The organism is Arsenicibacter rosenii (genome assembly GCF_001870735.1).
In the GTDB taxonomy this organism is placed as follows: Bacteria; Bacteroidota; Bacteroidia; order Cytophagales; family Spirosomataceae; genus Arsenicibacter; species Arsenicibacter rosenii.
The window spans coordinates 461369-519039 of sequence record NZ_MORL01000004.1 but is presented as its reverse complement, the minus strand read 5'-3'; the positions used below and the strand labels follow the sequence as shown (position 1 = coordinate 519039).

The 57671-nt window shown below is 52.4% G+C and carries 45 protein-coding genes (1 of these 45 cut by a window edge); 23 read left to right on the top strand and 22 right to left on the bottom strand.

All coding sequences use genetic code 11. The features are described from left to right. The 3 genes in view from BLX24_RS11105 to BLX24_RS11095 are tightly spaced (at most 15 nt apart) and all read left to right on the top strand, a layout consistent with a single transcriptional unit that may run on beyond the window. Nucleotides 1–1537, top strand: partial view of an alpha-1,4-glucan--maltose-1-phosphate maltosyltransferase gene (locus BLX24_RS11105; protein ID WP_071503232.1) — the 3' portion only. It extends 386 nt beyond the left edge of the window; only the last 1537 of its 1923 coding nucleotides appear in the window; its start codon lies beyond the left edge, outside the window; its stop codon occupies nucleotides 1535–1537. Between the two features lie 15 nt (nucleotides 1538–1552). Further along, a complete protein-coding gene (locus BLX24_RS11100; RefSeq protein WP_071503182.1) occupies nucleotides 1553–3175 on the top strand; it encodes a putative maltokinase in 1623 nt (540 codons plus the stop codon). Nucleotides 3176–3184: 9 nt separating this feature from the next. Continuing rightward, the gene (locus BLX24_RS11095; protein WP_071503181.1) at nucleotides 3185–3526 is read left to right on the top strand and encodes a DoxX family protein; all 342 of its coding nucleotides are present in this window, start codon (nucleotides 3185–3187) and stop codon (nucleotides 3524–3526) included. A gap of 52 nt (nucleotides 3527–3578) precedes the next feature. Here the strand turns inward: BLX24_RS11095 and mgrA are convergent, their stop codons facing one another. Beyond that, entirely contained in the window at nucleotides 3579–4565 is a 987-nt protein-coding gene (mgrA, locus tag BLX24_RS11090; protein ID WP_071503180.1) for an L-glyceraldehyde 3-phosphate reductase, read from the bottom strand. 106 nt (nucleotides 4566–4671) lie between these two features. Here mgrA and BLX24_RS11085 point away from each other — a divergent pair, with 106 nt between their 5' ends. Further along, a complete protein-coding gene (locus tag BLX24_RS11085; RefSeq protein ID WP_071503179.1) occupies nucleotides 4672–5412 on the top strand; it encodes an EcsC family protein in 741 nt (246 codons plus the stop codon). A gap of 2 nt (nucleotides 5413–5414) precedes the next feature. Here the strand turns inward: BLX24_RS11085 and BLX24_RS11080 are convergent, their stop codons facing one another. Then, nucleotides 5415–6827: a S41 family peptidase gene (locus tag BLX24_RS11080; RefSeq protein WP_177225822.1), complete on the bottom strand. Its 1413-nt coding sequence runs from the start codon at nucleotides 6825–6827 to the stop codon at nucleotides 5415–5417. 153 nt (nucleotides 6828–6980) lie between these two features. Here BLX24_RS11080 and BLX24_RS11075 point away from each other — a divergent pair, with 153 nt between their 5' ends. Then, nucleotides 6981–8633, top strand: coding sequence for a glycoside hydrolase family 32 protein (locus tag BLX24_RS11075; RefSeq protein WP_083421912.1), 1653 nt, complete (start codon nucleotides 6981–6983; stop codon nucleotides 8631–8633). Between the two features lie 84 nt (nucleotides 8634–8717). Here BLX24_RS11075 and BLX24_RS11070 read toward each other — a convergent pair whose 3' ends face one another. Beyond that, entirely contained in the window at nucleotides 8718–8957 is a 240-nt protein-coding gene (locus BLX24_RS11070; protein WP_071503178.1) for a PspC domain-containing protein, read from the bottom strand. Between the two features lie 221 nt (nucleotides 8958–9178). Between BLX24_RS11070 and msrA the strand changes: the two genes are divergently transcribed. From msrA to BLX24_RS11055, 3 genes are all read left to right on the top strand, one after another. Further along, nucleotides 9179–9856 (top strand): peptide-methionine (S)-S-oxide reductase MsrA, encoded by a 678-nt coding sequence (msrA, locus tag BLX24_RS11065; RefSeq protein WP_071503177.1) that lies wholly within the window; start codon nucleotides 9179–9181, stop codon nucleotides 9854–9856. 130 nt (nucleotides 9857–9986) lie between these two features. Further along, nucleotides 9987–10805 (top strand): hypothetical protein, encoded by an 819-nt coding sequence (locus BLX24_RS11060; protein WP_071503176.1) that lies wholly within the window; start codon nucleotides 9987–9989, stop codon nucleotides 10803–10805. A 6-nt stretch (nucleotides 10806–10811) separates the two neighbouring features. Then, the gene (locus BLX24_RS11055; protein ID WP_083421911.1) at nucleotides 10812–11288 is read left to right on the top strand and encodes an RES family NAD+ phosphorylase; all 477 of its coding nucleotides are present in this window, start codon (nucleotides 10812–10814) and stop codon (nucleotides 11286–11288) included. A gap of 42 nt (nucleotides 11289–11330) precedes the next feature. Here the strand turns inward: BLX24_RS11055 and BLX24_RS11050 are convergent, their stop codons facing one another. The 3 genes from BLX24_RS11050 to BLX24_RS11040 form a co-directional block, all read right to left on the bottom strand. Beyond that, nucleotides 11331–11741 (bottom strand): VOC family protein, encoded by a 411-nt coding sequence (locus BLX24_RS11050; protein ID WP_071503174.1) that lies wholly within the window; start codon nucleotides 11739–11741, stop codon nucleotides 11331–11333. A gap of 88 nt (nucleotides 11742–11829) precedes the next feature. Continuing rightward, the gene (locus tag BLX24_RS11045; protein WP_071503173.1) at nucleotides 11830–15102 is read right to left on the bottom strand and encodes an amidohydrolase family protein; all 3273 of its coding nucleotides are present in this window, start codon (nucleotides 15100–15102) and stop codon (nucleotides 11830–11832) included. Nucleotides 15103–15550: 448 nt separating this feature from the next. Next, nucleotides 15551–18667, bottom strand: coding sequence for an efflux RND transporter permease subunit (locus BLX24_RS11040; RefSeq protein ID WP_071503172.1), 3117 nt, complete (start codon nucleotides 18665–18667; stop codon nucleotides 15551–15553). Between the two features lie 208 nt (nucleotides 18668–18875). On the opposite strand from BLX24_RS11040, the gene BLX24_RS31640 reads away from it, so the two are divergent. From BLX24_RS31640 to BLX24_RS11020, 6 genes are all read left to right on the top strand, one after another. Next, nucleotides 18876–19136, top strand: coding sequence for a response regulator transcription factor (locus tag BLX24_RS31640; RefSeq protein WP_083421910.1), 261 nt, complete (start codon nucleotides 18876–18878; stop codon nucleotides 19134–19136). Between the two features lie 88 nt (nucleotides 19137–19224). Beyond that, entirely contained in the window at nucleotides 19225–19470 is a 246-nt protein-coding gene (locus tag BLX24_RS32115) for a hypothetical protein (protein ID WP_143092641.1), read from the top strand. A gap of 165 nt (nucleotides 19471–19635) precedes the next feature. Continuing rightward, nucleotides 19636–20847: a DUF4221 family protein gene (locus BLX24_RS11035; RefSeq protein WP_083421909.1), complete on the top strand. Its 1212-nt coding sequence runs from the start codon at nucleotides 19636–19638 to the stop codon at nucleotides 20845–20847. A 137-nt stretch (nucleotides 20848–20984) separates the two neighbouring features. Continuing rightward, nucleotides 20985–22076, top strand: coding sequence for an efflux RND transporter periplasmic adaptor subunit (locus tag BLX24_RS11030; protein ID WP_071503170.1), 1092 nt, complete (start codon nucleotides 20985–20987; stop codon nucleotides 22074–22076). 180 nt (nucleotides 22077–22256) lie between these two features. Beyond that, nucleotides 22257–22607, top strand: a complete 351-nt coding sequence (locus tag BLX24_RS11025; protein WP_071503169.1) for a four helix bundle protein — start codon at nucleotides 22257–22259, stop codon at nucleotides 22605–22607. Nucleotides 22608–22721: 114 nt separating this feature from the next. Continuing rightward, a complete protein-coding gene (locus tag BLX24_RS11020; protein WP_071503168.1) occupies nucleotides 22722–25838 on the top strand; it encodes an efflux RND transporter permease subunit in 3117 nt (1038 codons plus the stop codon). Between the two features lie 49 nt (nucleotides 25839–25887). Here the strand turns inward: BLX24_RS11020 and BLX24_RS11015 are convergent, their stop codons facing one another. Next, a complete protein-coding gene (locus BLX24_RS11015; protein ID WP_071503167.1) occupies nucleotides 25888–26808 on the bottom strand; it encodes an RluA family pseudouridine synthase in 921 nt (306 codons plus the stop codon). Between the two features lie 174 nt (nucleotides 26809–26982). On the opposite strand from BLX24_RS11015, the gene BLX24_RS11010 reads away from it, so the two are divergent. The 4 genes from BLX24_RS11010 to BLX24_RS10995 all read left to right on the top strand — a co-directional run bounded on the left by BLX24_RS11010 (nucleotide 26983) and on the right by BLX24_RS10995 (nucleotide 31416). Then, nucleotides 26983–27951, top strand: a complete 969-nt coding sequence (locus BLX24_RS11010; RefSeq protein ID WP_071503166.1) for a YihY/virulence factor BrkB family protein — start codon at nucleotides 26983–26985, stop codon at nucleotides 27949–27951. 136 nt (nucleotides 27952–28087) lie between these two features. Then, nucleotides 28088–28630, top strand: coding sequence for a gluconate 2-dehydrogenase subunit 3 family protein (locus BLX24_RS11005; protein ID WP_229201764.1), 543 nt, complete (start codon nucleotides 28088–28090; stop codon nucleotides 28628–28630). A 107-nt stretch (nucleotides 28631–28737) separates the two neighbouring features. Further along, nucleotides 28738–30459, top strand: a complete 1722-nt coding sequence (locus BLX24_RS11000; protein WP_071503165.1) for a GMC oxidoreductase — start codon at nucleotides 28738–28740, stop codon at nucleotides 30457–30459. Nucleotides 30460–30552: 93 nt separating this feature from the next. Continuing rightward, nucleotides 30553–31416, top strand: coding sequence for a sugar phosphate isomerase/epimerase family protein (locus tag BLX24_RS10995; protein WP_071503228.1), 864 nt, complete (start codon nucleotides 30553–30555; stop codon nucleotides 31414–31416). 83 nt (nucleotides 31417–31499) lie between these two features. Here BLX24_RS10995 and BLX24_RS10990 read toward each other — a convergent pair whose 3' ends face one another. The 6 genes from BLX24_RS10990 to BLX24_RS10965 all read right to left on the bottom strand — a co-directional run bounded on the left by BLX24_RS10990 (nucleotide 31500) and on the right by BLX24_RS10965 (nucleotide 38223). Further along, on the bottom strand, nucleotides 31500–32867 hold the full coding sequence (locus BLX24_RS10990; protein WP_071503164.1) for a M24 family metallopeptidase: 1368 nt from the start codon (nucleotides 32865–32867) through the stop codon (nucleotides 31500–31502). Between the two features lie 325 nt (nucleotides 32868–33192). Next, nucleotides 33193–33645 (bottom strand): IS200/IS605 family transposase, encoded by a 453-nt coding sequence (tnpA, locus tag BLX24_RS10985; protein WP_071503163.1) that lies wholly within the window; start codon nucleotides 33643–33645, stop codon nucleotides 33193–33195. A 60-nt stretch (nucleotides 33646–33705) separates the two neighbouring features. Then, the gene (locus BLX24_RS10980) at nucleotides 33706–35904 is read right to left on the bottom strand and encodes a B12-binding domain-containing radical SAM protein (protein WP_071503162.1); all 2199 of its coding nucleotides are present in this window, start codon (nucleotides 35902–35904) and stop codon (nucleotides 33706–33708) included. A 128-nt stretch (nucleotides 35905–36032) separates the two neighbouring features. After that, a complete protein-coding gene (locus BLX24_RS10975) occupies nucleotides 36033–36698 on the bottom strand; it encodes a DUF2490 domain-containing protein (RefSeq protein ID WP_071503161.1) in 666 nt (221 codons plus the stop codon). A 12-nt stretch (nucleotides 36699–36710) separates the two neighbouring features. Beyond that, a complete protein-coding gene (locus BLX24_RS10970; protein WP_071503160.1) occupies nucleotides 36711–37328 on the bottom strand; it encodes a DUF4956 domain-containing protein in 618 nt (205 codons plus the stop codon). Further along, a complete protein-coding gene (locus BLX24_RS10965; protein ID WP_229201763.1) occupies nucleotides 37270–38223 on the bottom strand; it encodes a polyphosphate polymerase domain-containing protein in 954 nt (317 codons plus the stop codon). The genes BLX24_RS10970 and BLX24_RS10965 overlap by 59 nt, the downstream gene beginning before the upstream one ends. Nucleotides 38224–38531: 308 nt before the next feature. Between BLX24_RS10965 and BLX24_RS10960 the strand changes: the two genes are divergently transcribed. Together BLX24_RS10960 and BLX24_RS10955 are read left to right on the top strand one after the other, a co-directional pair. Continuing rightward, nucleotides 38532–39332: an NIPSNAP family protein gene (locus BLX24_RS10960; protein ID WP_071503158.1), complete on the top strand. Its 801-nt coding sequence runs from the start codon at nucleotides 38532–38534 to the stop codon at nucleotides 39330–39332. 22 nt (nucleotides 39333–39354) lie between these two features. Further along, entirely contained in the window at nucleotides 39355–40383 is a 1029-nt protein-coding gene (locus BLX24_RS10955) for a bile acid:sodium symporter family protein (protein ID WP_071503157.1), read from the top strand. 120 nt (nucleotides 40384–40503) lie between these two features. On the opposite strand, the gene BLX24_RS10950 is transcribed toward BLX24_RS10955, so the two are convergent. From BLX24_RS10950 to BLX24_RS10940, 3 genes are all read right to left on the bottom strand, one after another. Continuing rightward, complete coding sequence (locus tag BLX24_RS10950; protein WP_071503156.1) at nucleotides 40504–40887, bottom strand: hypothetical protein; 384 nt, start codon at nucleotides 40885–40887, stop codon at nucleotides 40504–40506. Nucleotides 40888–41107: 220 nt separating this feature from the next. Next, nucleotides 41108–42652: a sensor histidine kinase gene (locus BLX24_RS10945; RefSeq protein WP_071503155.1), complete on the bottom strand. Its 1545-nt coding sequence runs from the start codon at nucleotides 42650–42652 to the stop codon at nucleotides 41108–41110. 107 nt (nucleotides 42653–42759) lie between these two features. Next, nucleotides 42760–43617: a CvfB family protein gene (locus tag BLX24_RS10940; RefSeq protein WP_071503154.1), complete on the bottom strand. Its 858-nt coding sequence runs from the start codon at nucleotides 43615–43617 to the stop codon at nucleotides 42760–42762. Between the two features lie 171 nt (nucleotides 43618–43788). On the opposite strand from BLX24_RS10940, the gene BLX24_RS10935 reads away from it, so the two are divergent. Beyond that, the gene (locus tag BLX24_RS10935; protein ID WP_071503153.1) at nucleotides 43789–44493 is read left to right on the top strand and encodes a DUF421 domain-containing protein; all 705 of its coding nucleotides are present in this window, start codon (nucleotides 43789–43791) and stop codon (nucleotides 44491–44493) included. A gap of 31 nt (nucleotides 44494–44524) precedes the next feature. On the opposite strand, the gene BLX24_RS10930 is transcribed toward BLX24_RS10935, so the two are convergent. The 4 genes from BLX24_RS10930 to BLX24_RS10915 form a co-directional block, all read right to left on the bottom strand. Beyond that, nucleotides 44525–44995: an FKBP-type peptidyl-prolyl cis-trans isomerase gene (locus tag BLX24_RS10930; RefSeq protein ID WP_071503152.1), complete on the bottom strand. Its 471-nt coding sequence runs from the start codon at nucleotides 44993–44995 to the stop codon at nucleotides 44525–44527. Between the two features lie 108 nt (nucleotides 44996–45103). Continuing rightward, nucleotides 45104–45823 carry a hypothetical protein gene (locus BLX24_RS10925; protein ID WP_071503151.1) on the bottom strand — a complete coding sequence of 240 codons (720 nt, stop codon included), beginning with the start codon at nucleotides 45821–45823 and terminating at the stop codon, nucleotides 45104–45106. Nucleotides 45824–45919: 96 nt separating this feature from the next. Next, complete coding sequence (gene cydB / locus BLX24_RS10920; protein ID WP_071503150.1) at nucleotides 45920–46954, bottom strand: cytochrome d ubiquinol oxidase subunit II; 1035 nt, start codon at nucleotides 46952–46954, stop codon at nucleotides 45920–45922. Between the two features lie 2 nt (nucleotides 46955–46956). Beyond that, nucleotides 46957–48330: a cytochrome ubiquinol oxidase subunit I gene (locus tag BLX24_RS10915; protein ID WP_071503149.1), complete on the bottom strand. Its 1374-nt coding sequence runs from the start codon at nucleotides 48328–48330 to the stop codon at nucleotides 46957–46959. A 199-nt stretch (nucleotides 48331–48529) separates the two neighbouring features. On the opposite strand from BLX24_RS10915, the gene BLX24_RS10910 reads away from it, so the two are divergent. Further along, nucleotides 48530–49969 carry a DUF1593 domain-containing protein gene (locus tag BLX24_RS10910; protein ID WP_071503148.1) on the top strand — a complete coding sequence of 480 codons (1440 nt, stop codon included), beginning with the start codon at nucleotides 48530–48532 and terminating at the stop codon, nucleotides 49967–49969. A 54-nt stretch (nucleotides 49970–50023) separates the two neighbouring features. On the opposite strand, the gene BLX24_RS10905 is transcribed toward BLX24_RS10910, so the two are convergent. After that, entirely contained in the window at nucleotides 50024–51754 is a 1731-nt protein-coding gene (locus tag BLX24_RS10905) for a CAP domain-containing protein (protein WP_071503147.1), read from the bottom strand. A gap of 148 nt (nucleotides 51755–51902) precedes the next feature. On the opposite strand from BLX24_RS10905, the gene glgB reads away from it, so the two are divergent. Continuing rightward, nucleotides 51903–53972 carry a 1,4-alpha-glucan branching protein GlgB gene (glgB, locus tag BLX24_RS10900; RefSeq protein ID WP_071503146.1) on the top strand — a complete coding sequence of 690 codons (2070 nt, stop codon included), beginning with the start codon at nucleotides 51903–51905 and terminating at the stop codon, nucleotides 53970–53972. Nucleotides 53973–54126: 154 nt separating this feature from the next. On the opposite strand, the gene BLX24_RS10895 is transcribed toward glgB, so the two are convergent. Beyond that, on the bottom strand, nucleotides 54127–57465 hold the full coding sequence (locus BLX24_RS10895; RefSeq protein WP_229201762.1) for a ThuA domain-containing protein: 3339 nt from the start codon (nucleotides 57463–57465) through the stop codon (nucleotides 54127–54129). Nucleotides 57466–57671: the final 206 nt, after the last annotated feature.

The following is a 57671-nucleotide window of genomic DNA, read 5'->3' as shown; positions in this document are numbered from 1 at the left end:
CGTCCGTGAGGAAGCCATCCGGCATACGATCGAGGCCTTCCGTGACGAAAACCGGTATAACGAAGCCATCCATCTGGCCGAAGAGCACCTTGATACCTGGATTGAGCAGTATCCGGTAAAGGTACATACTACCCGTTACAAGGAGCTGTCGGTTGATGTTGACCGCGCGAAAGCCGGATTCAGTACCTGGTACTGCCTGTTTCCGCGGTCGGCGTCGCGGGAGCCGGGCGTACACGGAACCTTCAAAGACGTTGAAAAGCTGTTGCCGCGTATTTCAGGCATGGGCTTCGACGTGTTGTACATGCCGCCGATTCACCCGATCGGGCATCAGTTCCGGAAAGGGAAAAACAACAATGTGGTTTGCCAGCCGGGAGAGCCGGGGGTGCCCTATGGCATTGGCTCCGAAGACGGCGGCCATGACGCCATTCATCCTGAACTGGGAACCATCGACGACTTTAAGCACCTGATTGCCATCAGTAAAAACTATGGCATGGAAGTGGCGATGGACCTGGCTATTCAGTGTTCGCCGGACCACCCGTGGGCCAAAAATCACCCCGAATGGTTTAAAAAACGCCCGGATGGCTCAATCCAGTATGCCGAAAATCCGCCTAAAAAATACCAGGACATCTACCCGATCTACTTCGAAACCGAAGACTGGCAAAACCTGTGGCTCGAAATGCGGCGCGTATTGCTGACGTGGGGCTCCTGGGGGGTACGCATCATCCGCGTTGATAATCCGCATACCAAGCCGTTTGTGTTCTGGCACTGGGTGATTGCGGAGGTAAAAAAAGAGTACCCTGACATGCTGTTCCTGTCTGAAGCCTTCACGAAGCCTAAGGTGATGCAGCAACTGGCGAAGGTTGGCTTTGCGCACTCATATACCTACTTCACGTGGCGGAACAACAAATATGAGATGCAGGAGTACCTGACCGAGCTGACGCAGACAGACATGAAGTATTATTTCCGTCCGAACTTCTGGCCGACCACCCACGATATTAATCCGGGTATTCTGCAAAGCGGCCACGAACCGCAGTTCCTGATCCGGTATTTTCTGGCGGCTACCCTGTCGTCGAACTACGGCATTTACGGACCATCGTTTGAACTGATGGAGCACGATCCGTTCCCGGGCAAGGAAGAATACCTGAACTCGGAGAAGTACGAAATCCGGCACTGGGACTGGGACAAAACCAATAAACTGACCTACCTGATTACCTTGGTAAACCGCCTGCGCCACGAAAACGAGGCCTTGCAGCACACCAACAACATTACGTTCTGCCGCGTAGACGATGACGCGCTGATGGCCTATCTGAAAGTTTCCGGAAACAGCCGGATACTGGCCGTGGTTAACATGGATGCGTATAACCGCCGCGCCAACATGGTGCAGGTACCCATCTGGCAGCTGGGCATCGCCAACGACCAGGAGTACCGGGTGCGGGACCTGCTGACCGACGCAACCTATACCTGGCGGGGCGAATGGAACTATGTGGAACTTGACCCGTACATGTTGCCGATGCACCTGCTGAGAATCGAGCTATAACCCTCTTTTTTGACTATGCCTCATCCATTAACCTACTCAACTCCCTGGACGGAACTACGGGATACCCCGGCGTTCTGGCAGGATCTGGAACAGCACGTGCTGCCTCCCTATGTGAATACATGCCGGTGGTTTGCCGGTAAGGCCAGGCATCAGACCGGCTTTCGGGCCGGGTCCATTTTTGAGTTTCCGGCCCGTGATTCGGTGGCATATATTCTGATCCTGGAAGCGCTCTACAGCGATGGCCCGCCGGAACAATACCTGTTGCCCTTGTCGTTTGTGACGCATGATCAGCACGATAGCCCGGAAATACCGGCCAAAGGGATTGTGACGGTCATGCATCTGGATGGCGTGCGGGGTTTGCTCGTCGACGGAATTTACGACGAACGCTTCCGGGCGTCGTTGTATAAACACATTGCGGAGCAGAAAAACCGGACGGTTGACGGCGGAAAGCTGGTTTTCCAGCGCGGACGGGGCCTTGATGCCGAAGACGTACACGCAACGGTATCGAGCCGGGTATTACCCGTTGATTCGAGCAACTCGGCGATGGTGTTTGCCGATAAGTACTTTTTCAAGTTTTACCGCAAGCTGTTTGAGCTGACCAATCCCGAAGTGGATATGGTGGCATTTATCACCGAAAACAGCGATTTTGCCAATATCCCGGCCTATGCCGGCAGCGTGACGTACGCGGCGGGGACAACCGACATCACCCTCGGGATGATGCAGCGGATGGTCGCCAATGAAAAGGACAGCTGGTCGCAGACGGGCGATTACCTGAATGATTTCCTGTATGCGGTACCCAAACGTCAGTTTGCCATTCGCGAGGATGTGTTCGATAAGGTGGAGTTGCTGGCCAAACGCACGGCCGAAATGCACCTTGCGCTCTACGCGCCCGACAGCGATCCGGCGTTTGCGCCCGAACCGTTTACGGAAGAATACCGGAACTTCCTGATCCATCGCTTCACGGACTTGCTCGACCGCCGGTATGCGTTGCTGGTCGACAACTACAACAAACTCGATGCCATCGGGCAGAAACTGGCATGGGTCTTTATGGAGGCCCGTGAAATGATTGAAGCCTTTGTTGAAGAGTTCCGGACACGGCCGCTGGAGTCGCTGCGGATCCGGATTCACGGCGATTACCACCTCGGACAGGTCCTGGCTACCCGCGACGACTTTATCATCATTGATTTTGAGGGGGAACCCGAAAGCAGCATTGCCGACCGCAAAATCAAGCACTCGCCGCTGAAAGATGTAGCAGGTATGATCCGGTCATATCACTACGCGGTCTGCGCCAAAATCTACTACTCGGCCGAAACCGAGACACTGGCACCGGATCACCTGCAACGGGTGTCGGACCGGTGGTTCCGGCTTATTCGTGAGACCTACCAGGACGCTTACCTCGACCGCATCGGCATGCCGCACCCGCTGTTCCGGAACAACAACGAAATCAACTTCCTGCTGCTGGTGTATCTGCTGGAAAAGGCCGTTTACGAGCTTGGGTATGAGATCAGTTACCGGCCGGCCTGGGTGAAGATTCCGCTGAAAGGAATTATCGACGTGATCCGGGAAATCGAAAAAATCCGGATCAGCGATCACGGGCTGAACGATGGGGTGCCGATGTTGCAGACAAGTATCTTATAACCAACAGCTATGCTTTTGTATCTTATGGCAGTGGCCTACATCCTGGCGGGCATGCTGCATTTTATAAAGCCACGGATGTACATGGCGATGATGCCGCCTTACCTGCCGGCACATTATGCCATGGTCATCCTGAGTGGCGTCGCCGAGGTGGTATTAGGTGTCGGGTTGCTGTTTCCGGCAACCCGACAGCTGGCTGCCTGGGGGCTTATCGCCTTGCTGATTGCTGTATTTCCGGCCAACCTGTACATGGCCACGTCCGGTAAGTTTCACCAGTTTCCGGCATGGGCGCTGTGGGCGCGGCTGCCGGTACAGGCGTTACTGATCTGGTGGGCGTGGTTGTATACAAAATAATGGATGGGTCAGCACACGGGCTTTTCAGTTGGGTCTGCACATGGGCTGACCCCTACAGGATTGATTCGATGCGGGTTAATTCGTCATCGGTAAATTGGATGTTGTCCAGGGCCTGTAACGAATCGGCGAGTTGTTCGGGGCGGCTGGCTCCGATCAGCACCGAAGTGATGCGCGGGTCTTTCAGGAGCCAGGCCAGTGCCATTTGGGCCAGTGACTGCCCGCGCTCCTGCGCAATGCCGTTCAGCGCCCGTACCTTAGCCAGCGTTTCGTCGGTGAGGCGGGTAGGCAGGGAGCCGGTCGTACGCGCGGCGCGTGAGTCGGCCGGTACACCGTCGAGGTAGCGGTTGGTGAGCAGGCCCTGCGCCAGCGGCGAAAAGGGAATACAGCCAACGCCTTGCTGTTCCAGCAAATCCAGCAGCCCGTCTTCTACCCAGCGGTCCAGCATCGAGTAGCGCGGCTGGTGAATCAGGCAGGGTGTGCCGAGGTCGCGCAGAATCCGGATGGCTTCGGCCGCTTCGTTGGGCGGGTAATTGGAAATACCGGCATACAGCGCTTTCCCCTGACGAACCACCTGATCCAGCGCCATCATCGTTTCTTCAATGGGCGTTTCCGGGTCGGGACGATGCGAATAGAAAATATCGACATAGTCGAGCTTTAACCGTTTCAGGCTTTGGTCGAGGCTGGAGATCAGGTATTTGCGCGACCCCCATTCGCCGTAGGGGCCGTCCCACATCAGGTAACCGGCTTTGGTCGAAATGACCATTTCGTCACGGAACGGCCGGAAATCGGTCTGCATCATGCGCCCGAACGTTTCTTCGGCCGAGCCTGGCGGCGGGCCATAGTTGTTGGCAAGGTCGAAGTGGGTAATGCCGCGGTCAAAGGCCAGCCGCAGGACCGCGCGGCTGTTTTCGTACCGGTCGACATCCCCGAAATTATGCCAGAGCCCTAACGAAATTTCCGGTAATTTAAGGCCGCTGCGGCCACTGCGCCGGTAACGCATCTGCTGATAGCGCTCCGGAACGGGCGTGTATTGACTCATTGTTTATTGAGTGATTTAGTGGTTTAGTAATTGAGTGAGCAGCAATATCAGGGCGAAGATACACAATCCGAAAACTACTGCGACCGGTCAATTGTTACCCAAACGTATGGCACCTTACGAACAGCAAGTACTCAATGAATTGCAGCGCTGGCAACAGCAGATGCAGAAACCACCGACCACTTTCGACCGGCTCGCCAAAGGTCTTCAGCGGCGGATGAACCGGTTTATTCCCCAAAAAGTCAGGACGGTGATTACGACCGTAATTAAACAGATGACGCGGGTGGTCCTGTTTGGGGCTGATAAGCTGACCCGTCAGCCAACGGTCGGCACCTCGCTGCAGGAGCGGGAGGCGGTGGTAAAAACGCGGATTGAGTTTTACAAAACAACCGGTGCGGCCGAAGGGGGGATCACCGGTGCGGGTGGTATTTTACTCGGACTGGCCGATTTTCCGTTGCTGCTGACGCTGAAGGTAAAGCTCCTGTTTGAAATAGCCGCGCTGTACGGGTTTTCCGGCAACGACTACCGCGAACGGCTTTACATCATGCACATTTTTCAGCTGGCCTTTTCGAGCCCCGACCACCGGCTGGAGGTGTTCCGGCGTATGCAGCAGTGGGATACCTATAGCCGGTCGCTGCCCGACGACATTCATCAGTTCGACTGGCAGACCTTTCAGGAGGAGTACCGCGATTACATTGATCTGGCCAAAATGGCACAGCTCATTCCCGGTATCGGGGCTGCCGTCGGGCTGGTGGTCAACTACCGGCTGCTGGACAAACTGGGCGTAACGGCCATGAATGCCTACCGGATGCGGATTGTACAACGGAGTGATGCTCCGTTGTACCGGTAACCTTATTTTTTTGTCACCCATTGAACTGCTTTATCCAGCGCAGCATCACGGCCGGCCATCAGATCGGTAAGTGTCGGGTTTACTTCAATATCAGGCTTAACGCCGATACCCACGAAGTCGGTGCCGTCGGCATAGGTGTCGCGCTTGGTACAGATGCGGGCTGAGCCACCGCCCGGCATCGGAAACATAAGCGGCTGGCCGGTGCTGCCGAAGGAAGGTTGCCCGATAACGGGGATTTTCCGGTCTTTCAGCTGACGGGCAATGATCAGAAAGTCTTCGGCGGCGGAGGCGGTATTGTTACCCGCCAGAATAACAACCGGCATCGTGAGCCGGGGTTCGGTCAGGTCATTGGTAAACTCGTTCGGGTCGGCAATATACCAGCTTGTTCCCGTTACGGTCTGGTACGACCGGCGATACCAGCTATCATTTTTATACTTTATTGAGTCGAAGGGTTCTTCCAGCAGAAATTTTCCCCATGCCTTGTAGGATGAGCGTGTTTCGCGGGTGCGCCATGCCGAACCGGTAAACGTTTTCTGGGCGGTGAAGTATTTCATGATCTCCGCGCCGATGGACGTGCTGCCGCCGCCATTCTCCCGTACGTCCAGAATTATGGCTTTCGCGGCCCGCAGTTGGGGGAGCATAGCCTTAAATTCGCCTATGATTTTTTCTTCCCCGAAGCTGTTCAGTTCAACATGAGCTACACCGTTGGGCAGTATGGTTAACCGGGATAGCTTAGTTTTAGGAACGTCCCGGCCGTTACCCAGCAGCCATGTTGAACCGTCCCGTTCGCGCTGCGAAAACAGCCGCGACTGAAAGCTGATCTCCTTACCCGCCGGCGTACGGAACGTCAGCGGATAGACGGTAATTGTGTCGGCGGTTGCACCCCAGATCCGGAACATGGCCGTATTCATGCGTTCGTGGGGCGCCGAGGAGGAAATGTAGGGCAATACCTCATCGCGGAGGTAGGTTTGCACCGGAATGCCGTTGACCGTGAGCAGTTCGGAGCCTACCGGCACCGAATCCGATAATCCTTTTAATACCCGTGTTACGTATGGTTTCTGGTCAATGTAGGTAAACCGGAACGGGACATAGGTTGAGTAGCCATATAGTGACCAGGGGGCATTGATGTTTGTATGGCCGTCTTTCAGCAGCGCACAGAACCGCTCCAGCACCCGATAATACTCCCAGGTATTCTTAGTGGCCAGTACCTTCGGGATATAGGCTTTATAGGTGCTGTCCCAGTTGATGTTGGCTTTGTCGAAATAGGCAAAGTTCTGACTGGCTTCTGCCCAGAAGGTGGATAGCCCCATGATTTTTTCGGCATCGCTCAGGTTCGCTTGCCGGGCAGTTTGGCCGGAGGCGGTCTGTAACAGGAAAAGGCAGACGCAAAGGGGAGTCAGGAAGAGTGATTTCATAGGGATATGTATGCAAGTAAATTTAGTGGAATGCCTGCTTGCGGCTTTTTTTGTAAACCTAATAAATTCCGCTACTGGCAAAAAGAGAATCATCCCTCGCCAATGCTTATTTTGCGATGGAATTTATCCCCTGGCCTTAAATCCCTGCCTGATATGAAAACACCCCGAACCCTTCGCCTGCTGGCCTTAACCTGTCTGCTGTCAGGCGTAGCACAACCGCTGCTGGCCCAGACCCGGACACTGACCATTACCAAACGATACCTGAATCTGCCGGTCGCGCAGGCGCAGGACCGAGGCACGATGCAACTGACCATGCCCGGCGGGGAGCGGTCGTTTAAAATCCGGCTGGCTGCCGGTAAGCCCGACTACTGGGTGTTCTGCGACATGGCCGGTGCGATGGGCAAAACCATCACCATCCGTTACGACGGCAAAGCCGATGGCCTCGAAACAATTTATCAGGACGACCGCTTTGCCGGCCAGGACTCCCTTTACCACGAGAAAAACCGGCCGCAGTACCACTTTACCACCCGCCGTGGCTGGATCAACGACCCCAACGGCATGATCTTCTACGACGGCGAATACCACCTGTTTTACCAGCACAACCCCTTTGAACGCGAATGGGAGAACATGTCGTGGGGGCATGCCGTGAGCAAAGACATGATTCACTGGCAGGAGCTGCAAACCGCGCTGCTGCCCGACCGGATGGGAACGATGTTCTCGGGGTCAACGGTGATTGATTATGACAACACCGCCGGCTTCAACCAGGGGAACGTACCGGCGATGATCGCGCTGTTTACCGTCGACAATCCGGAAAAGGAAGTACAGTGCCTTGCCTATAGTCTGGACAAAGGCCGGACGTGGACAAAGTACGCGCAGAACCCCGTGATCGACTCAAAGGCGAAATGGAACAGCAAGGACACCCGGGATCCCCGCGTGTTCTGGTATGCGCCCGGCAAGCATTGGGTCATGGTGCTGAATGAACGCGACGGCCATTCCATTTATACCTCGAAAAACCTGAAACAGTGGCAGTACGAGAGCCACACAACCGGTTTCTGGGAATGCCCGGATTTGTTTGAACTGCCGGTTGACGGCGACAACGGAAAGAAAAAATGGGTGATGTACGGCGCGTCGGCCACCTACATGATCGGGAGCTTTGACGGAAAGAAGTTCACTCCCGAGTCTGGCAAACATGCCTATACAAACGGCACCATCTATGCCGCACAGACTTTTACGAACATGCCCGGCAGTGATCCCCGCCGCATTCAGATCGGCTGGGGACGGGTACAGCAGCCAGGCATGCCTTTCAACGGCATGATGCTGTTGCCGACCGAACTCCAGCTCCGGACTACTAAAAACGGCTCGCGCCTGGTAAGTGTGCCGGTCAAAGAAGTCGAACAACTGTTTGCGCCGACCGGTCAATGGACGGCGCTGAGCGCAACGGAGGCAAATGAGCAACTGAAATCGGTCGGGTCGCTGGATCAGTTCCGGTTGCAGACTACCCTGAAACTGTCGCATGCCACGAGTGCCGGTCTTTCGCTGTTCGGGCAGAAAATCCTCGATTACGACCTGAACCACAACCTGCTGAACGGGGCGTTCTACTCGCCCGAAGACATGACGAGTATGGAGATCACAGCGGATATTTACGTTGACCGTACCTCGGTGGAAGTGTTCGTCAATGGCGGCAGCTTCTCCTATTCACTGGAACGGAAACCGAATCCGGCCAGTAAGGAAGGGCTGGTGTTTTGGGGTAACCGGATCGAGGTCAAAGACCTGACGTTCTATACGGCAAAATCAATCTGGAAGTGAGCAGGAGTATTTTCAGATTGGTACTAAAAAACAAGAGGCAGCGTTCCGGAGAGCGTTGCCTTGTTTTATAGGTTATCCGGCAAATTAGCCTACCGAATAAGGCTGATCATGCGTTGGGGACTGGAGGAAAAGGGGAGCCTTTGGCATCGCAATCCACAGAACGATATAGCTCAGAATGAACGGGAACGGAATCGGAGCGAAGACGCCCAGGACAAACAATACCCGAACGATCACCTTGTCGATACCGAAATAATCGGCTAAACCGGCGGCTACACCACCAATGACTTTTTCTGACGTGATCCGTTGCAATTTTTTAGGTTCCATGACTGTATGTTGTTTAACGTTCAGATTAATTTTTCTTTCTTGTTCTTAGCATTTGTTGCTGTTGTTGATTCAAAGGTACTAGGCAATGCCAAGTAGTGGAAGAAAGTTTATATGAATGGTATCCGGATTAGGCGAGTGGTCGAAAAACGGGCCGGATTGCATAAATCATTTCCGGTTTTCCGGTGTTTATAAGACAGACAAACAAACTTCAGCAATCAGGCATGAAACAAATCATTATGGTATGGAGTATAGCCGCCTTGTGGCTGATGGGCGGAACAGGCTGTCAGACCGCCGACTCCTCCAATCAAATCAAAGACACCGCGCTCGCCCAGCTGCCCAAAGCGCGCCCCGGCGAAGCGGTGGCCACGTTCGGGGGCGGTTGCTTCTGGGCAATTCAGGAGGAGTTTAATGAAGTGAAAGGTGTCCGCACCACGGTGGCGGGCTATGCCGGCGGTGATGTTGAATTCCCGACCTATGAGCAGGTGGGGACCGATCAGACCGGCCACGCCGAAACGGTACAGGTGTACTATGACCCAAAGGTAATTTCCTTTGAAAAACTGCTGGAGGGCTTTTTTACCGGCCATGATCCGACCACCAAAAACCGGCAGGGGCCTGACATCGGGCGCGATTATCGTTCGATTGTCTTTTACCGCAACGCCGCCGAAAAGGCAACGATTGATGCCGTGATCAAACGCGAAAACGCATCCGGCCACCATACGGGGCCGATCGTAACGGAAGTGGTGCCGTTCAAGGCGTTTTATCCGGCCGAAAAATACCATCAGAATTACCTGAAACAGCATCCCGATGAATATTACATCCAGAAAATCTCGGTACCGAAGGTGGAGAAGTTCAGAAAAAAAATGGCCGGCCATTTAAAGGACGGATTGATTAACTTGTAGGCATGGAGGCTTATGTTGTACAGATTGTTCCCGGGTTTCACAACTAGGTTTGTTTGAATGCCAGGGAACAAATTGTGCAAATTTGCAGTTGCGTGTATGAACAGTTGCATAATTTTGATGTGGTATCGCTATGGAAAATGCAGCAATAACTAAGGATAGCTTTATAGATATTCTCAGAACGGCGGAAAGTAATTTAGGGCAGAAGATATATTTTCTGTCTGAGTCAATTCAGAACGGAAGTAGTTTTGATAGTGTGAGGTGGGATAATTTTTCGCAGGCACTAAACCATCTTTATGAGCTTTCTGATCAGAATAAAGTAGATGTGAATAACACCTTAGCGCGATTTGCAGAATTACTGATGCCGAGTGTTCAAGCCCGCATGGAAGGTACAGCTAGTGATCAGAGCCATAGGTTTATGGATCAGATTATGGCCCCGGAGTTAGCAGAGCTGATCTGGAAATCAAAGCAAGGCAGTAGCCGTGAAGATATAAATGAAGTTGCTGACCTTGTCGGATTCACTAAAAAAGAGATGGCATTCATTCTTGGTGTTTCTGAGCGTCATTTATATAATCAGTCTGATAAGCCTCTTACTGTATTTCAGCAAGCTCATTTATTGATGCTCAAACGATTAATCTTGTTTGGGCTAAGCGTATTTGACGGTAATCAGAAAAGTCTGATTTCATGGTTAAGAAGGCCAAATCCACAGGTACAAATCGTCGATAGTGAAAGCAGACATAAATCAAAAGCACCCAAAGTGCTTTCTCTTAAAGAATTAGCTGAATCCCCTGATAAAGAAGCGATTAATACATTCTGGGCAAGAAGTAATGAAGCTGATAATCAGCCTGTGGTTGAACAGGTATATGCACCGATTCATGTCCTGGATAATTATTTCGGAATAATACTCGTCGAGCAATTACTTAGCCGGATCGAGTATTCAATCGGGTATTAATTAATAATGGAGTTATTTCGCTTAGTAAAAACAGCTTATAGTAGCGATCCGTTTAACCCGGTTGGATCTATCAAATCACCGGGTAGGTGGAATACAGACCAATATGGCGTATTGTATACGGCTACATCAGCGTCATTAGCTATACTGGAAGTACTTGCTCATCTAACATTTGATCCAAAAGCAGGCGCTCCGGCCTACAATCTCGTCCGCTTTGAGGTAGATGACCCGCTAATTGCTATGTTTCCGGTTCATTACCTGAGCTCAGACTGGAAGAGTAATTATACGAAAACGAATACACTATTAAGCATATGGTATCAGGAAGAAAACCCGAAATATATGGGTTTTAAGGTGCCTTCTGCTTTAGTCGATTTTGAATATAACTGTTTATTGAATCCTAATCATTCAGCATTTAAAAAGCTGACTATTGCGTCAAATTTCCCTTTCCCGTTAGATACCCGATTGTATACCCGATTTGCCATTTAGTCGGGGCATAGTAAAAAAGGTAGCACGGAATAGCATTCCGTGTTACAAAATCTGACAGAACTCCAGCCGCTCGCCGTCGGGGCCGAGGATGTAGCAGTACTTGCAGCCTTTCTGCCAGAAATTAAGAAATACCGGCGCCTCTTCAATGACATCGAAGCCTTCCTGTTTCAGTTGGGCAAAGGTCTCGTCAACGTCATCGACATCAAACGCAATATGGTCGATGCGGCCGTCGGTGCGCTGCCGGACGCGGCTCAGTTCCGGCTCGGGCATCTGGTAGAGTTCCATGATCATCTCGCCGCGCTTCATCATTGACACCTTGCCTTCGGCGCCTTCGTGCATGAACGTTGACCGCATAACGGGTTCAAAATCCAGCCGCTGATAGAAGGCTTCAGAAATGGCAAGGTCGGTAACAGGCAGACCGATGTGCTGGAGACGGTTGATGGCTATGCTCATAGTTTTTTATGCTGAGTTGCTGAGTTGTTCCGGGTTGGTTTTGTTCGCTGAGTGGTGCCGCCACTCAGCGAACAAAACCAACAAAAAATTAATGTTGTCCCTGGCAAATGCAGTGGACATTGCCGAAGCTGCGGGTTTCGGCGTGCCATTCGAAGGCGTCGTTGTAGCGGTTGGTTTCCCAGAAGAACTTCGCCCGCGGACGGCTGACCATGCCGGTTTCGTTCATCGTGGCGGCATCGTACAAGTGTCCGTTGGCCATCACATACCGGATCGTTTCGCTGTTGCGCAGGTCCTGTAGCGGACTCTTGTCGAGGATCAGAATGTCGGCCAGTTTCCCCGCTTCAATCGAACCAACTTCCTTGTCAAGTCCCAGGTTACGGGCCGGACCGATAGTGGCCTGCTTCAGCGCCTGCATGTTTGAGATTCCGCCCTGACCAAGCATCCACAGTTCCCAGTGGGCGCCGAGGCCCTGCAACTGACCGTGGGCACCCAGATGAACACTCACACCCGCATCGGCCAGTTTCTTGGCCGTCTGCGAGTTGCCGATGTGGCCGAAATCGTCGTCGGGCAGCATCTGACGGCGGCGCGACCGGCTGTCGATGACCGCGCGCGGCGTAAACCGCAGCAACCGCTCCTGCTCCCAGACGTTGGTTTTCTGATACCAGTAATATTCACCCGAGACGCTGCCGAAACTAACGATCAGGGTAGGGGTGTAGCCGGTTTTGCTGTTGCTCCAGAGCTGCACCACATCCTTATAGACCGGATCAACGGGGATGTTGTGCTCCACGGTCGTGTGGCCGTCCATGATCATCGTCATGTTGTGGTTGAAGAACGAACCACCTTCCGGCACCACCATCATTTGCAGGTCGCGGGCCGCCTGAATCACCTGCTGACGCTGGTTCCGGCGTGGCTGGTTATAGCTTTTTACCGAGAATGCCCCCACAGCTTTCAACCGGCGGAGGTGCGATTTGGCGTCGTCGAGGCTGTTGATAATGGCTTTAAAATCGCCGTCGGCCCCGTAGAGGATCGTACCGGTTGAGTAGATGCGCGGGCCAACCATCCGGCCGGCCTTTACCATTTCCGACTGACTAAACACCATTTCGGTATTCGACGACGGGTCGTGCACGGTCGTGACCCCGTAGGCAAGGTTAGCAAAATACGACCACTGCTGCTGCGGCGACTTATCGTTGCCGGTGCCGATGTGGGCGTGTGAGTCGATCAGGCCGGGCATGATGGTTTTGCCGGTCGCGTCGATTTCTCTGGCCCCCGCCGGAATCGTCACCTGCGACGCCGGACCGACGGACAGAATCTTGTTGTCCTGCACCACAACCGTTCCGTTTTCGATAACCAGCGGCTGCCCCTGCGCGTCGTCCTTCATGGTCAGGATCGTCCCGTTTTTAAAGGCGACAATACCTTTCGGGACATCGGCCGTCAGGGTCAGGCCAATCTGGATGCCGGTCGAGTCGATGGGCGGGAGTTTGTCGGGAGCGCCTTCCACAAAGGCAAAGCTCTGCTGCACGCTGCGGGTAAAATACTCCGGCCCGATGGTCCAGTGTAGTTTCTGGCTGTCGGTCGACCAATGCAGGTAATCGCCGGCGTCGCGGGTCACCTTGTAGACCGGAAACGACCGCGTGCCACCCGACAGATCAATGCCTTTTCCGGCTGCCGGGAACGGCGCAATGTAGAGCTGAAACAACTCCTGAAAGGCAATCCAGCGGCCGTCGGGGCTCGGGACAAATTTGGTGGCGTACTGCGACGTAAAATGCGTTTGCTCGTCGGTGTTGTTCAGACTGACGCTTTTGAGGGCGTTGGCAGCACCGCCTTCCACGAAGAAAATCCGGTCACCGGCCTTGTTGAACATCGGGTCATCACCGCCTTCGCGCAGCAGGCGGGGTGTGCCTCCGCTGATTGGCATCAGGTACAGCCCCGGCTCTTTGCCGTAGGCATAGCCCATGAAATTGTTACCGCTGCTTTTGCGGTAGACCAGCTGTGTCCCGTCCGGCGAAATGGCCGGTGCGTGGTAAAAGCCCTTTTCTTTGGTCAGGACCTCAATTTTGCGCGTAGCAAGCGTATACTTCCGGATGCTGCCCGTCAGCGAATCGCTCCAGGTTGTGTACAGAATGAATTTGCCGTCGGGGCTGAACGTAGGTTCGTACTCAAAAACGCCGGTATCGGACGTGAGGCGTTCGGGTTTGCCGTTGGGCAGCGTTTTGCGGTAGAGGAAACCGGCCGCGTGAAAAACAATGAATTTTTCGTCGGGCGAGGTGCGTGTGTGCCGGATCATTTTCGACTCGAAGGTCGGCGAAAACACCGTCTGCGGGAACCGGACAGCGTCCTGAACGGTCAGTTTGGCATTGACCGTAAACGGAATTTCGGTGGCTTTGGTGGTCGCCACGTTCACGCGGAAAAACTTGCCTTTGGCCCAGATGATGATGTCTTTGCCGTCGGGTGTCCAGTTGTAGTTGGTATACAGCCCCATGATGGCCCATGCCTCCTGCTGATCCTTGTTCAGCTGATCGAAGACCGGAAACTCCTCGCCGGTTTTCAGGTCATGGATAAACAGGACCGATTTGGTCCGCACCCGCCGGACAAACGCCAGCTGCCGGCCATCGGGCGAAATCTGCGGCCGGACTGCCCCGCCCGGACCGGTCACGATATTTTTGGTCTCGCCGGTTTGCCGGTCGAACCGGCGAATGGCATAAATCTGTCCGTTCGGGTCCTTGTTGTACTGAAAAATCGGTCCGGGACTCACATCTTCACTGTAATAGACATACCGGCCGTCGGGCGACACACAGGGCTCACCCGCATCCTGCTGATCGTTTTTGCGCTTCGTCAGCTGAATGCCTGAAGAGACGCCGCTGCTGTGGTACATCCACATCTCACCGGCACCCAGCGAGCGGGACGCCGTGAAGTGTTTCCGGGCAATAATGTACTGGCCGTCGGGTGTCCAGACCGCATTGTTCAGCAGCCGGAAATCTTCGTTGGTAATTTGCCGGAGCCCCGATCCGTCGCGGTTGATGGTCCAGATGTTATCCCCGCCGCCCCGGTCGCTGGTAAACGAAATGCGTTTGCCGTCGGGGCTGTAGCGCGGCTGCACCTCAAGGGCCAGACCGCCCGACAGCAGTTTAGCCTCGCCGCCGGTGATGGGCAGCGTATACAGATCGCCCAGCATATCGAAGACAATTTCTTTGCCGTCGGGGCTGATGTCGAGGTTCATCCAGGTGCCTTCACTGGTCGTGAACGACACGTCTCTGGACGGGCCGTGGGGTTTGGTTACGTCCCAGGTTTCCTTTTTCTGGGCCATTACAGAGCCCGCCGCCAGCAGGCTGCCGGTGAGCAGTACAGTACAAAGTTTGTTCATGCACCTAAAGATAAGTTACAAATCATGATTTCCGATGCAGTATAACCCACAAAGCCATGCAGCGCAGGACGTGTAAGGGGAAAAATCTTTATTTGGCTATGTGCCTGTGTAGTAAAATTCCATGCTTTGCGGCCGTCTATGAAATCGACGCACGAATGTGCTGCTTTAGGGCAATACCCATAGCAAAGCCAGGCCGGTTCAAGAGGCTTGCCAGAGCCCCCAAACTGAAGTTTGGGGTTAAAAAAGTAGAGATAAAACCCCTACCGACTTACTGCAATCTCAACGTAAATGTCAATCGTACATCAATCGTAATTCGTACCTCGTAATTCGTAAGTCAATCGTACTTCGTACCTCAATCGTAATTCGTCCCTCGTCAATCGTAAGTCAATCGTAATTCGTCCCTCGTACATCGTACATCAATCGTAATTCGTCCCTCGTAAATCGTACATCAATCGTAATTCGTTCCTCGTAATTCGTAAATCATCAGGGGCAGATAAATGACAATGGTGGGTAACGACATGAGCAATCCGCCGATGGTGCCGATGCCGAGCGCATACCAGAACGGTTCTTTTTCGTAGAGCAGAAACGGAATCATGCCAACAACCGTCGACAGAACGGTCAGCAGAATGGGCCTGATTTTGTGGTGAAATGCGTTGATGTAGAGCGAAAGACCGCTTGCCTGTGGCGCTGTCCGGCGTAGCCGGTTCATTTCGGCGATGATGAAAATACCGGCACATACGACATTACCCGCCAGCAGCACAAAGGCCGCATAGCCACCCTGATCGAAATTGCTGTCGGTCCAGTAAAAAGCCAGAAAGACGCCGGTGTACGAAAGCGGAATCAGACCGATTAAGGCAAGGGGTTGCCACAGGCTTTCAAAAATAACCACACAGACGAGGTAAATCAGCACCACTACCAGGCCAATCAGTTCGTACGGTCTGCGGCTGTCGGTGCCGAACCAGAACCGGTCAATGGGTTTGACCGAATAACCCATCGGGAGTTGCTGCCGGAAGGCCGTCAAGGTTTCGTTCAGGTATTTTTCGCCGAAGTGATAGCTGCCGAAATACTCAAAACTAATCAGCCGTTTATACTGCTGCGCTTCTTTCTGAATATCGGGGACGACCTTTTGCCGGTCCAGCGTACCGGCATCGCTCAGGAGAAACGGGCGGTTGCCTGCATTCAGCGGTTGGTGGGTCAGTTGCCAGATGTCGGTCGTGCGGTATTGGGCCGGGGCAATCGTAACCGGCGTATAGGTATCCCCGATAAACTGATAATCGTCGGGTTGGGGACGGGCGTTGAGGTCGGCAAGCCGGGTATAAAGCTGATTGGCCGGCAAATCGCGCAGGGCCAGTTGCTGTGGGGCTGTCTGTAGCACAAACTCATAGAGTCGTTTGCGCTGGTACAGGCTGGGGCTCCGGTTGGTGTTTACCTCCTGAATGCGGGGATGTTTTTCGAGCATCCCTTTGAGCCGGTTTGCCTGCTCATCCAGTTGCTGGTAATTATAGCCAAACAGCTCGACATTGAACGACGGCACCTCTTCTTCGTTTAACTGCTGACTGAAGCCCTGCCCGACACCATAAATGTTCCAGTCGATGCCGCTCATGTCGGTCGAGAGCATAATGGCCCGGTTTTTCAGCTGATAGGGAAATAACCCATCCTCAAACGGTCGTTTAAAATAAACCACCATGTAACCTTCCTGCCCGCTGCTCACCTGCGTAATGTATTTATCAATTTCGCCATAGCGTCCCATTTCCTGTTCCAGCCGCCGGAATACAGCGTCCATCTGCTCCGATGTGCTTTGGTTGGGCAATTCGGCAATGACGTATAAGGTGGTCCGTTCGGGAGTGCTGTAGTATGATCCTTCGTAAACATAGTTCACAAAAAGGCGCAGCGTGCCACCCAGCCATTTGTTCAATATCGGCTGAACCGTGTCGAGATACCAGTCACTGCCCAGTGTGGCGTTATAATAGGGGGCCATCGGGTGGTCGGTTTCGAGCCGGTTGGGAAGCCAGAAAAAAGGAAGCCCGAACAGCAGAACCGCCGGTAAGGCCGCTGTTTTGCGGTAACGCAGCAGCACGGTCAGAAAACGGGCATACCAACTCCCGAAACGACTGACGGTATGAGCAACGGGTACAGACAAGTCAGGCGTAACCGGCTGCGGTTGAGGGACATGCCGGATCAGGGCCGGTACAAAACCGACCGCCACCAACAGGGATACAAATAGGGTTACGGCCATCACAACGGCAAAGTCGCTGAGGGCCTGCCGGTTTTCTTCGGGCAGAAACCAGACCACAATCAGGCCCGCGCAGGTAGTCAGCGTGGCCCCCAGCAAAGCAGTAAACACCTGCCGGTCACCGTGTTTGCGGTAGTGGTCGATCATCACAATAACGTTGTCCATCAGGATACCCAGCGAGGTAGTTAACGCCGCGAGCGAGTAGAGGTGAATCTCGGTGCCAAGCAGCGCAAAGACGATGACCGACAACAGCAGCGTGACCACCGAACTGATGACAATGATGCCGACATAGCGCCAGCTGAGCGTGCTGAGGCCCACAAACAGGAGCAGAATCAGCACGGCCACTGCCGACTGTATGCCGGTCTTTTGCAGGTTTTCGCGGATAAACTCCGTGGCGTCATACTCGACCGATAGCCGGTAGCCCGCCGGTAGCCGGAAAGCGTTGATTTGCTGCCGCAAACGGGCCGCTACCTGTAGCTGATTAGCCCCTTTAGCGGCCGTGACCACGACATTGATGGCATCCTGCCCGTTGATGCGGTAGAACTGTGTCGCCTGCGGTTCCTGTTTGCTAACCGCCACCAGATCAGTCAGGTAGATAAGCCGGCCGTTGCGGTTCGCGACGGGAATGTGAAACGGATTGGCCGAAACAGGGTTTAACGCGACGCGGATATGTTGCCCGTTGCCGTTCTGCCAAACGCCCAGCGACTCCCGCCGGAAATGCTGCTGCAATGCCTGCCGCAGGTCGGCTTCGGTCAGGTGCAGGCTGTTGAGCTGATTGGCATCGTAGGTGAGCAGCCACTCTTCCTGTGCGCCCCCGAACGCCCGGATGGTTGCTACTCCCGTTGTGGTGGCTAACCGGGGCTTAAGCTGCTCATCGGCAAAGCGTTGCAGGGCTGCCGGTGCAACGGGGCCGCTAAGCTGTAAGACAAACAACGGCTTTTGGCTACCGGCCTCATCATCGGGTGCGTTGACCGAAATTTCGGGATAGCTGCAATCCGGCGGGAGCTGCCGGTAGACCTGCCGCAGCAACGCCGCTACCTCCAGCCGGGCATCATCCGGATTGGTTTGTTTATCAAACGTAAGGGTGATGTAGCCGCTTTTGTAGCCCGACACCGACGCGATTTTCTCTACGCCGCTGAGGGTGCTGAGAACGCCTTCGAGCCGGGCCGTAACCTGACGCTCCAGCGTGAGGGGCGACGCCCCGGACCAGTAATAGCTGACGGTTAACCCCTGCCCCCGATCCGACGGCGCGAGCTGCACCGGTAGTTTGGGCAACAGCGCCAGGCCAATCAGGCTCAGTACCGAGAATAAAATGATGAGTTGGTAACGCATAAAAATGGTGTAATGTGATAATGGTGTTATTCATAAGAAATTCAACCTTGTTTTATTTATTATGAATAACAAAATATACCATTACTGTCATGTGATTTTATGTATGAAGTAATGGGGATTTATTTTGTTGTTTACTTGCAAAGATGTTTTTTTTTTTTGTAACGTTGCGGTAAGTTTAACAAAACACATCTAATCGTTAAGCAACACCATGTGCAGGAGAACGCTCCAGATCAGAAATTTACCACTTACCGAACGCGAGGCTGAAACCTTGTTATATTGTGCAAAAGGATTAACCATTACTGAAACTGCCGATAAACTGTTTATCAGCCCGAAAACCGTACAGCGGCATCGTGAAAATCTGCGCGAAAAATTTAACCTGACTGAGCAAGGCTATCATGCATTAGTCTTATTGGCACTGGAAGTTAAAGAGGAGCTTGAAAAATTTTTGAAAAAGGAGATAAGAGGGTGAAAAATGGGTTATTTAGCTAATATAATCACCTTAATTAAGATCATATATTTGAAATGATAAATTTTTATCTCTTAATTATGTTTAAAATATGAAAACTAAATTAGGTAAATTAATTGTATTTGCTTCAATAGCAGCATTGAGTGGTTCAGCACCTTTTGCTAGTTATAAGTTTAATACTGGTGCTTTCGCACAAACGACGACTCCAGGCGAAGCATCTTATTATTTGTTTGATTACTGTGTGTGTGATGGATGTGGTTCACCTGAGGAACCAAACAAAGGAGGAAAGTGTACGGGGACCGGTAACTGTTTATCTAAGGTAGAAACTTGTAGCTAAGAACGAGAAATGATTAGGTGGTTAATTTAAATCACCTAATCATTTTTATGTATTATTTTTTTTGAAATTAGTTGCTTTTTGTGCTTCTTAATAATTAATAACGAATATTGTCAATATCTCATTTATAAATGATTTGTTTTTTGTAGAGTTAATATTTTATTTTATATGATGCCCCTGCGAAATATACTTTTTATAATGCATGTTTTTATATTACTTGGTCTTTTAGTTTTTCTGGGATGCTCAAATAGAAAAACAGTAGATAGGGAATTGTTTACTTTTGAGGAAGGTAAAATTGAGAATATTCCATTGGATAATGAGACATCCAAAAGTAATTTGGAGTATCAATTCTATGAGAAAAACAATAATAAATTCTTTTACTTATTAAGCTCTAGTTCTAAAAAGATAATTGTGTACGATTGGATTACTAAAGCAATATTAAATAAGATAAATTTAATTGAAGAAGGTCCAGATGGTGTAGGTCATCCAAATGATTTCTTTGTTAAATCTCCCGATAGTATTTATATATTGTCAAGATATCTTTACCGATTAAGTTTAATAAACTCAAAAGGGACAGTAATTGATAAATATAGACTACTTCCTTCTGAAACACCATTTGACGAGAAACAATTAAGTCGCCCTCCATCAAAATACGGTTACACTGCTTTGCCTACAGCTGGAAATGCAAAAAGTGGCGATATTATTGATGATGGGAAATTAATTACCTTGTTGTGTGATCCAAATTTAAACCATATGAATTATGAAGAATATTATAAACATGCAAAAAATATATTAATTTATGACAAAAAAACAAAAAATATAACTTATTCATTGCCATTTCCAGATATTTACAAAAATAATTTATTTTATCCAACACAATATGATTGGCGATACAGGACCTATAACCCTCGTAAAAATAAAGCAATTGTAAGTTTTCCAGCAGATAATAATATTTATGAAATGGATATTAATGGGTCAAATATCAAAGCAATTATGGCAAATAGCATGTATTTTGATGAGGTAAAGCCTATGTCTGCGCCTGTGAATAATCCTGAAGATAGATTTAAACATGCTGTTAATAATTTTTATTATGGAGGAATCTATTATGATAAATTTAAAGAGATATATTACCGATTGGTTAATCACCCTATGAATGTAGAGGGCGATATTCGTAATACTAAGTTGAAATCTTTTGAAACGTCGATAATAGTTTTAAGTAAAAATTATAAAATATTAGGTGAGATAAAAATCCCTAAGAAATACTTTTCCGGAGTTGCCTTTGTGAATAGTGAAGGTATATATTTAAAAAAAATGACGACATCTGATGATAGTCTTCCATTTGTTTTACTTAAATATAAACCAAGAATAAATAAACAATAGATTATTATAATATACAACCTTTGTTTTGTCAGCAGTGCTTAATAGGCACTGCTGATTCTTTGTATATAATTTATATATTGTAATTTTAAGTCCCTATATTAGGACGTATATACAAATTGAAATATTAAGTATGACTTATGCGTTATTTATTATTAAAATTCACATCTGTAGTTATATGCGTATCAATATTTTTCTGTGTTTCCTGTCAGTTTGCGGCCTCTACCGCATCAACCGAAGCCGATAGCACGGCGCTGAACAAACCGGATGCCGAAAGTCTGCCGGTTGTGCAGGCGCAGCCGGTGCGGACCGGTACGTTTCTGCTGGCTTCGGCAGCAACGGGACTGATCCGGAGCGCCGCTCAATCGAAACTGCATTTCCGCAGCGGCGGCACAATCAGCCGTATTTTCGTGCGTAACGGTATGACCGTACAAGCGGGGCAGTTGCTGGCTCAACTCGATAAACAGGATCAGCAATTAGCCGTTCGTCAGGCCGAAGATCAGGTGCGGGAGTCGGTGGCGCAACTGCGGGGCCTGATTGCCGAATATGGCGGGCATGACCTGGATACCAACAGTCTGAAACCCAATGCCCGTGCCTTTGTGCTGACCAAAAGCGGCTATTACCGCGCCCACACCGCTCTTGCGCTGGCGCGGCAGAATCTCGGCTACACCGACTTACGCGCCCCGTATGCGGGCACGATTGCCAACCTGTCGGCACAACCCTACAACTTCATAACGGCCTATGAGGTCTTCTGCACGCTGCTGAGCACGGCCGGTTTGCAGGCCGAGTTTTCGGTGCTGGAATCGGAATTACGGGCTATCCGCGAAGGGCAACCGGTTACGGTTGTGCCGGTGGCACGGCCTGAACGCTCGTATCAGGGGCAAGTGACCGAAATCAATCCATTCGTCAACGGGCAGGGGCTGGTGCTGGTCCGTGCCGGTATTCGTCAGGCCGACCGGCAGCTGTTTGAGGGCATGAACGTGCGGGTACGGGTGGAACGGCGGGTGCCCGGTCAACTCATTATACCCAAAACGGCGGTGGTGGAGCGGTCGGGCCGGAAGGTGGTGTTTACGCTGGCTGAGGAGGGGGGGCAGCGCCTCGCCAAATGGAACTATGTGACCATCGCGTATGAAAACGATACAGAGGTAGCCGTCAGCGAGGGCCTGAAAGCCGGTGATCAGGTAATCATATCGGGCAACCTGAACCTGGCCCACGACGCGAAGGTGAAATGATTTACGATTTACGATGTACGATTTACGATTTGGGATGTATGATGTACGATTTACGAATTATGATGTACAATTTACGATGTACGATTTGTGATGTACGATTTACGATGTAACATTTGTGATGGAAATTCAGGATTTATGATATAAAAATCATTTATTTGGTTTTTATTTATTTGATTGGTTATGACTTCGGATGAGTTGAAAAGGAGGACGAAAGCGTTTGGTATACAGGTGATTGCGCTGGTTGAGGGCTTGCCTGATACGAAGGCGGGGTGGGCAGTTGGCCGACAGCTTATACGATGTGCTACGTCTGTAGGTGCCAATTACCGGGCCGCTTGCCGGGCTAAATCAAAAGCCGATTTTATTGCTAAGATTGATACGGTCGAAGAAGAGGCTGATGAATCGTTGTATTGGCTGGAAATCCTGGACGAAATAAAACTGACTAAACCTGAACTGGTAAAGCCACTTGCCCGGGAAGCGAATGAACTGACGGCCATTTTTACCAAAATCAGCATTTCGTCCAAAAAGAAATAAACGAAAGCGTCAGCGTACGCACCTGAAACAATCAGTCATAAATCAATCGTACTTCGTAAATCGTACCTCGTAAATCAATCGTACCTCGTACCTCGTAAATCAATCGTAAATTCCTTGACCCGCTATCTGCTGCACCGCCCGATTGCTGTTTGTACCGTAACGCTGGTACTGGTTGTGCTGGGCATACTGGCCTTGCGTCAGTTGCCGGTATCGCTGCTGCCCGACATCCCGATTCCCGAAATTACCGTTCAGGTGAGCTATCCGGCGGCCTCGGCGCGGGAGCTACAGCGAAGCATTGAATTGCCGTTGCGCAATCAGTTGCTCCAGGTCAATCACCTCGACGATATACAGTCGGCGGTTCAGGACGGGCAGGCGACCATCACCCTGCGGTTTGATTACGGCACCAACATCCGGCTGGCTTATCTGGAGACCAACGAAAAAATTGATGCCCTGCTCAGCCGGTTACCCCGCGACCTCGAACGGCCGAAGGTGATTCGGGCGGGGGCGGGCGATCTGCCCGTTTTTACGCTGAATGTCTGGCCCAAAGCCGGTAAGCCGCAGGATTTTCCGGCGCTCAGCGATTTCTGCGAAAACGTTCTGAAACGACGGATTGAGCAGCTTACGGACGTGGCGCTGGTAGACGCGACCGGTCTGGCTCAACCCGAAGCCGTGGTACAGGCCGACCCCGGCAAACTGGCCGCGCTGGGGCTGACCGACCGGCAACTGGCCGATCTGTTGAAACAGGCCAATCTGCAACCCGGCAATTTCACCGTCCGCGAAGGACCGTATCAGTACAGCGTGCGTTTCGGGTCGGTACTGCAAACCCGGCAGGACATCGAAAATCTGTACATTCCGGTTGGCGGAACAGCGGGCGGTTCAAACGCGGCCCTGACCGATCCGCGCGTTAGTTATTTTGCCGACAACGTGCAGCAATCGGGCAACGCGCAGACCGCCGCTCCGCGCCGGTTACTGGCCCTGCGCGATGTGGCCACCGTATCGATCCGGGAGCAGCCGCAAAAAGGCGTCTATGTCTTTAACGGGCAGCGTACGGTTGGCATGGCCATTATCAAACAAAGCGATGCGCAGTTGCTGCACCTGCGGCGGGAACTCGACAAGCTGCTCCGGCAGTTCCAGACCGATTACCCGGATATGTCGTTTGCGCTTAGTCAAGATCAGACGGAGTTGCTGGACTTGTCTATTTCCAATCTCGTCAGCAACCTCCTGACCGGTGCCCTGCTGACCTTCGTCATGGTCTTTTTCTTTCTGCGCGACCGCCGATTGCCACTGCTCATTGGCCTGGTCTTGCCCGTGTCGCTGGCCGTGACGTTTCTGGGGTTTTATGGATTGGGGTTGAGTATCAACATTGTGTCGCTGGCAGGGCTGGTGCTGGGCGTCGGGGAGATTATCGACAGTGCGATCATCATCATTGAAACAATTGAAGAGTCGCGGGAGGCGGGTGCATCCATCGAAGAGGCCTGCGTAACAGGGACGGAGGAGGTAATCCGGCCGCTGTTTACATCAGTGCTGACCAACTCCGCCGTATTTCTGCCGTTGCTGCTGTTGAGCGGCCTGGCCGGTGCGCTGTTTTTCGATCAGGCCGTATCGGTTTCGCTGGCTCTTGGCGTGTCGCTGCTCTGCTCGTATACGCTGGTGCCGGTGTTGTATTACCTGATGTACCGGAACCGGCGGGCGCATCCTGAGCGGCAGGGCATAGCGGTGCCGGACGAAGAGGCCCGGCAGTTGTCGTTTTCGCAGGAAACACGGGTCATGCGGTGGCTGGCGGCGGCGTATAATTTTCTGTTCAGGGCCGCTTTTCGCTTCAAGGGCAGTTTACTGGCTTGCATGGTCCTTTTGCTGGCGGGTGCCGTCTGGATGAGCGGGCAAATCGGGAAGCAGGGGATGCCTGCCGTCAGCCGCACCGAATCGGAGGTAGCTATCGACTGGAACGAGCCGCTGACGGTGGCCGAAAATCAGCGCCGGGTCACCACGTTGCTCGGTTTGCTGAAAACACGTCCGGACTATGTCAGCGCGTTTATCGGTCAGCAGCAGTTTGTTATTAACCGGATGGGATTACAACAAACTGAAAACGAAACCCTGCTGAGTATTCAGCTGCCATCCGTGCAAGCCTATGAAACCTTGAACCATGAGATTGCGCAGACCATGCGCCGACTCTATCCGGACGCCGTTTGCCGGATCAAACCGGCGGCAAACGTGTTTGAGCAGTTGTTTACGACCAATGAACCGGCTGCCCGGCTGAAGCTGTATAATACGCGGAGTGCCGAAGCCATTCCGGCAGATGATGCCGAACGGATTCGCCGGACAATGGGGCAGGGGCGGGGTGTAGGATACCGGCAACGGCTGACAGTCCGGCTGCTGCCCGACCGGTTATTGCTCTATGATGTAGACGATGAAGTTGTTATTCAGGCGCTTAAAACGGCGTTTAACAATAACCAGGTAACCACACTATTGTACGATCAGCGGCAATTACCCCTGGTGCTGTCGGGGAGCGGTCCGGTCGACTGGCAAACTGCATTTGTCAACAACCGGCAGAAGCAGCCGGTACCGTTGCGGCAACTGATTGACATTACGCCGACCGTTGATTACAAAACCCTGTTTGCCGATAAGGAGGGCGTATTTGTTCCGATAGATTTTGATGCGCTTCCCACCCTGAAACTGCCGGACGAACCAAATGTGCTGATGGTGTGGTCGGGCCGGTATGTACGCGACCGGCAGTATCTGACAGAGTTGGGCTGGATTGTCTGCATTGCCATTGCGCTGTTGTTCTGCATCCTGACGGCTCAGTTCGAGTCGTTGCAACAGCCGTTGATTGTGATGCTGACTATTATGCTGGGCCTTGCCGGTGCTGTCTGGGCGCTGTATCTGGCCGACGACAGCCTGAATGTGATGTCGGCTATCGGCATGGTGGTGTTAATCGGCTTGCTGGATAACGATTCGATTCTGAAAATTGACACCATGAACAAAGGCCGGGCCGCACACGGGCTTATGGAAGCGATCCGGCTGGCAGGACTACGCCGACTGAAATCGCAGATGATGACGTTTCTGACAACGGTTCTGGGGCTCTTGCCGGTCCTGTTCAGCGGCGGGTTGGGGGCGGAGCTACAACGGCCGCTGGCGCTGTCGGTAATTGGCGGCATGTGTGTGGGGGTCCTGATTTCGTGGACTGTCATTCCGTTGCTGTATTGGTTTCTGGAACGGCGGCATGGGCAATAAACCTGTTCCGTAGAGACAAGGGATGCCTTGTCTCTACGGTTTGTGTTCGTTAAAACAAGGCCATAAACCGACGCGGAACCGGGGTTTCGAAGCGGAGGCGCTGACCGGTGATCGGGTGTACAAACGACAGTGACCAGGCATGCAGCCCAAGCCGGCCGATCGGGTCGGCCGACGCGCCGTATTTCCGGTCACCGACAATCGGGTGGCCCAGGTCCTGCATGTGTACACGGATCTGGTTTTTCCGGCCGGTTTCCAGCGTAACCTTCAGCAGCGAATAACTGCTGTTCGACTTCACGGTTTCGTAGTGCGTGATGGCCTCCTGCCCGTGTTCCGGGTTTTTGTGCGAGTAAACAATCAGGGCCTTGCTTTCGTGCAGGTAGGAGATGTGCGTGCCGTTCGGCGGGTCGAGTTTGCCCTCAATCGCGGCCAGATAAATCCGTTCTTTGGTGGTTGGCCCCCACGTTTCCTGCACCAGTTTCTGCACCCGCTCACTTTTGGCAAACATCATCAGCCCCGATGTTTCGCGGTCGAGCCGGTGGATGATGAAGATTTTGTTCGACGGGTTGTCGCGTTTAACGTGGTCGTACAGAATGCTGTAGGCCGTCCGCTCGGAGCCTTTGTTGGTGGCCATCGACAGGATGCCTTCGTTTTTATTGATGATAATCAGGTGTTCATCTTCGAAGATGATCGTCAGACCGGGGTACTTGCGTTCCGGCCCGAGTTTGGTCCAGCGCACCACTACTTCCTGATTTGCCTTAAGCGGATGGTTGAACTGCGTAACGGCCTGATCGTTGATCCAGACCTGCCGGTCGCGCAGGATTGATTTGATATTGTTGCGGTTTTTATGCGGAAGTTTAGCCAACAAAAACACCATCAGTTCGGTGTCTTCTGTCACAATCAGGCGGGTTTCCTTCGGCGCGGAATCACGCTTACCCGGTTGGCTTTGTTTTGGTTTTTGTTCGTCTTGCATGCGTTCGAGGGTCGTCCGGCGGGCTGCCGGTTAACCATTAAGTAGGCTAAAATTCGCTAAATTTTCCGAGACTATCCGTATCCGGTACTGCAAATCCATAACAACCCATCCCCTAATTGGTTAGACTACTGTGGGTCTAGGCCCCATCCATCATCGTTATGAATCGCTAAGACTATGAAACGTTTTTTCAAAGATGCCTGGACGCTGTTGCTGGCATCCTTCAACGGATTTATGGATGACCGGTGCCTGAAACTGAGTGCGGCACTGGCCTATTATACCGTTTTTTCGCTGGCACCGCTGCTGGTGCTGATTATTTCGCTCCTGAGCCTGGTCTATGGCGAAGAAGCGACCCGCGGGCAGGTGTTCGGGCAGATTCAGGGGTTTGTCGGTACCGAGGGGGCCAAACAGATTCAGGACATGCTCAAGAGTGTGGAACTGTCAGGCAAAACAAACATCGCCCTGGTGTCGGGCATTGTGACGCTGATCATCGGTGCGACGAGTATCTTCATTGAGATTCAGGATTCGATTAACCTGATCTGGCGGGTAAAGCCAAAACCTAAACGGGGTTGGGTAAAGATACTGAAAGACAGGTTGTTGTCTTCTTCGCTGGTAGTGAGTCTGGGCTTTTTGTTGCTGGTGTCACTGGTCATCAACGGGGTTATTCTGGCCCTGAGCGACCGGCTGAGCCGGTATATTCCGGGCGGTGGTGTCTGGCTGGTCAGCGGGATTAATTTTCTGGTCAGCTCGGGAGTGATTACGGTGTTGTTCGGGGTGATCTTCAAAGTGCTGCCCGATGCTAAAATTGCCTGGAAAGACGTTCGGTGGGGTGCCGTTTTTACCGCTCTGCTGTTTATGCTTGGTCGTTACCTGATCGGGCTATACATCGAAACTACCAGCACCGGCTCGACCTATGGGGCTGCTGGTTCATTGATCGTGATTCTGGTCTGGATTTACTATACCGCGGCCATTCTGTATTTCGGCGCTGAATTTACACAGGCCTACGCCAACCTGTACGGCATCCGCATCGAACCGGCCGACTATGCCGTTTACGTCGAGCAAACCGAAAAAGAACGGGATGTTAAGGTGCTTCCCCCTCAGGAGCATGTGCTTGAAGCGCAGAAGGTAACGTCTGAAACAAAGTAGACCGGTAAAATGTCTTTTCAGGGTTTCCGGCTGGTACAACTTTAGCAAAATACAATCCGTTTCGGCCAATGAGGTACCGGAATGGGTAAAGCTACAACGCGCCTTTCTTATAGGATAATAACTGGTTTATTATGCTATGGAAAGGCGCGTTGCGTTAAAACGGCTGGCAACACTGGCGGGTGGGCTGGCTACCTTACCGGCCTGGACTTCGTGCTGGACGGCACAGGCGGTTCAGCAACAGACAGGCTGGTTATCGGCCCCGGAAAATGACCTGCTTGCCCTGGTGGTCGATACAATTATTCCGCCCACCGACACGCCGGGTGCCCGGGCGCTGGATGTGCATGTGTTTGTGGAGCGGATGCTGGCCGATTGTTACGAAAAACCGGCGCAGGAAGTCTTCCGAGCCGGCCTGTCGGGCATTGAAACCATGATTCAGCAGCAGTATGGGAAAGCGTACCGGCAGTGCGATATTCCGCAGCGGCTGTCGGTGCTGATGCAGTTTCAGGTAAGTCCGAAGGCGGCGGAAAAAGACTTTTTTGCGACACTGAAATCGCTGACCATTCAGGGGTACACGACATCCGAATATGTCATGACTAACCACCTGCATTACGTCATGGCGCCCGGTCATTACTACGGCTGCGTCCCCGTCGAATCCAAAACTGTCTCCGAACGGAAATAAAAGCTTACCACATAGCCACATAGGAAGCATAGTTTTTTACTGAATTCTTTTTAGACTTATGTGTCTATGTGTTTTATAATAAAGCAATTGTCTAATGATATGCGTGTATGGCAAATGTTAATATAGATGCCCGGAAAGCGGCTACCTACGATGCGATCGTGATCGGGTCGGGCATCAGCGGCGGGTGGGCGGCCAAGGAACTTTGCGAAAAGGGCCTCAAAACGCTGGTCCTCGAACGGGGCCGCGATGTGCAGCACGTCACCGACTACCCGACGGCCATGAAAAATCCTTGGGAGTTTCCACATCGGGGAACGGTGCCGCTGGCGACCCGCGAACAGTACGGTAACATCCGGTCGTTTATGCGCGAGGAAACCGTACACTGGGCCATAAAGCCAGACGAGCAGCCGTTTGTGGAAGAAAAACCGTTTACCTGGACACGTGGCTATCACGTGGGCGGGAAATCACTGTTGTGGGCACGACAAACCCAGCGGCTCAGCGATTTCGACTTCGAAGGCCCCGCCCGCGACGGGTTCGCCGTTGACTGGCCGGTGCGCTACGCCGATCTGGCGCCGTGGTATAGCCATGTCGAGCGCTTTGCCGGCATTTCCGGCAACCGCGACGGCCTGCCCCATCTGCCCGACGGCGAGTTTCTGCCACCCATCGAGCTGAACTGTGTGGAGAACCATCTGAAAAACACACTGGCCAAACATTATAAAGACCGGCAGCTGATTCAGGGTCGTTGTGCGCACATCACCAAACCAACGGAAACGCACATGATGCAGGGGCGCGGGCAGTGTATGCATCGGAGCCTGTGCAACCGGGGCTGTCCGCTGGGCGGGTATTTCAGCAGCAACGCGTCGACCCTTCCGTGGGCGGCCAAAACCGGCAACCTGACCCTACGGCCGCATTCGGTGGTACACTCGATTATCTATGACGACAAGCTGGGTAAAGCCTCTGGTGTGCGGGTCGTTGATGCCAATACCCTGCAAATGACGGAATTCTACGCCCGGATTATTTTTGTGAACGGATCCGCGCTTAACAGCAATCTGATACTGCTAAACTCCGTTTCGGATCGCTTTCCGAATGGATTGGGGAACGATAGCGGGTTACTGGGAAAATACATTGCGTGGCATAATTATCGGGGAAAAATCTCGGCGCAGTACGATGGTTTTCAGGACAAGCGAGCCGATGGCAAGAACCCGAGCAATGGCTATATCCCGCGTTTCCGGAATGTGCTGAAACAGGAGACGAGTGGTCCGGCGTCCCGTTTTCAGCGGGGATATGCGGTGGGGATCGGCGGCGGCCGGGGGAGCAACGCCAACCGCGAAGGCCTCGGGGCTGAGCTGAAAGAAAACCTGCTGCATCCGGCCTTAGGCCCGTGGCATGTCAGCGGCTGGATGATGGGCGAAACCGTGCCGACGGAGCAGAATCATGTCCGGCTCGACCCGTCTCAGAAGGACAAATACGGCATCCCGTTGCTGGTGACGTCAGCCGGCTGGACCGACAATGACGATAAAATGACGGAGGACTTTATCACGCAGCTGACCGAAATGTTTACGCTGGCCGGTTTTACGAATATTCAGGCCGTGGACACTCATTCAAATCCGGGCTCGGACATTCACGAAATGGGCGGCGTCCGGATGGGAAAAGATCCGAAAACGTCCATCCTGAATAAGTGGAATCAGGTGCATGGCTGCAAAAACGTGTTTGTCACCGACGGGGCCTGCATGACCTCAACGGCTACCCAAAATCCGTCACTGACCTACATGGCCTTTACCGCCCGCGCGGCCGACTTTGCCGTTCGTGAACTGAAAAAGAAAAACCTTTAATCTAAAATGAATAATGTGTAATGAACAATGAACGTGTCCGGCTCATTATTCATTTTTCATTGTACATTATCCATTAAAAACAACCCTTATCAGATGAAAAAACAATTGTTAGCACTCGGTTTTTCGGCCAGTATGCTCCTCGGCCTGACCGATGTCGTTGCCCAGAAAGGCAAACCGATCTATCGCTTCCCGATTGGTGTTCAGGCCTATACCTACCGGAACAGTTTCCCGAAAAATGTGATTGCCACCCTTGATACCATCAAGGCGCTGGGCATTACCGAAATGGAGGGTGGGGCACCGAAAGGCATGACGTCGCAGGAGTTCCGGAAACTGTGCGAAGAGCGCGGGATTAAGATTGTCGGAACCGGCGGTGGCTATGAGCAACTGGTGAAAGATCCGGAAAGCATTGCTAAACAGGCGAAAGAACTGGGTTCCAGCTTTGTTATGTGCGCCTGGATACCGCACAAGCGAGGTGAGTTCAGCCTGGAAAATGCGAAGCAGGCTGTTACGGATTTTAACCGGATCGGTAAGGTGATGAAAGACAATGGCCTTACATTCTGTTACCACAATCACGGCTATGAGTTTCAGCCTTACGAGGATGGGACACTGTTTGATTACCTGGTGAAAAATACCAATCCGGAGTACGTTTCCTTTGAAATGGATATTCTCTGGGCGCAGCACGGCGGGGCTGATCCGGTAGCACTTCTCAAAAAGTACCCGAACCGCTGGAAGCTGATGCACCTGAAAGACCTGCGTAAAGGCGTAAAAGGTGACCTGACCGGCGGTACTCCGCCGGAAAACGATGTTGTGCTGGGTGACGGACAGGTGAATATCCCTGAAATCCTGAAAATTGCCCGTAAAAACGGCGTGAAGCACTATTTCATCGAGGATGAAAGCAATCAGGAGTACGCTCAGATGCCAAAAAGCATCGCGTATTTAAAGGGGCTTAAGGAGTGATTTAAATGAATAATGAATAATGTAAAATGGATAATGGACGATGTCAGGCTGACATTATTCATTACCCATTTTACATTGTTCATTTACTTCACATACTCCAGTTTGCGGGGAATAGTATAGATTTCGGTTTGGCGACCGTCGATGTACCGGAATGTTTTACCATCGAAAAAGCCATCTTCTTCCAGCATAATCCGCACGGTCTTTTTCCACTCCGGAATTTCTACGGCGGCATTAAGCTCAATCGAATACGCTGTGTTAGGTAGCAGCGGGTAGTCGCCGGAGCCGGGCACACCCTTCTGCTGATCCCACATGCCGATGGTCGGGCCGGCGGCGTGGCCGTGTGCCCCGATGGGGTGCGTGTAAATGGTGCCTTTGATACCTTCCTTCTGTGCCTGGTCGAGGGCTTCTTTCAGAATCTGATTACCTGATTTTCCGGCCTGAAAATGTTCCGTCAGAATATCCTGTAAGCGGTTGCCTTGCATAAAGGCTTTCCGGATGGCTTCAGGAATGTCGGTTTCGCCGGGCTTCAGCACATAGGCGTGTTGCTGCTGATCGGTATTGAGTCGCAGGTAGGTAATGCCGAAATCGACATGGACCAGATCGCCGGGCATGATGACCTCACCGGCGGGGCGCTTGGAAAAGGTCCGCAGGTGATCGAAGCGGGCTTCGTCGGCGCGCTGAATGTCGACAGTCGGGTGGAACCAGGTGTCGAGTCCCAATTCGGTAATGCGTTGCCGGTACCACCACATCACGTCTTCGGTGGTCGTCACGCCCGGCTGAATGACTTGTTCCGAAAGCCCTTCCTGTACCAGCTGGTGCGACAACCGGCAGATGAGCGGATAAACCGCCATCTCTTTCGGGGTCCGTGTTTCGAGCCAGCCGACCGAAAGCCGTTCGGCCGAAACGATGCGTTTCTGGAGGTCTGCCGGTAGTTTCTGGGTAAACTCACCGTGTTCGGTAAAGGTCAGGCCGTCGGCATGGGCGTAGTTAGCCGAGAAGTTCAGGCCGATTTTTTTCGGATTCCGTTTCTGGATAATGTCGGTGAGGGCATCCCACTGGTTGGGGCGCACATCGATGTCCCAGGCGCCTTTCAGCAGATTTCCGACATCGTAGCGGGCGATGGCTAGTTTTTCGATGCCTTTTTCCGGCCCCTGATCAAAGAATACCATGATGGTACGCCGCCGTGCCGACAGCCACGTTGACGGGAGCATGGTTTTCAGGACGGGGTCTTCGTTGTATTCACGGGAAATGATGACCCACATATCGATTCCTTCGCGGCGCATAAGCTGAGGCAGGAGGTTGGTAAACCGGTCTTCCAGTACCTCATCGACGACGCGGGCGCGTTCCCGTTCGGTCAGGATTACCTGTTTGGCGGGTGTCTGGGCGTTGACCTGAACGGAGGCAAGGCTCAGGCCACAGAATAAGGTAAGTGCAAGTAGCTGTTGATGCATGTAACAGGGGGTTAATGAATTTTCTAAAATAATCTGAGATTATGTTCCAGTCAACAGATTGATCTCTTTGAGAAAAATAATTCATAACCTGGGAATGTATCCCGGGCAATAGATTGAGCCCCTTTGGGGCATTTTTGTATTTGCCCTGTAAGGGCTCAATCTATGGCATAGGGCAGAGCCCTATGAGATGAGAAAAATAATTCATAACCTGGGATTATATCCCGGGCAATAGATTGAGCCCCTTTGGGGCATTTTTGTATTTGTCCTGTAAGGGCTCAATCTATTGCATAGGGCAGAGCCCTATGAGATGAGATGAAATAAAAAATCAATCCCAGACATATCTTTCATCATAAGGGATTTTGTATGTCCTGAAAATCCCCCGGCATTCATCCTGAAAATTCTTTTTCTGATGATGCCGGTACTGGTTCTGAATGTACCGCTTAACGGTCTGAACCTTGTAGATACTTACCGAAAAAGCCGCATACCCGTTTTGCCAGTAAAACCCGGCATAGGCCGACCCTTTGGTCTTAATCCATTTTGAGGAGTTCTTTTTGACATACTCCATCAGCTTCATCAAAGGAATCTTCGGTGACAGGGTGCACAAAATGTGAATGTGGTCGTAATAACCACCAATCTGCACCGGATAGCATTCGTAATGCTTACAAATGCCGCCCATGTAGCTGTACAATTCTTCTTTGATGCTGTCATCAATGAGCGGCTGGCGGTATTTAGTGCTGAAAATCAGATGGACGTAGACGTGTGAGATGGATTGTGGCATGACCAGACAGGAATTAGTTATGCCGGTTTAGACGGTCAATGCCAGCGATGGAACATCCCGCTACACCACCAGCAACCCGTTTTCCCGAAGCTCCCTCCAGGTCTCCGATTTGAGAAACGCGTTAAAATCGCCCAGGCCGGCGGCTTCGAAACCAGCTTTGAGCGACTCAAACGATAAGACGTCATCCTGACCGATGCGCAGGCGCGGAATGATCGTTTCGAGCCACTCGCCCCACGCCAGGGTGGTTTCGAGGGCCCATTCGTTTTTCTTGTCGAAAAAGACCAGTTCTGCCATTTCGGTAATCCGGCGGCCTTGCTGTACTTCAATGATCGAGACCGAGGGCTCGCTACCCAGCCACACCACTATGGCGTTGGCACGGGGCTGGCTGTCGGCCTCATGGCGCAGGCTGTTCTGGATATAGGTCGGCGGTATGGTGGTTGGCGGCACTTTGAAGGGAAACCACTTTTTGAGCGGGAAATCAAAACAGACACCGTGCATGTAGTTAAACAACGATTTCCGGAGGCCTTCCGAAAACTGTTCATGAGGACCACCCAGCGGATCGTCATGGTCAAGGTCGTTGTCGGCAAAGGGGCCCCGGTCGGGACCCAGCCGCATCACGTCAAATTCGGCAGGATGGAGGCCCACCGGACTGTGGGAAGTCATGGCAAAGCGGTGCCAGAAGCCCGACTGCACAATGCCTGCCTGGAACAGCTGCCGTACCATTTCGAGCGAGTCGATGGTTTCCTGCGCGGTCTGCGTCGGGAAGCCATACATCAGATAGGCATGCACCATAATGCCCGCCTGCGTAAAGTTGTCGGCCACCTTAGCCACCTGCGCCACTGTTACCCCCTTTTTCATGCGTTCCAGTAACCGGTCAGAGGCCACTTCCAGCCCACCCGAAACGGCAATGCAACCCGACGCCTTCAGCAACCGGCAGAGGTCGGACGTAAAGCTTTTTTCGAACCTGATGTTGGTCCACCAGACTACCGTCAGCTTCCGGCGGAGAATCTCAATGGCCAGATCGCGCATTAGGGCAGGCGGGGCCGCTTCGTCGACAAAATGGAAACCATGCTGCCCCGTCTGCTCAATGATTTCTTCGATCCGGTCGCAAAGCAGGGTGGCCGTCATCGGTTCGTAGCGCTTGATATAGTCGAGCGTGATGTCGCAGAACGAGCATTTACCCCAATAGCAGCCGTGGGCCAGTGTCAGCTTATTCCAGCGGCCGTCGCTCCAGAGCCGGTGCATGGGGTTGACAATCTCGATCACCGACAGGTAGTCGGTCAGGCGCAGGTCGCGGTAGTCAGGCGTACCGGTCTCGCGCTGCGGCACGTCGCGCTCTTTCGCGCCGTTGTTGTAAATTACCTTGCCGTCGGTGCGCGTATACACCCGTTTGAGCTGACTGGCGGGCCGGTTGCCGGTCAGGTGATCGATGATGGACAACAGGGGAGCTTCCCCATCGTCGAGGCAAACGAAATCCACATAGTCGAACAGGCGGGGTTCGGCCAGCGACCGGAGTTCGGTATTGGCGTAGCCACCGCCCATGACGACCTTAATCGCTGGATAATGTTGTTTGAGGTATTTCCCGCAGGTAAGCGCCCCATAGAGGTTGCCGGGAAACGGCACTGTCAGGCAGACAACCGTGGGCCTGTATTGTTGGATATAGCCTTCCAGTGCCTCGCAGAGCAGGCTGGTAATGAGCGTGTCCGGCGCCAGCAGGGCGGCATGCAGGTCATCAAAGTGCGTGGCGGTGCGACCAAGGCGTTCGGCATAACGGCTGAAGCCGAAGTGCGGGTCAACCGCTTCAGTAATCAGGTCGGAGAGGTCTTCGAGGTAAAGCGTAGCCAGGTGGCGGGCCTTGTCATGGATACCCATCGACCCGAACGCCCAGTCGAGGTCTTCCAGATCGGCAAAACGTGAGGCTTCGGGCAGGTAACTCTGGTCGCAGATGCTGTAAGCCAGCGTTGGGTTTTTGTTTTGCAGAAACCGGATGACCGGGTCGATGGTATGGACATATTCGTCGCGCAGTTCGACAATACGGTAGCTGTTTTCAGACAGTTCAGCCTCTGCCGCCAGGAGATTATCGAACAACCGGCGAAGTGTCGGGCGGGAAAACAGTTTTAAAATGACATCAATCCCCAGATCCGCCTGATGAGCCGGTACGCCCTGTGTGTTCAGAAAACCCTTCAGGTAAGCCGTTGCCGGATAGGGCGTGTTGAGCTGTGTGAATGGGGGAGTCAGTAATAAAAAAGTCTGTTCCAACGTGTTTCCAAAATCGATCCGGCTACAAAGGTACGGGCTAATGGCCGGTTTTGGAGGCGTGCAGGATTAAAAAACACCAGCCCCTCCACCGGCCGCGCGTGACCGCATGGAGGGTAATGGTGTGTTGATCAGAGTTTTAGTTTATAGGTTATCCCGAGAGTATAGGTCGGATCCGGGGTCTCAATCAGTTCCTGCTCCGTAAACCCGTAGACGGTAATGGTATTGTGCTTATTGAGTTTAATATCGAGGTTTGCCCGGTAACGGATGACGTCAAAGCCCAGCCCGAAACCGTAGAAAAGATCCGCCGAAATGCCGGGCGTAAACCGGCTTTTGTTCGGTAAGGATACTTCTGCCTTATTTCGCAGGTAATCGCGGTTGGCCTGTTCGCGGGTTACGTCGGTAAACTGATTCTGATACCGGAGCCGGTTCTCAAACCTGATGATCCCGATTTTATGCTGGTAACTAAGATCAGCATAGAAACGATGCATCTGCTCGTTGACGTATACCTCACGGTTGGGCTTCCAGTTGCGTTTGCCGATAAACCGGTAATAGCCGGCCACCTCCCAGTGTTTGTTCAGTTTGTAGGCAGCACCCAGCTCGCCGATGTAGGAGCCAAGATCCGACACGTTTTCGATAAAACGGGCCTGAGCAGTAGCCTGAATGGTTATTTTTTTCAGCACTTTTTTTTCAACCTGAATACCTGTCCAGAGGCGGAGGCTCGGGTCCTGAGCCCGGACAGTGAAGCAAGAAGCAGTTAGCAGCAGAACGATCAGAGCGGTCAGATAGCGGGTCATGTATAGGAACGGTTACTGGTAGTAATAAACGGTTAAGCGCGCAGCATCCTTGAGCAGGTCGATTTCGTTGACTTCTACCCGATGCACATTCAGGCCGGTACGTATCCGCAGGTCGCTGAGCAGTTCATCACGTTGCTGGGGCGGAATCAGTTCAATCCGTTCGTAGTAAACCAGTTGCGCCGATTCTTTCTTCATCAGCATCGGGCTTTCGAGTAAGAACGTAACCGTCAGAATAACGCCGTTGAACAGCAGTTGCTCAACACCCCCGCCTTTGCTGATGGCCGAAATCAGCCCAAGGGCAATGACCAGAAACAGGTAGGTCATGTCTTTCAGCGAAATACTTTCCGTACGGTAGCGCAGCATCGAAAAGACAGCAAACAGGCCAAAGGCAGCCCCCATCGACATTTCAACCTTGTTGAGCAAAAACGAAATCAGGAAGATGATGAAGTTAAAGCTGAAAAACGTCAGAAACAGGTCGGCCCGCCGGTAGGTCCGGTAGTAGATTCCGCGTACAAGAATCAGAACGGCAGCCAGATCAATGCCCAGCCGGATAAGAAAGTTCAGGTTTAAGTCAGTGAACAAGGGATACGTTCCGGTTGAGTGGGTAGTGAGTTGTTGCAAAAGCAGCATGTTGTTGTTGGGTTTTGCGGATTGCCTGCCAGTGGCGTTTAAAGTTGTTTTGTTTTACGGAGGGGTAGAGGTTCATGACCCCGAAACAGTACTTGCTGATACCGCCCTGCCGGAGACCGGCCTGCTTCATCACCTGCCGGCAAACAGATACCTGAGCGCGGTTCTGTTTGAGTTCGATAATGACCAGTTCGGGATAGCCGACTTGCTTTGTGTCATTGCGGAAGGTCAGATTCAGGTCGATGGTCAGGCGTTCGGCCGTCTGTTTTCCCACCAGGGTCAGCCGCGTATAGTCAATCCAGAAAAGACCTTCGAGAGGCAGTGCGCCGCATTCCGGAAAACGGCTCAGAAAGTCGCGGACAGGTGCCGATAGCTGCGGACTAACGGCAGGCTGCGGAATCCGTTTTTTCACCGTCCGGCCTTTATTGTTCTTATGTTTTACCTCAAAAAAGCTGATAGCCGACTCCACATACGTACGCGCCCGTACTTTGAACCGGTTGAGCTTACCCGACTGATGCAGGTGATAGAGCCGCAGGTCAGCCGTGTCGTAATAGAGTGTCTGGTAGCGGCATTGCTGTGTGTCATGGATGGTCAGAAGCCGGTAATGTGCCGAAAAGGTATCGAGTAAGGCAGGAAGCCGCGCAAGCGGAACCAGAAACTTTGTGTCGGTCCGGTCCATTAGTTTGACGGCATCCATGTCGTCCAGCGAAATCGGGTCGAACTGAGAAAGCTGTTGTTCAATCGCTTCCTGAAACCGGTTCGTTGTCATGGCCCCATAGCGTTGAGGCGAAACCGGCTGTGCTCCGTTTGGGGGCTGAGCGATCCCGACAGGTAGTTGTCCGGTTATGGGCGTGATGCCGGGCGGATCACTAAATCGGTCAATGGGAGGGAAAGCCATCTTTTCGTACGTGTTTCAGGGGATAGATTCATATTGGTTGATAGTATACGTTACGCGGTTGATCAGGGAAACGTGGCAGAACCGGTTAAATTCCACTCATAAATTAAAGAGGTGTGTCTAAAAAGTAAGGTATTGTGTAGATAATTCAAGGATATCTATCTTTACAACCGGAAAATACACAATATTCTTGAACCGTAAGGCGAAGACGCAAGATCTGTCTGAGACGCAAGAGCTGTCTGGGTCTGAGACGCAAGAACTGTCTGAATCTGAGACGCAATATCTTGCGTCTCTACTAAATGTTTAAAACTATGGTATCGTTAAAACCTGTACTTAAATACCTTTCGCTGGCTGTCTGGACACTGACCCTGATGCTGGCGGTTCATGATCTGGCAACGGCGGCAAAAAAACAAAAGCAGACCTATGAAATGCGCATTTACCGGTTTAAGACGCCGGAACAGAAGAAGCTCACGGAGGCTTACTGGGAGCAGGCTGCGATTCCGGCCTATAACCGGGCCGGTATTCAGCAGGTAGGTGTGTTTGAGGAGGCCGATCAGAAAGACGGGCTGAAGCTCTATGTGCTGATTCCGTATAAGTCGCTCGACCAGTTACCGAAAATAGCAGCAAAGCTGGCGAACGACAAAGCCTATATGGAGGCCGCCGCACCTTACTGGAATACACCGAACACCGAACCGGCCTATGACCGGATCGAAACGATGATTATGGAGGCCTTCGACGAAATGCCGGTGTTAAAGGTGCCTGCCACAACAGCCCCGCGTGATAAACGCATCTACGAATTCCGCATTTACGAAAGTTACAGCGAGCGGGCGGGCCAGAAAAAGATCGATATGTTCAACGTCGGCGGCGAAATCAACATATTTGACCGGCTGGGTTTCAATGCGATGTTCTATTCCAAAGTGATCGCCGGCCCGCGGATGCCTTGCCTGGCCTACATGACCACGTTCGACGACAAAGCGTCGCGGGATGCCCACTGGAAGGCCTTCAGCAGTGATCCGGAATGGAAAAAACTGAGTCCGCTGCCGGAATATGCGAATACCGTATCAAAAATTGAAGGACACTATCTGAACCCAACGGCCTATTCTCAGCTTTAGTAAGCAGAACTAAACGGGCGTAATGTTGGAGAAAAAGCAGACATCCTCCTGGTCGGCGGTGAGCGGTTTAATGGTTCGGGCCGGCCTCGATTGGTTTTTACTGGCCCTGCTGGGCATGATCGGCCTGGCCTGGCTTTGGCCGGAACCGGGCATTCAGAAAGGTTTCTGGTCACTCGATACGTTTGCGGATGTGGGCGTATCGCTGATCTTTTTCTTTTACGGGCTGAAACTGAGCCCCGACAAACTTAAAGCGGGCCTGACAAACTGGCGGCTCCACCTGACCATTCACCTGACCACGTTTGTGCTGTTTCCGGTGGTGGTTTATGCCGTAAAACCCTTTTTCGGTGAAGGCCAGGCGGCTTTACTCTGGCTGGGAGCGTTTTACGTGGCTGCGCTGCCGTCGACCGTATCGTCGTCGGTCGTGATGGTATCGATTGCGGGTGGGAACCTGCCCGCTGCCATCTTCAATGCCAGCATTTCGAGCCTGATCGGGGTCTTTCTGACGCCCGTACTGATGGGGCTCGTGCTGACCGATACATCCGGAAATTATGACCTGGCCGGTGTCATCTGGAAACTTACCCTTCAGGTGCTGGTGCCGGTAGTGCTGGGGCTGGGGTTAAACCGGTGGCTGGGCTTTCTGGCCGACCGGTATAAAAAACAGCTCCGTTACTTCGATCAGCTTATCATTCTGACGATTGTGTACATCTCGTTCTGTGAATCCTTCAGCCGTCATCTGTTCGACGGGCTTACCCTGCCGGATTTGCTGCTGCTGGGAGTAGCGATGCTCGGGTTGTTCTTTCTGATGTACGGCATCGTGTATACCATTGGCCGGCTGCTGAACTTCAACCGGCCCGATCAGATTACGGCCTTGTTTTGCGGGTCGAAGAAATCGCTGGTGCAGGGGAGTGTCATGGCCAATGTGCTGTTTCCGGGTAATGCGGTCGGCGTAGTACTGCTGCCGATAATGATGTATCATGCCCTTCAGCTTATTGCCGCCAGTATTCTGGCCCAGCGCTTCGGTAGTGTCAACGAGCGTAATCCTGCGCAATGATCCGTACGTGCAAAATGGTTTCGAAAACCGGCAGACAAAAGCCCGCAGACGAACAGAATTCGCTGCGGGCTTCGCATTTTATTCAGGTTGTAATAGCGGATCGTTTATCCACGGCGGCCGTTATCCACGGCGGCCATATCCATAGCCACCGGGGCGGCTGCGGTACTGAGAGGCATATAGGCGGTCACGTTGTGCCGGGGTTAGCACCGACAGAATTGCCCTGTTTTTCTCCGAAATAACACGCCGGTATTCCTGAGGCGTCAGTCGGGCACGTTCCAGATAATCATACCGGTTTTCGATGCGTTTGATGTCGCGCTCCTGGCGTCTTGTCAAGCCCACGATGTTATCAATCCGGTCGATACGCAGGTCTTCCTGAAAATCGTCGGCGCGGCTTTGCGGAGGTGCCGGATAACGGCCCGGGCCCGGGTTGTAACCACGTTGTGCGAATGAAATGCCGGTTGTAAACAGGGCTAAGGTCAGGGCGGTGATGATTGTCTTTTTCATGATGAATATCAGTTTTTTGTTGTTTCTGATTCTTAGAGACAATCGGTTGGTCAGCGTTTAACGGGTATCCTTGCCCATTCGACCGGAAAGGGACTTTTGTCGATGAATGGTCTGTTTATACCGATCAATTCAGGATTAACCCGTAGCCCCCGTAGCCAACAAGCTTTCTCTGGTTGTATCCTTATTTGATCAGGTACGAAAGGCGGGAAGCGTCTGAATATCAGTCGTTCGCTATGTTTTTGGGCAAAAAAACCGAGAAAGTGGCGCCTTTGCCGGGTGCACTGCGGGCGGTTATGGTTCCGCCATGGTTTTCGGCGGCTTTTTTGCAGATAGCGAGGCCAATACCGGTGCCGGGGTAGGTATTCTGGTTATGAAGCCGGTGAAACAGCTGGAAAATCCGTTCCTGATAGTCCTGATTAAACCCGATACCATTATCCTGTACCGAAATGACATAATAAGCCTGCTGACTGGATTGAAGCAGTAGCGGAAGATCGTCAGCGGCAATCTGGTGGCAGCTAATGACAATTTCCGGTTTCTGATCAGGGCGTACAAATTTCAGCGCATTGGAGACCAGATTTAAAAAAAGCTGTTGCAACTGTACCGGATCGCCCTCAATAACCGGCAGGGCCTCAACAACAACCGAGGCATCCTGCTCCTGAATCTTAATTTCCAGGTCATCCAGTACCGTATCGATTACGTTATGGAGCGGAACCCTTTCGAAGGATTGCGGCTGGGTACTGATTCGGGAATATACCAGTAAATCCCTGATCAGGTTTTGCATGCGCTGGGCGGCGCCTTTCATCCGGTACAGAATGTCGGCCCCATCGTCGCCAACCAGATGACTGTATTCGGTAAGCATCAGGCCGCTGAAAGCCTGTATTTTCCGGAGAGGTTCCTGAAGGTCATGCGAAGCAATATAGGCGAAATGTTGCAGGTACTCGTTGGAGGTTTTTAGCTCTTTGATTGTATTCTCCAGCTGAATCTGCAGTTTTTTCATCCGCGTAATGTCAACAATTGTTGCCACAAATCCATCGCCGAACGGGACTGCCGTGATCAGGTACCAGTTGTTAAAGGAGCCAAGTTGCAGCAGCCACTCCAGTGATTGTGGTTGCTGAGTTTCGACGACGGCGACGTAAAGGCTGAAAAGCGGGTTCTCCCGGATACCCGGAAACAGGGTGGTCATCTTTACTCCCACAATGTCTTCGGGCGGAATGCCGATAACATCTTCAACCCGTTTGTTGGCCATCTGATACTCAAAATCAATGATCTGGCCGTCGGTATCTTTTTCGGATGAGCAATAAACAATCGAATAGGGCGAAGCATCCAGTACCCGTTGCAGTAACTGGAGTGCCTGTTCATTTTGCTGTTCGGTATACTTATGGTGCGTAATATCGCTGAATGAAATGATCACCCCCTGCAGGACGGGCGTAACGTTGGTCAGAAACCAGCGCTTTGTTGTGAAAATCTCAAACGAGGCAGCCTGTCGCTTACCGGCCGCCTCAAGGAGTCTGGTGAAAATGCCGGTTTGCTGAAACGGGCTGTTAACCTCAGTAATGGTTTTACCAATCACCGCTTCCTGTGGCAAGCCAAACAGGTCAAAAAGAGCCTGATTAGCCAGCCGGTACCGCAGATCAACCGGCTGCGCGGTGTCCGGTCCGATAACCATTTCACAGTAGGTAATGAGGCGTGACGAGGTATTCATGATGCCATACAACAATTCAGTAAGCTGCGAGGCATCGTTGCCTGCTGTTGCATTTGGTGTCATAAAAAAATAGTGTTACGCCCGTAAATGGTTACTGTTGGAAGGGAAGTGATAATTCTGAGTTAAAGGTATAATTTGTTTGTAATTTCCCGTTTATCAGATAACAGGAATTATCTTGTGTTTCCGGTCAGATAAATGCCGTCCGGCTTTAATTCGATTTTCCGGTCACGATACAGGGCCCCGACCGCTTTCTTAAACGTTTTTTTACTCATCTCCAGCTGATCATAAATCAGTTTCGGATCGGTGTTGTCTGTAAGCGGCAGGAAGCCGCCTGACTCGTTCAGGACCTGTAAAATCCGCTCTGCGTTTGGTTCTACGTTCTGATAGCCAGGTTTCTGCAACGTTACGTCAATGCGATTATCTTCCCGGATGGTTTTGACGTATCCTACGAGCCTGTCGCCCGGAAAAACCTTCTGGAAGAGTTCATTGGCGTAAAGTAAGCCCCGGTAGCGATTATCGATGATGGCATTAAACCCCAGATCTGTGGGTTCATATACCAGTAAGTCAACCTCCTGCCCGACCTCAAGGTCAAACGCGCGGTCATTGATAAACTTATTGATTTTGCTCGATGCCACGAGGCGGTCAGTCTGTTCATCAAGGTAGAGGTAGACCACATACCAGCGGCCAACACGCATCGGGCGGCTTTGTTCCTTGTGGGGTACCAGCAGGTCTTTCTCCAGCCCCCAATCCATAAAGGCACCGAAATTCATGACCGAAACCGCCTGCAGGGCCGCAAACTCACCGCGCTGGATATGCGGGACTAAGGTGGTGGCAATCAGCCGGTCTTCGGAGTCGCGGTACACAAAAACCTCGATTTCGTCCTCCGTACGCAGGCTTTCCGGCACGTATTTATTGGGTAGCAGGATGTCGGTGGCGTCTTCGGGATCGCTCGTTGGGTCACCCAGGAACATGCCTACGCTCGTGCGGCGCAGGGCGGTCAGGGTGTTCATGCGTCCAATTTTAAGCATGTACTGGAATTAGTTTAGTCAATTAATGCTGCAAAGTTCCGGTAATTTCCGGTAACCGGGTTGATTCAATCGTTTTTTTTAACTGAATAGCGGGCAGAATGGTTACGACCATGTATGTAAACGCCGCTGTTTGTCGATAGCTGCGAAACCTTCACCCTTCTGCTAACAACCATGAACGATTATGAATTCGGCGACTGGCAACGTATTCTGTTCGGCGATGTGCCGGGTAGCTTTCTGCTGGAAGTATTCGGGCGGACATTACTTATGTTTGTGGTCATTTTTGTCGCCCTCCGGGCCACCGGAAAGCGTACGGTCAGGCAACTGTCGGTCGTGGAGCTGGTGCTGATCATTGGTCTGGGCTCAGCCGCCGGCGACCCTATGTTTTACCATGATGTCGGTATGCTGCCGGCCCTGCTGGTTTTTCTGGTTGTGATAATAAGCTACCGGACTTTAACACGGTTAGCGGCCAAATCTCCGAAAATGGAAACCTTGCTGGAAGGCAAAGTCATTTGTCTGATAGACGAAGGTAAATTTGCCTATAAGGAATTCGGCAAGGAAGATCTTGGACAGGATGAGTTCTTTATGGAGCTTCGGTCGGCCGGTATCGAACACCTCGGTCAGGTCAGAAAAGCGTATCTGGAGACAAACGGCAGCATCAGTGTCTATTTTTATGAAGACGACAGGGTAAGAGCCGGTTTACCGGTTTTGCCGGAAATTTTTGCGCAGCGTACCAAAAAGATAGAGCAGGACGGCGAATTTGCCTGTACGTTTTGCGGTAATATTGACGCATTTGTTAAACCGGTGCTACATCCGGTTTGTAGCCGGTGCGGGCATGACACCTGGGTAAAAGCCCTGAACACAAAACGGGTTACATAAAAAAGCCCCGCTTTGGAGCGGGGCGGGTGTCTTAGTGCTGATGGCCACCAGGACCGTGCACGTGCCCGTGGGCGATCTCTTCGGTAGTTGCCTCCCGAACCTCAACCACCTCTACGTCGAAGTGCAGGTTCTGACCCGCCAGCGGATGGTTGGCATCTACCGTTACGGCATCCGGTGTCACGTCTGTAACGGTAACCACCTGCCCCTGATTGGTGTGGAACTGCATGCCCGGCTTCACTTCCTGTCCGCCGAATGCGCTCCGTGGCACCTGCTGAACCATCTCAGGATCAAGCTGACCGTAGCCTTTTTCAGGTGTAACATCCAGCTTCAGGCTAGCACCTGCCGACTGGCCTTCCAGTCCTTCTTCCATACCCGGAATCAGGTTGCCTTCACCGTGTAAATAATATAAAGGATCGCGGCCTTCGCTCGAGTCCAGTACATTACCGTTATCGTCGCGCAGTGTGTAATGGATGCCGACTACCTTGTGTCTTGAAATTTGCATAACCAGAATAATTGAGTCTGTTTTTAGTAAACCGGTTCGGTTACAGCTGTAAAGCAAATACCTTAAACGCTAAACGCCTAATAAAAGGTTTAGATTTTATAGAATGACCTAACGGTTTGGCAGACAGTAATTGTCTTCAGTTACCGGAACAATGACAGCGCTATCCTGGTTCATTGCCGGCTCTAACTCAATAACAGTGAGGACATCGCCCGTATTTTTCTGCAGGTACATCAGCCGTTTGATCAGGAAGGTCTGCGGATCAATCAGTACGGTAATCCCGCTGATATTGAGATCGGGAAGACTGCCTTTCAACTGATAAAAATCACGCCCTTTCAGCTGCAGGGGTTCCTTAACGACCCAGTCAGAAACACGGCCGATATTCCAGTGGATGTCTGTTGGCAGATTGTACAATAACGACAGAATGCTGAAGGCCGCACCGCCGGAGAACTCATTTGCGCGGGTAATGGCATCCTGTTTTGACAGGTAAATCTGCTGGTTTGCCGTTAGCCGGGCAAACGACCGGATCAGATTATTTTCGCTGACCACAGCAAAGCAATCAGCGACCCCGCCTGTATTGACCCACTGGCTTTGATACGTCAATTGCCCGGGGCTGCGCCGGAATTGGGTCTTAACGTGTATACGCTGGCTGCTGCTGCCTTTGCTGGTTTTATACCGGATAACAATAACGCCCTGATCCGTGTAGGTTTTACAGTGCTGATACGTTGTCAGGGTCTGCCGGATAATGTCCCCGGCTGTTCTGGTTTGGGAATAAGCCGTTTTGCCGGAAATAAGGCAAAGCAGCAGCAGGCTGTAAAGTAAATGTCGCATGAATGGGCAAAGTCGTACAAGCTTCCGTAAAAGTCGGAAAAGATGTCGGTGCCCTTTCGTATCCGTCCGTTAATTTTATGTTAATAAAAACATGTATCAGTAGCTGATTTCATCCGGCTTTACTTTACCTCTGAAGGTCCAGAATACGAAAACGGTGTATGTCAGTACGAGTGGCATACCGATGCCGGCAAAGAGCAGCATGATGCGGAGGGATTTATTGGTCGACGCTGCTTCGTAAATGCTGATATGCCCCGCCGGATCGGTATTCGACAGGACGAGGTTCGGATATAAACCCATGGCAAACAAGACGAGCATCAGCGCAATCGTAACCGACGAAGAAATGAACCCCCGCAGGTACCGGCGCTTTTCAATGCTTTGCCGGATATTCAGCACAATCAGGACGGCTGTGAGCGGGAGCACAAACAAAACCGGATGATTGTGAAAAATAGCCTGCATGTGGGGCACATAGATCAGCGTGGCCATAGAGGCGGTGATGAAACAAAGAATAAAGAATTTACTCGTGTTGTTGATCAGAATAGTCATGCGGGCATAGAGCCGGTCTTCGGTTTTCATGGCCAGATACATGGCTCCGTGGAGCATAAAGAGCGATAAAACCGTCACGGCAATCAGCACGGCATAGGGGTTAATGAAGTCGAGGAGACGGCCGGTGAATTCGTGATTGGCATTGAGCGGCATGCCCTGAATCAGGTTACCCAGCACCAGCCCCAGCAATAAGGCAATCGAGGTGCTCGACAGACAGTAGCTGATATCCCAGAACTGTCGCCACCATTTCATCGGTTCTTTACTCCGGAATTCAATCGAAATGGCCCGGAAAATAATGGCGACCAGCAACAGGATAAACGGCAGGTACAGCACGGACAGAATGATGCCGTAGACCAGCGGAAAGGCGGCAAACAGCGCACCGCCACCGATAACCAGCCACACTTCGTTACCGTCCCAGACGGGGCCGATGGCGTTGAGGGCAATCCGGCGGCTTTGCTCTTTCCGGAAAAATAAGTGCAACGCCCCGGCACCCAGGTCAAAACCATCCAGAATGCCGTATCCGCTGACCAGGGCACCGATTAATAAAAACCACCACGTAGGCAGGTCTATGCCAAGAAATGAGTCCATAATTACCGGGCGATTGTGTTGAATTTTGACGGCGGGGTTTCGGGGTCTTCGACTTTGACGTAGGGACCGTGCTGAATCTTCTTGTTGAGCAGGTACAGAAACAGCAGGAACAGCATGACATAAACACCCGTAAACAAGATCAGTGACACCATTACGTGTTCTGCTTTTACGGCCTGCGAAAGCGCATCAGAGGTACGCAGCAGGCCATACACTACCCACGGTTGCCGGCCCACCTCGGCCGTATACCAGCCTACCTGATTGGCGACCTGCGGCAACAGCACCGAGCCGGTAAACAGGATCAGCAGCCAACGGGTATCAAACAACTTTTTGCGGTAGAGCATAAACAACCCGAACCAGGTCAGGGCGATAAGGGTCATGCCAATGGCTACCATGAGGTGATACGTCTGAAAAACAAAATTAATGGCTGTTGGCCGGTCCTGCGGGTTAAACGCATTCAGGCCGGGGATCGGCTTTGTAAAATCGCCGTGTACCAGAAACGACAGCCCGCCGGGAATTTTCAGCCCGGTCGTTTGTTGTGTTTTGGCATCCACCCAGCCCAGCAGATACATGTCGGCCGGTGCCAGTTTATCGAAATGCCCTTCCATCGTGGCCAGTTTGGCCGGTTGATGGTGGGTCACTACGTCGGCGGAGCGATGGCCGGTAAACAGTTGGAGCAGGGAGGCAATACCCGCCACCCAGAGGCCGATGCGCATGCCTTTGCGGGCATGGTCAGTAAACCTACCTTTCAGCAGGTGCCAGGCGCTGACGCTGATAACCAGAAAGGCACCCGACAGAAACGCGCCGATCAGTACGTGCAGGTACCGGTCGACCGATGACGGGTTAAACACCATGGCCCAAAAATCGGTGATGACCGCGCGGGCGTGCATGCCTTCGCCTTCGATCCGGTAGCCCGCCGGTGTCTGCTGCCACGAGTTGGCAACCACAATCCAGAGCGCCGAAAACATGGAGCCCAGCGCAACCAGTACCGTCGACAGAAAGTGTACACGGGGGCTGACACGGTTCCAGCCGAAGAGCAGAATGCCTAAAAAACCAGACTCCAGCGCAAAAGCGAAGATGCCTTCTGCGGCCAGTGCACTGCCAAAAATATCGCCGACATAGCGGGAGTAAACGGCCCAGTTAGTGCCGAATTCAAACTCCATGACGATGCCGGTGGCCACGCCGATACCAAAAATCAAGGCAAAGACATTGACCCAGAAACGGGTAAGTTCTTCATAGACTTTCTGACCTGTTTTGAGGTATAAACCCTCCATGAAAACAAGGCAGACGCCGAGGCCGATACTGAGCGGAGGGTAGATGTAATGGAAGGCTACCGTGAAGGCAAATTGTATGCGCGAAAGTAGTTCAACATTGTCCATAGCCGGTTAAGATAGTGGAGAGGCTATCGCGGGCAAGTTACAACAGAAGACTATTTGTTATTCTTCAGTGACTAAATATTCATTAACATTCTTTGATTAACACCAGAACCGGTTTGATCGGTACAGTTGTCAGATTTCTTTCGATTGTTTTTACTTTTTTTCGCTTATTTAACGCAATTGCTCCCTTGACCGGATAATCATGAAACAAACGATTTTCTTACTCACTATCTGGCTTGTTCTGACAGGCAGTTTACGGGCGCAGCCGCCTGCCCTGAAAAACCGGCTGCTGGTGCTGACCGATATGGAAGCCGACCCCGATGATGCTCAATCGCTGGTACGGTTACTGCTGTATGCCAATCAGTTCGACATTGAAGGACTGGTCGCTACTACGTCTATTCACCAGAAAAAGCGGGTAGCCCCCGAGACCATTCACCGGATCGTTGATGCTTATGGAAAAGTGCAGCCCAACCTGACGAAGCACGAAGCTGGTTATCCGGCAGCGGCGGCCTTAAAGTCTTTGATTAAGAAAGGGTTGCCGGTCTACGGCATGGAAGGTGTGGGCGAAGGGAACGATTCCGAAGGTTCGGCCTGGATTATCCGGCAGCTCGAAAAAAACGATGACCGTCCGCTGTGGGTGGCTGTCTGGGGCGGACCGAATACGCTGGCACAGGCACTCTGGACGATCCGCAAAACCCGTACGCCCGAACAGGCCAGCCGCCTCTACCGCAAACTGCGGGTCTATACCATTTCGGATCAGGACGACAGCGGTCCGTGGATACGCAAAAACTTCCCGGACGTTTTCTTTATCGTTAGTCCGGGCTATGGCTATGAACATGCCACATGGCGGGGCATTAACGGCACTGATCCGGGCACGCATGCCGAATACATCAGCAATGCCTGGCTGGCCGAACATATTCAGCAGGGGCATGGTCCGCTCGGGGCCGAATATCCGGATGTCGCCTACGGGATGGAAGGCGATACACCGACCTTTTTGGGCTGGATTCCAAACGGCCTGAATGCGCCCGAACATCCTGATTGGGGCGGCTGGGGCGGCCGGTATGTGTTGCAGCAACCGAAAGAGGTGCTTGTCAGCCGGTTCCGGCCGGCCGGTGCACCTTCGGAGGAGCCCGAAACACGACCAATCTGGACCAACGCTGCGGATTCGGTAATTGCGCCACGGCCACCGTTCGGACCGCCGCCGGCCGATGAGATCAGACCCCGTAAAAGCAGTCAGGCAACGATCTGGCGGTGGCGCAGCGAGTTTCAGAACGATTTTGCGGCCCGCATGGATTGGTGTATCAAACCTTACCAGGACGCCAATCACCCGCCCGTTCCGCGGCTTGGGCATCCGGATCGTTTCACCGTCGCGTCCGGCGGGTCGTTCCGGCTTAGCGCCGCCGGTTCGGCCGACCCCGACGGCGATTCGATGAGCTATCGCTGGTTGCACTATCAGGAGGCCGGTTCTTATCCGGGCTACGTTAGCTTTGCGCCGTTTGCTTCTAACCTGTATGAAATTCCGGAGGTTAAAGCCCCCGTCGTTACCAGTCCGCAGACCCTGCATTTTATCGTGAAAGTGACTGACAAGGGCAAACCGGCTCTGACCCGCTACAAACGGGTGCTTGTGGATGTGGTGCCATAATAAGTGTAGCACAGAATGATATTCCGTGCATTCCACGAAGTAATATTGTAAGCACTACTGATTGAGCAGCAGTCTTGCATTGGTACCAAGCGTTAGCGTCTGCCCTGCCTGATAGGTGATTTTCAGCGCACGGGCAATCAGGTTATCGGGCACAGCTACTGCATGCCGAAGTTCGACAGCATCCGTTGCGACCGGTATGCGGTTACAGGACCATACGGTCGGGTCATTCCAGTTACCGGCTTTGACCGTATACATGGTATTGCAGGACACGCCCTGTACAAAAACCGTAAAGTCTTCGATTTGACCGGCACCGAAGCTGTTGCTGCCTGCTACCAGGCAAGGGCCCGAGGCGCTGGTGTTCGGCGCGTCGGCCAGCACACGGATGCGGAGCGGGGTATTGGCCACTGCCGTTTGCGGAATCGGAATGGTTACCGACTGCGTATTTGCGGATACTGCACTGAGAACCTGTTCGCCGGCATCGGTAAACTGACCGTTGTTGTTAAAGTCAATGTAGGCTTTCAGCGTATGGGTATTTGAAAACGCCCCTTTTAGCGTCATTGAGTAGCTGTTACCGGCTGTTACAGTTGTTGAATTCAGGCAGGTCCGGTCAACATACGTTAAGCCTTCATTACTGGCCGAACCCGATGTGACGTCGATGGTATTAAACCGGAAGGTTTCAACGCCATAATATATACTTGGACTGTTATTGGCCGTAACTGAACAGGCTGCTACCGGTGTGGGATAAGGGCAGAATGTATTCGGGTCAATGGCGACAACGGTGTAGCTGTACGGACTCTGGGTAATGCCATTGATTACGACGCCCGATACCTGTACGGAAAACGTTTTGTCGGCACTACCGTTCCACGCCAGGGCTGTCCCCGGATTGGTGAGGTCCCAGACGAGCGTGTTGTCGCCGTAGCCGTTGGTTGGTGTGTATCTGGTAACCGCTACGGGCGCATTCGTATCGTCCATGACTTGCACCGTGGCATTGGTGAAGTTGGCCGACGGGATGCTGATCGACCAGCGCTGCGGGACTAAAGCGCGGGGCACATAACCAGCTGGCGGATAGGCAACATAGGGCGGTAAACCGGCTGGTGTTGAAAAGGCGTTGAATACCCAAAGGGCATCGCTGTTGTTGGTCGAGCCGGTGCCGAAGCTGTTGGCCCGTGAGTACAGAATCCAGCGACGGTGGCCTGCGGGCTCGTTTCCGGAGCCGGGATCGTCCATGTACAGCTTGATGGCATTCGCCGCAAACGAGCCGATTGCTATGTTAGAACTGCCTGCGCCTGCGGCCCCGGTCGCTGTGTAACATAGCCAGCTGGTAGGCGGGCTATGGCTGAGGCTGTTATTGGCCAGCATCATCAGGGCCGCTTCCTGCGTGGCGGCATTCCGGCTCGGGTCAAGAGTCATGTTATCCGGCAAACCCACTAATCGCCGGTAATAGTTGATGCGCTGAATGACCCGGTTTTGGGCCAATGCCGAAATACTACCTGCCACGCAGCCGCTCACACTACCGGTCCAGCCTAATTCGGATACACTGACCGACGAACCGACAAAATTCTGGATGTAGTCGGTAATAATGGCTGTCCGGTTCCATGGCTGAGATACGGCTTTATTAAACGGTACAGAAAAGAGGCTTGTGTCCAGCGGGTTAGCGGGTTTCGGTGCTTCATTGAGGATGGGCTCGTTTACTACCTGTGCGTTTGCGGTTAACGGAGTCAGGCAAACAAAAAAGCCACACAACGTTATAATTGCCAGTATCCGGTAAAAATGAAGTTGCCTCATATGTTTTTTGCAATAGTTAATTGACTAAAAATAATTTATTGCCAGACAATACGCTAATCATTAACTTTCCGCTCCATTACTGAAAACCACAGGAGGGTATTTATGCTTTACAGTAAAGTGTATAGAAAATGCCTTAATCCAGCGAACTATGGCAAAACGTAAGACCCAAACATCAACCGATACGCAGGTTTCAGCTGCCGCCGAAACCACAACGACCGTAACTGTACCGGTTGCCTCTGAACCTATTCCGGAGACTTCAGTAGTACAGCCGGTTTCCGACGATTCTCTGGCATTGAGCAGTCAACCTGAAGGCGGGGCGTATTCCCGTTTTTCAGATTTCGATATTTATCTTTTCCGATCAGGTAAACACTCCCGGCTATATGAGAAGTTTGGCTCTCACGTCATCGAACATCAGGGCGTAGTCGGAACTTATTTTGCGGTCTGGGCACCGTCGGCCAAATATGTGGCCGTTATCGGCAATTTCAACGGCTGGAACAAAGGCGCTCATCCAATGGGTGTGCGCTGGGATGGTTCCGGTATCTGGGAAATCTTCATCCCGCATATTGGCCGCGGAGAAGTGTATAAGTATTTCATTGTGCATGAAAGCGGCCGCGAACTGGAAAAAGGCGACCCGTATGCCCATACCTGGGAAGTGCCGCCGCTGACTGCTTCGGTAGTCTGGGACAACTGGCATGAGTGGACGGATCAGGAGTGGATGCAGACCCGTCAGGCGAAAAACGCGCTTACAGCTCCGTTTTCGGTGTACGAGGTCCATTTGTCGTCGTGGCGCCGTGACCCGTCCGATCCGGAGCGGGAGCTGAGCTATGGCGAAATCGCTGATGCACTGGTACCGTATGTGCAGGACATGGGCTTTACTCATGTCGAGTTTATGCCGGTGATGCAGTATCCCTATGCGCCGTCGTGGGGCTATCAGATCACAGGCTATTTTGCGCCAAGCAGCAAATTCGGCAAGCCACAGGATTTCATGACGCTTGTTGAGCGGTTGCATAATGCCGGCATCGGGGTTATTCTGGACTGGGTACCGTCGCACTTTCCGGGCGATGCGCACGGCCTGTTCGAGTTCGACGGCTCGCACCTGTACGAACATCCGGATATGCGGAAAGGCTACCACCCCGACTGGAAAAGCTATATTTTCAACTATGGCCGTCCGGAAGTACGGTCGTTCCTGATTTCGAACGCATTGTACTGGCTCGACCGCTACCATGTTGATGGCCTGCGGGTAGATGCCGTGGCGTCGATGTTATATCTGGACTACTCCCGGAATCATGGCGAGTGGGAGCCGAATATCTTTGGTGGCCGCGAAAATCTGGAAGTGATTTCCCTGTTCCGCGAGCTGAACGAAACCATTTACCGTGAGTTCCCGGATGTACAGACGATTGCCGAAGAGTCAACGGCATTCCCCGGGGTGTCGCGTCCGGTCTATACCGGTGGTCTGGGCTTTGGCATGAAGTGGATGATGGGCTGGATGAACGACAGCCTCCGCTATTTCCAGCGGGATCCGGGTTACCGGAAATACCATCAGGATGAATTTACGTTCAGCGCGGTCTATGCCTTTACCGAAAACTTCATGCTGCCGCTGTCGCACGATGAAGTCGTATACGGCAAGAAATCGCTGATCAACAAGATGCCTGGCGACGAATGGCAACGGTTTGCGAACCTTCGTCTGTTGTTTGCCTACATGTTTACGCACCCCGGCACTAAGCTGGTTTTCATGGGTGGCGAGTTCGGGCAGCTGCGGGAGTGGAAATACGACATCAGCCTCGACTGGCACCTGCTCAATGAGCCGTCGCATCAGGGTATTGCGGCCTGTGTGAAGGCGCTGAACCACCTGTACCGCTCAGAGCCGGCATTACACGAACGCAATTTCCAGGCCGACGGCTTTGAATGGATCGACACCGCTGACCGCGAAAATACGATTATTTCCTACATGCGGAAGGGTGAGAATCCGGCGGATAACGTAGTCATTGTCTTGAATATGACGCCTATCCCACGGTTTAACTACCGTATCGGGGCACCGGCTGCCGGTACATACGAAGAGATTTTTAACAGCGATAACGTGGGGTATTACGGTAGTGGCGTTGGGAATGCAGCCCCGATAGTTGCTGAAAACCAAGCCTGGCAGGGTCGTGAATATTCTATGGAAATAACCCTGCCACCATTGGCAGCCGTTGTGTTCAAGAGTACCCAAACCCCGTAGGGGCAACCCCACGTGGTTGCCCAAAGACGAGGGCTGGTTGCCCGAATCGATGTTAATTGTGGTTGCCCAAAGCAAAGTTAATTACAAAAAGAAACCCCCCGGATGTTTTTAAACATCCAGGGGGTTATCATATCCGGTCAATGGGGCCAAACCCTTACATACTATCCCCTGCAAACTGAATCGTATCGAGCGTCAGCAGCGCTTTTGTACCGGCCGACGGATTAACGAACACGAAGTAGACAGTCTGGGCAGCACCACCCGGCTGACGAAGCGGCACCTCAACCGGCGACGTTGCATCGCCTTTGATTTCGGCTTCGCCGATGAGCGCACCAGTCGGTGAACCCAGGCGTACTTCAATCTTACCACCGGCAGCTTTGGCATCTTTCACCGGTGTCAGCGACAGTTTACGGATGCCGTTCAGGTCGATGTTGTTGAAGGCAATGTAGCTCTGTGTCGAATTGCTGATCACTACGTCGGCACCTGATGTTCCTTTTGTACGGGAAACGCCTTTGCCTTCGTCATACGTGCTGGCTTTCACCTTTGGATTACGCAGCGCCACCGACGATGTTGCCGTCAGCGGGCCCATAGCACCGTTACCGCGGTCGGTATAGCTGGCTGAGAAAATATAGGAGCCGTCTTTTGATTTCGGAGCCGGTACGTATTCGCCTTTCACCGGCTTTTTGTTTGCCGATTTATCATCGGCCAGCGACAGGATGTAGCGAACCATATCCTTCGTGTCGTCGATTGACAGTTGCGGGTGGGCGCTCATAGCCTGTTCACCCCAGACACCACCACCACCTTTGATGACCTTTTCGGCCAGGGTACTGAGTGCATTCCGGACGCCTTTGTATTTTTTAGCCACGTCGATATACGCCGGACCCACCGACTTGCGGTCGATGCTGTGGCAGGCTTTACAGTCAGACAGTTCGATCAGGCGTTTGCCGGTTGCAAAGCCCAGATTAGCCTGGTGGCCCTGTGCCAGAATCGTTTTGTCGAAGCCTTCGAGGTAGTCAACCGTTACCGTCACGTCTTCCGGTGCGATTTTGCCATTTGCCAGTGAACCGTCTTCCTTGTCGGCCACTTTGACTTCGTACTGCACCGGCTTATTATCGAAGAAGAACGTTTTGTTGCCTTTTACCGCTACTTCCACCTTTGGCTGGTCGTTACCAACTTTGATCTGCAGGTTTTTCGTCGAGACGTTGCCTTTCGCGTCGGTTACTTTCAGCACCGTTTCATACGTACCCGCTTTGGCGAACGTAAACGTAGGGTTGGCCTGGGTATTTTTAGCCAGACCTTTGCCAAACGACCATTCGTATTTAATCGCGTCGCCGTCCGGATCGCTTGAGCCTTTGCTGCTGAACTGAACCGTCAATGGTGCCGAACCAACAGTTTTGTTGGCCGAGGCGATAGCCACCGGCTGGCGGTTGCCGGCATTGTAGGTAATCCGCGACAGGCGGGCATCGTCGTTCTGGGCAAACCATGTCTGGCCATATTCGAGTACATACAGTGTGCCGTCGTTAGCAAACTGCATGTCAATCGGGTGGCTGAATTTGGTGTTCGGCATGAAGTGTTCCATCGTCACAAAATCACCTTCCTTAGTCATCGTAACCGGGTGAATGTAATCACGGATCCACTCATAGGAGAAGAACTTGCCATCGTAATGACGCGGGAATTTTACGGCGTTTTCCGGATAATCGTCGTAGTAGTATACCGGACCACCCATGGCATTCCGGCCACCCTTGCCAACAATCGGCCCGAATTCAGGCGAATCGGCATACGGATAGTAGATAAACGCTTTCTGGGCCGGTGGCAGCTCGCGCAGACCGGTGTTGTTCGGTGAATCGTTGATCGGCTTCATCGGATCGAAGGCCGGTCCCGACGTTTCCGTCGCAAAGTTATAATCGCGGTAAGCCTTGTTATCTCCTACGAAAAACGGCCAGCCGAAGTTGCCCGCTTTCCGGGCCTGGTTAACTTCGTCGTGTCCGCGCGGACCACGGCTTTCGCTGTTCTCGCCGGCATCCGGGCCCACTTCGCCCCAGTAGAGGAAGCCGGTGCGCTGGTCAACCGAAATCCGGTAGGGGTTACGGTTACCCATAACATAGATTTCGGCCCGTGCCTTGTCGTTGCCCGGTGCAAACAGGTTACCCGCCGGAATGCTGTATTTCGCATCGGTAGGGTGCGGTGTGATCCGCAGGATCTTACCGCGCAGGTCGTTGGTATTGCCCGGCCCCGCCTGTCCATCCCATCCCGCGCGTCCCGGCCGCTCGTCGATCGGCCCGTATCCGTTTGAGTTGAACGGGTTGGTGTCGTCGCCGGTCGAGAGGTACAGGTTGCCCTGGCGGTCCCACGCAATAGAGCCGCCGGTATGGCAGCAGTCGTTCCGTTTTACCGGTACCTTCAGCAATACCTGCTCGGTGTTCGGTACGATTTCGTCCTTACTGTCATCGTATTTCACCCGTACCAGCCGCTGGGCCGTATCACCTTCTGCGTTGGCAACCGGTGAGTAATACATGTATAACCACTTGTTATCCTTAAACTTAGGGTCGATATTCAGCCCCATAAGTCCGTATTCAAACTTGGTGTAAACCGGCAGATTGGCCACTACCTTAACCGCCTTTGTTTTCGGGTTAAAGAGTTTCAGGGCCCCTTTCCGCTCCGCAAGAAGGACGCGGCCGTCGTTCAGAACGACCAGTTCGGTGGGTTCGTCAAGGCGTTCGGCGAGTACGTGTCTGGTAAAACGGTTCTCTTCCGGAATCAGGTCATCCGCCTTTTTCTGACGGGCGTAATTGATTCCGCCCAGCAGGTGCTGCAAAAACATCGGATCGCTGTACGATTCGTCGGTATGTCCGCCGCCGGTGTAGAACGAGCGGCCGCCTTCGAAATCACGATACCAGACAAACGGATGGTCGTCGCCGTTTTTGCCGCCTTCGTAGGTTTTTTCGTCCAGCTTCGCCACCACGCGGATACCCTTGACAATGTTCCGGTAGTTATACCATTCGTCGTAGCGTTTCCAGCGGTCGGGCAGCATCTGCGTGGCCGGGTGCGACTTATCGGTCACCACGATTTCGGCATTCTGCTGTTTCGGGTGGCTCAGGAAATACGCCCCGACCAGCTGGTTATACCAGGGCCAGTCGTATTCTGTGTCGGCCGCTGCGTGAATCCCGGCATACCCTCCCCCGGCGTGAATGTAGTTTTCGAATACTTTCTGCTGGTCGTTATCCAACACGTCGCCGGTTGTGCTCAGGAAGATAACCGCATCATACTTTTTAAGATTGGCATCCGTAAAGGCGGAGGCATCTTCGGTTGTATCAACGGCAAAGCCATTGTCCTGCCCCAGCTTCATGATCGCCCGTTTACCGGCGGGAATGGAAGAGTGCCGGAAGCCTTTGGTCTTTGAAAATACCAGAACCCGCTGTGCCAGTGCCGATGAAGAGGCTAATGCCAAACCACCAACGGTCAGAAGACTCAGTACTGAAATACGTAGTTTATGCATAGGTATCGTAAAAGTGTTTCGAATCATGTTGAATGATCAGTGACATAACGGGAAAATTAGCCTATTTCTACTCATTTTAGTAAAATTTATAGACAGGAAAAGTACTCTTTTTTTTTACTTAGTACATGACTGAAAAGGCTACTGCGCCAGTCATAAACGCCGGAGCGCCTGTACTGCCGGATGCCTGTTTGAGAAAGGGGTATAAA

Coding starts and splice junctions, on each gene's coding strand:
- BLX24_RS11030 (WP_071503170.1), top strand. CDS start 20,985: ATGCGTTATTTATTATTAAAATTCACATCTGTAGTTATATGCGTATCA.
- mgrA (WP_071503180.1), bottom strand. CDS start 4,565: ATGAGTCAATACACGCCCGTTCCGGAGCGCTATCAGCAGATGCGTTAC.
- BLX24_RS11055 (WP_083421911.1), top strand. CDS start 10,812: ATGGAGTTATTTCGCTTAGTAAAAACAGCTTATAGTAGCGATCCGTTT.
- BLX24_RS10930 (WP_071503152.1), bottom strand. CDS start 44,995: ATGCAAATTTCAAGACACAAGGTAGTCGGCATCCATTACACACTGCGC.
- BLX24_RS10965 (WP_229201763.1), bottom strand. CDS start 38,223: ATGGCTTTCCCTCCCATTGACCGATTTAGTGATCCGCCCGGCATCACG.
- BLX24_RS10940 (WP_071503154.1), bottom strand. CDS start 43,617: ATGCTTAAAATTGGACGCATGAACACCCTGACCGCCCTGCGCCGCACG.
- BLX24_RS11075 (WP_083421912.1), top strand. CDS start 6,981: ATGAAAACACCCCGAACCCTTCGCCTGCTGGCCTTAACCTGTCTGCTG.
- glgB (WP_071503146.1), top strand. CDS start 51,903: ATGGCAAAACGTAAGACCCAAACATCAACCGATACGCAGGTTTCAGCT.
- BLX24_RS11050 (WP_071503174.1), bottom strand. CDS start 11,741: ATGAGCATAGCCATCAACCGTCTCCAGCACATCGGTCTGCCTGTTACC.
- BLX24_RS11095 (WP_071503181.1), top strand. CDS start 3,185: ATGCTTTTGTATCTTATGGCAGTGGCCTACATCCTGGCGGGCATGCTG.
- BLX24_RS32115 (WP_143092641.1), top strand. CDS start 19,225: ATGAAAACTAAATTAGGTAAATTAATTGTATTTGCTTCAATAGCAGCA.
- BLX24_RS10950 (WP_071503156.1), bottom strand. CDS start 40,887: ATGAAAAAGACAATCATCACCGCCCTGACCTTAGCCCTGTTTACAACC.
- BLX24_RS11085 (WP_071503179.1), top strand. CDS start 4,672: ATGGCACCTTACGAACAGCAAGTACTCAATGAATTGCAGCGCTGGCAA.
- BLX24_RS11070 (WP_071503178.1), bottom strand. CDS start 8,957: ATGGAACCTAAAAAATTGCAACGGATCACGTCAGAAAAAGTCATTGGT.
- BLX24_RS10995 (WP_071503228.1), top strand. CDS start 30,553: ATGAAAAAACAATTGTTAGCACTCGGTTTTTCGGCCAGTATGCTCCTC.
- BLX24_RS11010 (WP_071503166.1), top strand. CDS start 26,983: ATGAAACGTTTTTTCAAAGATGCCTGGACGCTGTTGCTGGCATCCTTC.
- cydB (WP_071503150.1), bottom strand. CDS start 46,954: ATGGACTCATTTCTTGGCATAGACCTGCCTACGTGGTGGTTTTTATTA.
- BLX24_RS11060 (WP_071503176.1), top strand. CDS start 9,987: ATGGAAAATGCAGCAATAACTAAGGATAGCTTTATAGATATTCTCAGA.
- BLX24_RS11045 (WP_071503173.1), bottom strand. CDS start 15,102: ATGAACAAACTTTGTACTGTACTGCTCACCGGCAGCCTGCTGGCGGCG.
- BLX24_RS11100 (WP_071503182.1), top strand. CDS start 1,553: ATGCCTCATCCATTAACCTACTCAACTCCCTGGACGGAACTACGGGAT.
- tnpA (WP_071503163.1), bottom strand. CDS start 33,645: ATGCCACAATCCATCTCACACGTCTACGTCCATCTGATTTTCAGCACT.
- BLX24_RS11035 (WP_083421909.1), top strand. CDS start 19,636: ATGATGCCCCTGCGAAATATACTTTTTATAATGCATGTTTTTATATTA.
- BLX24_RS11040 (WP_071503172.1), bottom strand. CDS start 18,667: ATGCGTTACCAACTCATCATTTTATTCTCGGTACTGAGCCTGATTGGC.
- BLX24_RS10945 (WP_071503155.1), bottom strand. CDS start 42,652: ATGACACCAAATGCAACAGCAGGCAACGATGCCTCGCAGCTTACTGAA.
- BLX24_RS10955 (WP_071503157.1), top strand. CDS start 39,355: ATGTTGGAGAAAAAGCAGACATCCTCCTGGTCGGCGGTGAGCGGTTTA.
- msrA (WP_071503177.1), top strand. CDS start 9,179: ATGAAACAAATCATTATGGTATGGAGTATAGCCGCCTTGTGGCTGATG.
- BLX24_RS10915 (WP_071503149.1), bottom strand. CDS start 48,330: ATGGACAATGTTGAACTACTTTCGCGCATACAATTTGCCTTCACGGTA.
- BLX24_RS10935 (WP_071503153.1), top strand. CDS start 43,789: ATGAACGATTATGAATTCGGCGACTGGCAACGTATTCTGTTCGGCGAT.
- BLX24_RS11000 (WP_071503165.1), top strand. CDS start 28,738: ATGGCAAATGTTAATATAGATGCCCGGAAAGCGGCTACCTACGATGCG.
- BLX24_RS11015 (WP_071503167.1), bottom strand. CDS start 26,808: ATGCAAGACGAACAAAAACCAAAACAAAGCCAACCGGGTAAGCGTGAT.
- BLX24_RS10970 (WP_071503160.1), bottom strand. CDS start 37,328: ATGCTGCTTTTGCAACAACTCACTACCCACTCAACCGGAACGTATCCC.
- BLX24_RS11080 (WP_177225822.1), bottom strand. CDS start 6,827: ATGAAATCACTCTTCCTGACTCCCCTTTGCGTCTGCCTTTTCCTGTTA.
- BLX24_RS10905 (WP_071503147.1), bottom strand. CDS start 51,754: ATGAGGCAACTTCATTTTTACCGGATACTGGCAATTATAACGTTGTGT.
- BLX24_RS31640 (WP_083421910.1), top strand. CDS start 18,876: ATGTGCAGGAGAACGCTCCAGATCAGAAATTTACCACTTACCGAACGC.
- BLX24_RS10910 (WP_071503148.1), top strand. CDS start 48,530: ATGAAACAAACGATTTTCTTACTCACTATCTGGCTTGTTCTGACAGGC.
- BLX24_RS11005 (WP_229201764.1), top strand. CDS start 28,088: ATGGAAAGGCGCGTTGCGTTAAAACGGCTGGCAACACTGGCGGGTGGG.
- BLX24_RS10975 (WP_071503161.1), bottom strand. CDS start 36,698: ATGACCCGCTATCTGACCGCTCTGATCGTTCTGCTGCTAACTGCTTCT.
- BLX24_RS10960 (WP_071503158.1), top strand. CDS start 38,532: ATGGTATCGTTAAAACCTGTACTTAAATACCTTTCGCTGGCTGTCTGG.
- BLX24_RS10895 (WP_229201762.1), bottom strand. CDS start 57,465: ATGCATAAACTACGTATTTCAGTACTGAGTCTTCTGACCGTTGGTGGT.
- BLX24_RS10990 (WP_071503164.1), bottom strand. CDS start 32,867: ATGCATCAACAGCTACTTGCACTTACCTTATTCTGTGGCCTGAGCCTT.
- BLX24_RS11025 (WP_071503169.1), top strand. CDS start 22,257: ATGACTTCGGATGAGTTGAAAAGGAGGACGAAAGCGTTTGGTATACAG.
- BLX24_RS10925 (WP_071503151.1), bottom strand. CDS start 45,823: ATGCGACATTTACTTTACAGCCTGCTGCTGCTTTGCCTTATTTCCGGC.